The organism is Burkholderia sp. LA-2-3-30-S1-D2 (assembly GCF_001523915.2).
GTDB classification, from domain to species: Bacteria; Pseudomonadota; Gammaproteobacteria; order Burkholderiales; family Burkholderiaceae; genus Burkholderia; species Burkholderia diffusa.
In genome coordinates this window covers 2627327-2684997 of the sequence record NZ_CP013383.1, presented here as the reverse complement: position 1 = coordinate 2684997, position 57671 = coordinate 2627327, and the positions used below count along the sequence as shown (strand labels likewise).

General features: G+C 62.8%; 51 protein-coding genes and 1 other annotated feature (2 of these 52 running past the window's edge). Of the genes, 18 read left to right on the top strand and 33 right to left on the bottom strand.

Features of this window, described 5'->3' with window-relative positions; genetic code table 11:
* From WS66_RS12430 to WS66_RS12410, 5 genes are all read left to right on the top strand, one after another.
* A protein-coding gene (locus tag WS66_RS12430; RefSeq protein ID WP_059605808.1) for a catalase family peroxidase crosses the window boundary here: on the top strand, window positions 1-239 show its end. Its footprint begins 847 nt before the window's first position; 239 of the gene's 1086 nt are visible here — the last part of the coding sequence; its start codon lies beyond the left edge, outside the window; its stop codon occupies window positions 237-239.
* Entirely contained in the window at window positions 236-772 is a 537-nt protein-coding gene (locus WS66_RS12425) for a cytochrome b (protein ID WP_059605789.1), read from the top strand. Before WS66_RS12430 ends, WS66_RS12425 begins: the two co-directional genes overlap by 4 nt.
* Window positions 773-966: 194 nt before the next feature.
* A complete protein-coding gene (locus WS66_RS12420) occupies window positions 967-2118 on the top strand; it encodes a TDT family transporter (protein ID WP_059605787.1) in 1152 nt (383 codons plus the stop codon).
* 102 nt (window positions 2119-2220) lie between these two features.
* Window positions 2221-3207 (top strand): malate dehydrogenase, encoded by a 987-nt coding sequence (locus tag WS66_RS12415; RefSeq protein WP_059605784.1) that lies wholly within the window; start codon window positions 2221-2223, stop codon window positions 3205-3207.
* 64 nt (window positions 3208-3271) lie between these two features.
* Entirely contained in the window at window positions 3272-4078 is an 807-nt protein-coding gene (locus WS66_RS12410) for an extracellular solute-binding protein (RefSeq protein WP_059605781.1), read from the top strand.
* A gap of 179 nt (window positions 4079-4257) precedes the next feature.
* Here WS66_RS12410 and WS66_RS12405 read toward each other — a convergent pair whose 3' ends face one another.
* The 6 genes from WS66_RS12405 to WS66_RS12380 form a co-directional block, all read right to left on the bottom strand.
* A complete protein-coding gene (locus WS66_RS12405; protein ID WP_059605778.1) occupies window positions 4258-4998 on the bottom strand; it encodes an SDR family oxidoreductase in 741 nt (246 codons plus the stop codon).
* A gap of 144 nt (window positions 4999-5142) precedes the next feature.
* Window positions 5143-6048, bottom strand: coding sequence for an SDR family oxidoreductase (locus WS66_RS12400; protein WP_059605775.1), 906 nt, complete (start codon window positions 6046-6048; stop codon window positions 5143-5145).
* A gap of 44 nt (window positions 6049-6092) precedes the next feature.
* Entirely contained in the window at window positions 6093-7181 is a 1089-nt protein-coding gene (locus tag WS66_RS12395) for a HoxN/HupN/NixA family nickel/cobalt transporter (protein WP_059605772.1), read from the bottom strand.
* 99 nt (window positions 7182-7280) lie between these two features.
* Complete coding sequence (locus WS66_RS12390; protein ID WP_059605769.1) at window positions 7281-8312, bottom strand: DUF4331 family protein; 1032 nt, start codon at window positions 8310-8312, stop codon at window positions 7281-7283.
* Window positions 8313-8522: 210 nt separating this feature from the next.
* Complete coding sequence (locus tag WS66_RS12385) at window positions 8523-9800, bottom strand: MFS transporter (RefSeq protein ID WP_059605765.1); 1278 nt, start codon at window positions 9798-9800, stop codon at window positions 8523-8525.
* Window positions 9797-11119, bottom strand: coding sequence for a sensor histidine kinase (locus WS66_RS12380; protein ID WP_059605762.1), 1323 nt, complete (start codon window positions 11117-11119; stop codon window positions 9797-9799). Before WS66_RS12380 ends, WS66_RS12385 begins: the two co-directional genes overlap by 4 nt.
* Before the next feature lie 308 nt (window positions 11120-11427).
* On the opposite strand from WS66_RS12380, the gene WS66_RS12375 reads away from it, so the two are divergent.
* Complete coding sequence (locus WS66_RS12375; protein WP_059605759.1) at window positions 11428-12165, top strand: SDR family oxidoreductase; 738 nt, start codon at window positions 11428-11430, stop codon at window positions 12163-12165.
* A 64-nt stretch (window positions 12166-12229) separates the two neighbouring features.
* Here WS66_RS12375 and WS66_RS12370 read toward each other — a convergent pair whose 3' ends face one another.
* A complete protein-coding gene (locus tag WS66_RS12370; RefSeq protein WP_059605756.1) occupies window positions 12230-13198 on the bottom strand; it encodes a LysR family transcriptional regulator in 969 nt (322 codons plus the stop codon).
* Window positions 13199-13956: 758 nt separating this feature from the next.
* Between WS66_RS12370 and WS66_RS12365 the strand changes: the two genes are divergently transcribed.
* Together WS66_RS12365 and WS66_RS12360 are read left to right on the top strand one after the other, a co-directional pair.
* Window positions 13957-14907 (top strand): helix-turn-helix domain-containing protein, encoded by a 951-nt coding sequence (locus tag WS66_RS12365; RefSeq protein ID WP_059605753.1) that lies wholly within the window; start codon window positions 13957-13959, stop codon window positions 14905-14907.
* 264 nt (window positions 14908-15171) lie between these two features.
* Window positions 15172-15597 carry a DUF3331 domain-containing protein gene (locus tag WS66_RS12360; RefSeq protein ID WP_059605750.1) on the top strand — a complete coding sequence of 142 codons (426 nt, stop codon included), beginning with the start codon at window positions 15172-15174 and terminating at the stop codon, window positions 15595-15597.
* A 172-nt stretch (window positions 15598-15769) separates the two neighbouring features.
* On the opposite strand, the gene WS66_RS12355 is transcribed toward WS66_RS12360, so the two are convergent.
* From WS66_RS12355 to WS66_RS12305, 12 genes are all read right to left on the bottom strand, one after another.
* Window positions 15770-16527, bottom strand: a protein-coding gene (locus tag WS66_RS12355) for an IS5 family transposase (RefSeq protein ID WP_108064602.1) whose coding sequence is annotated in 2 segments (ribosomal slippage) — window positions 15770-16212 and window positions 16212-16527 — 759 coding nt in all. Because the reading frame shifts where the segments join, the coding sequence is not laid out codon by codon here.
* A gap of 41 nt (window positions 16528-16568) precedes the next feature.
* Window positions 16569-17477, bottom strand: coding sequence for a LysR family transcriptional regulator (locus tag WS66_RS12350; protein ID WP_059599336.1), 909 nt, complete (start codon window positions 17475-17477; stop codon window positions 16569-16571).
* A 97-nt stretch (window positions 17478-17574) separates the two neighbouring features.
* On the bottom strand, window positions 17575-17916 hold the full coding sequence (locus WS66_RS12345; protein ID WP_059599337.1) for a DUF4148 domain-containing protein: 342 nt from the start codon (window positions 17914-17916) through the stop codon (window positions 17575-17577).
* A 199-nt stretch (window positions 17917-18115) separates the two neighbouring features.
* Window positions 18116-18550 carry a c-type cytochrome gene (locus WS66_RS12340; protein WP_059599338.1) on the bottom strand — a complete coding sequence of 145 codons (435 nt, stop codon included), beginning with the start codon at window positions 18548-18550 and terminating at the stop codon, window positions 18116-18118.
* A gap of 14 nt (window positions 18551-18564) precedes the next feature.
* A complete protein-coding gene (locus WS66_RS12335) occupies window positions 18565-19809 on the bottom strand; it encodes a molybdopterin-dependent oxidoreductase (RefSeq protein WP_059599339.1) in 1245 nt (414 codons plus the stop codon).
* Complete coding sequence (locus WS66_RS12330) at window positions 19806-22085, bottom strand: heavy metal translocating P-type ATPase (protein WP_059599340.1); 2280 nt, start codon at window positions 22083-22085, stop codon at window positions 19806-19808. Before WS66_RS12330 ends, WS66_RS12335 begins: the two co-directional genes overlap by 4 nt.
* Window positions 22082-22675 (bottom strand): c-type cytochrome, encoded by a 594-nt coding sequence (locus tag WS66_RS12325; RefSeq protein ID WP_059599341.1) that lies wholly within the window; start codon window positions 22673-22675, stop codon window positions 22082-22084. The genes WS66_RS12330 and WS66_RS12325 overlap by 4 nt, the downstream gene beginning before the upstream one ends.
* On the bottom strand, window positions 22672-23271 hold the full coding sequence (locus WS66_RS12320; RefSeq protein ID WP_059599342.1) for a cbb3-type cytochrome c oxidase subunit II: 600 nt from the start codon (window positions 23269-23271) through the stop codon (window positions 22672-22674). Before WS66_RS12320 ends, WS66_RS12325 begins: the two co-directional genes overlap by 4 nt.
* 1 nt (window position 23272) lies before the next feature.
* Window positions 23273-24937, bottom strand: coding sequence for a cbb3-type cytochrome c oxidase subunit I (locus tag WS66_RS12315; protein WP_059599343.1), 1665 nt, complete (start codon window positions 24935-24937; stop codon window positions 23273-23275).
* A gap of 85 nt (window positions 24938-25022) precedes the next feature.
* On the bottom strand, window positions 25023-25190 hold the full coding sequence (locus WS66_RS33665) for a hypothetical protein (protein ID WP_159086545.1): 168 nt from the start codon (window positions 25188-25190) through the stop codon (window positions 25023-25025).
* A 21-nt stretch (window positions 25191-25211) separates the two neighbouring features.
* Window positions 25212-27545 carry an FdhF/YdeP family oxidoreductase gene (locus WS66_RS12310; protein WP_059599350.1) on the bottom strand — a complete coding sequence of 778 codons (2334 nt, stop codon included), beginning with the start codon at window positions 27543-27545 and terminating at the stop codon, window positions 25212-25214.
* 210 nt (window positions 27546-27755) lie between these two features.
* Window positions 27756-28262, bottom strand: coding sequence for a Dps family protein (locus WS66_RS12305; protein ID WP_059599344.1), 507 nt, complete (start codon window positions 28260-28262; stop codon window positions 27756-27758).
* Between the two features lie 516 nt (window positions 28263-28778).
* Between WS66_RS12305 and WS66_RS12300 the strand changes: the two genes are divergently transcribed.
* From WS66_RS12300 to WS66_RS12280, 5 genes are all read left to right on the top strand, one after another.
* Window positions 28779-29600: an alpha/beta fold hydrolase gene (locus WS66_RS12300; RefSeq protein WP_059599345.1), complete on the top strand. Its 822-nt coding sequence runs from the start codon at window positions 28779-28781 to the stop codon at window positions 29598-29600.
* A 525-nt stretch (window positions 29601-30125) separates the two neighbouring features.
* Window positions 30126-30512 (top strand): response regulator transcription factor, encoded by a 387-nt coding sequence (locus WS66_RS12295; protein WP_059599346.1) that lies wholly within the window; start codon window positions 30126-30128, stop codon window positions 30510-30512.
* 116 nt (window positions 30513-30628) lie between these two features.
* Complete coding sequence (locus WS66_RS12290) at window positions 30629-32818, top strand: PAS domain-containing sensor histidine kinase (protein ID WP_059599347.1); 2190 nt, start codon at window positions 30629-30631, stop codon at window positions 32816-32818.
* Complete coding sequence (locus WS66_RS12285) at window positions 32808-33482, top strand: response regulator transcription factor (RefSeq protein ID WP_059599348.1); 675 nt, start codon at window positions 32808-32810, stop codon at window positions 33480-33482. Before WS66_RS12290 ends, WS66_RS12285 begins: the two co-directional genes overlap by 11 nt.
* Before the next feature lie 175 nt (window positions 33483-33657).
* Window positions 33658-34335, top strand: coding sequence for a heavy metal response regulator transcription factor (locus WS66_RS12280; RefSeq protein WP_059599349.1), 678 nt, complete (start codon window positions 33658-33660; stop codon window positions 34333-34335).
* A gap of 209 nt (window positions 34336-34544) precedes the next feature.
* Here the strand turns inward: WS66_RS12280 and WS66_RS12275 are convergent, their stop codons facing one another.
* Window positions 34545-35795 carry an IS256 family transposase gene (locus tag WS66_RS12275; RefSeq protein ID WP_059600046.1) on the bottom strand — a complete coding sequence of 417 codons (1251 nt, stop codon included), beginning with the start codon at window positions 35793-35795 and terminating at the stop codon, window positions 34545-34547.
* Window positions 35796-35915: 120 nt separating this feature from the next.
* Between WS66_RS12275 and WS66_RS12270 the strand changes: the two genes are divergently transcribed.
* Window positions 35916-36194, top strand: coding sequence for a DUF4148 domain-containing protein (locus tag WS66_RS12270; protein ID WP_059607896.1), 279 nt, complete (start codon window positions 35916-35918; stop codon window positions 36192-36194).
* Between the two features lie 105 nt (window positions 36195-36299).
* Here the strand turns inward: WS66_RS12270 and WS66_RS12265 are convergent, their stop codons facing one another.
* The 3 genes from WS66_RS12265 to WS66_RS12255 all read right to left on the bottom strand — a co-directional run bounded on the left by WS66_RS12265 (window position 36300) and on the right by WS66_RS12255 (window position 43950).
* Window positions 36300-37460 carry an NAD-dependent formate dehydrogenase gene (locus WS66_RS12265; protein WP_059607897.1) on the bottom strand — a complete coding sequence of 387 codons (1161 nt, stop codon included), beginning with the start codon at window positions 37458-37460 and terminating at the stop codon, window positions 36300-36302.
* A 205-nt stretch (window positions 37461-37665) separates the two neighbouring features.
* Window positions 37666-43224 (bottom strand): trifunctional serine/threonine-protein kinase/ATP-binding protein/sensor histidine kinase, encoded by a 5559-nt coding sequence (locus WS66_RS12260; protein WP_059607898.1) that lies wholly within the window; start codon window positions 43222-43224, stop codon window positions 37666-37668.
* Between the two features lie 69 nt (window positions 43225-43293).
* Window positions 43294-43950, bottom strand: a complete 657-nt coding sequence (locus WS66_RS12255) for a response regulator transcription factor (protein ID WP_059607901.1) — start codon at window positions 43948-43950, stop codon at window positions 43294-43296.
* Between the two features lie 222 nt (window positions 43951-44172).
* Here WS66_RS12255 and WS66_RS12250 point away from each other — a divergent pair, with 222 nt between their 5' ends.
* Window positions 44173-44631, top strand: a complete 459-nt coding sequence (locus tag WS66_RS12250) for an MEKHLA domain-containing protein (protein ID WP_059607899.1) — start codon at window positions 44173-44175, stop codon at window positions 44629-44631.
* Window positions 44632-46199: 1568 nt separating this feature from the next.
* On the opposite strand, the gene WS66_RS12240 is transcribed toward WS66_RS12250, so the two are convergent.
* From WS66_RS12240 to WS66_RS12225, 4 genes are all read right to left on the bottom strand, one after another.
* Window positions 46200-47437, bottom strand: a protein-coding gene (locus WS66_RS12240) for an IS3 family transposase (protein WP_108064622.1) whose coding sequence is annotated in 2 segments (ribosomal slippage) — window positions 46200-47146 and window positions 47146-47437 — 1239 coding nt in all. Because the reading frame shifts where the segments join, the coding sequence is not laid out codon by codon here.
* Window positions 47040-47156, bottom strand: a sequence feature (AL1L pseudoknot). It overlaps the preceding gene by 117 nt.
* A gap of 475 nt (window positions 47438-47912) precedes the next feature.
* Window positions 47913-48308, bottom strand: a complete 396-nt coding sequence (locus tag WS66_RS12235) for a hypothetical protein (protein ID WP_059598691.1) — start codon at window positions 48306-48308, stop codon at window positions 47913-47915.
* 627 nt (window positions 48309-48935) lie between these two features.
* Window positions 48936-49883 (bottom strand): aldo/keto reductase, encoded by a 948-nt coding sequence (locus WS66_RS12230; RefSeq protein ID WP_059598692.1) that lies wholly within the window; start codon window positions 49881-49883, stop codon window positions 48936-48938.
* Window positions 49884-50241: 358 nt separating this feature from the next.
* Entirely contained in the window at window positions 50242-50862 is a 621-nt protein-coding gene (locus WS66_RS12225) for a LysE/ArgO family amino acid transporter (protein WP_059598693.1), read from the bottom strand.
* A 106-nt stretch (window positions 50863-50968) separates the two neighbouring features.
* Here WS66_RS12225 and WS66_RS12220 point away from each other — a divergent pair, with 106 nt between their 5' ends.
* A complete protein-coding gene (locus WS66_RS12220) occupies window positions 50969-51862 on the top strand; it encodes a LysR family transcriptional regulator ArgP (protein ID WP_059598694.1) in 894 nt (297 codons plus the stop codon).
* Window positions 51863-51922: 60 nt separating this feature from the next.
* Here WS66_RS12220 and fnr read toward each other — a convergent pair whose 3' ends face one another.
* From fnr to WS66_RS12200, 3 genes are all read right to left on the bottom strand, one after another.
* Window positions 51923-52669: a fumarate/nitrate reduction transcriptional regulator Fnr gene (gene fnr, locus WS66_RS12215; RefSeq protein ID WP_059447453.1), complete on the bottom strand. Its 747-nt coding sequence runs from the start codon at window positions 52667-52669 to the stop codon at window positions 51923-51925.
* 168 nt (window positions 52670-52837) lie between these two features.
* Window positions 52838-53305 (bottom strand): universal stress protein, encoded by a 468-nt coding sequence (locus WS66_RS12210; RefSeq protein ID WP_059598695.1) that lies wholly within the window; start codon window positions 53303-53305, stop codon window positions 52838-52840.
* 339 nt (window positions 53306-53644) lie between these two features.
* Window positions 53645-54055: a DUF3005 domain-containing protein gene (locus tag WS66_RS12200; RefSeq protein ID WP_059598697.1), complete on the bottom strand. Its 411-nt coding sequence runs from the start codon at window positions 54053-54055 to the stop codon at window positions 53645-53647.
* 279 nt (window positions 54056-54334) lie between these two features.
* Here WS66_RS12200 and WS66_RS12195 point away from each other — a divergent pair, with 279 nt between their 5' ends.
* Both WS66_RS12195 and epsC read left to right on the top strand, forming a co-directional pair.
* Window positions 54335-54568 carry a hypothetical protein gene (locus tag WS66_RS12195; RefSeq protein WP_011659947.1) on the top strand — a complete coding sequence of 78 codons (234 nt, stop codon included), beginning with the start codon at window positions 54335-54337 and terminating at the stop codon, window positions 54566-54568.
* A gap of 137 nt (window positions 54569-54705) precedes the next feature.
* Window positions 54706-55626: a serine O-acetyltransferase EpsC gene (epsC, locus tag WS66_RS12190; protein WP_059533573.1), complete on the top strand. Its 921-nt coding sequence runs from the start codon at window positions 54706-54708 to the stop codon at window positions 55624-55626.
* A 115-nt stretch (window positions 55627-55741) separates the two neighbouring features.
* Here the strand turns inward: epsC and WS66_RS12185 are convergent, their stop codons facing one another.
* The 3 genes from WS66_RS12185 to WS66_RS12175 all read right to left on the bottom strand — a co-directional run.
* Window positions 55742-56545, bottom strand: a complete 804-nt coding sequence (locus tag WS66_RS12185; RefSeq protein WP_059598698.1) for an SDR family oxidoreductase — start codon at window positions 56543-56545, stop codon at window positions 55742-55744.
* The gene (gene folE, locus WS66_RS12180; RefSeq protein ID WP_048250599.1) at window positions 56545-57174 is read right to left on the bottom strand and encodes a GTP cyclohydrolase I FolE; all 630 of its coding nucleotides are present in this window, start codon (window positions 57172-57174) and stop codon (window positions 56545-56547) included. Before folE ends, WS66_RS12185 begins: the two co-directional genes overlap by 1 nt.
* Window positions 57175-57275: 101 nt before the next feature.
* Window positions 57276-57671: the end of a LysR family transcriptional regulator gene (locus WS66_RS12175; protein ID WP_059598699.1), read on the bottom strand. Its footprint extends 531 nt past the window's final position; only the last 396 of its 927 coding nucleotides appear in the window; the start codon falls outside the window, past its right edge; the stop codon is at window positions 57276-57278.

The window sequence follows — 57671 nt, the reverse complement described above, 5'->3', positions numbered from 1 at the left end:
CACATCGACGGGTCGACGCGGGTACGCTCGTCTTCGATGCAATTGCGACGGAAGCGGACGGACATTGCCGCGACTTCAATTACGATCCGCTGATGTTGCCGAAAGGCATCGCACCATCAGACGATCCGCTTTTGCCCGCGCGCTCCGCAGCCTACTCGGTGTCGTTCTATCGACGTGCAGTGGAAGGGCCGCGCCCGGATGCCATCACTCTCGAACACGATCATGGAGCCGCGAAATGACGAGCCAAAACCCGACCTTTTCCGTGCCGGCCCGTGCGCTGCACTGGCTGATGGCCGTGCTGATCATCGCGATGCTATTCGTCGGAGCCGGCATGGTATCGACCGTTAGTGCGCGTTATCCGCAATTGCTTGCGTTGCATCGGCCGCTCGGTATCGCGATCCTGTTACTGGCGGTGATCCGACTTGGCGTGCGTTTGACGCACCGGCCACCACCTTTGCCGTCCGACATTCCACTATGGCAGACCATAGTAGCGAAGCTGTCGCATTACCTGCTCTACGCGTTGATGATTGCAATGCCGCTCATCGGTTGGGCGATGCAGTCCGCCGGCGGCTATCCGATCGTGATGTGGAAAGGCGTCGAGCTGTTTCCGATCCTGCCGCACGACATCGTCGTCTACGGTCAACTGCGTCGGCTGCACGGGCTGCTCGCGTATGCGTTTTTCCTGCTGATCCTTGGTCACCTTGCCGCTGCGCTCGTGCACGCATGGATCCGGCGCGACGGTGTCTTCGAGAGCATGGCAGGCAGCCGATAGCGGCGCGTCGGGCTCGCCGGTGGGATTGGACGCCGGACCGCAGCGGCGCAAGCACCCGCCCGGGCCGCTTGCGCTAAAGCGTCGTGAGCGACGGCTATAAATAGAAGGTATGTGGCGTATGCCAAGCATGTATTTTTCGTATGGCTCACACACACCTACATTGTCGATACCCCCTCCCTTCCGAGAGAACAGCGATGAAATCGACAATGCCTGGCACGACGGCAGCCCATAGCCGACAAAATCTCGGGGACAAGATTCGGCAATTCACACCGAACTGGTTCGCGATGACGATGGGCAACGGAATCGTATTTCTCGTCATCGCCGGATTGCCGTGGCACTTTGCAGGGCAGATGACGTTGGCCCACACGTTGTGGATGGCCGATAGCGTGCTTTACGTCTTGTTTGCCGGCATGCTGTTGGCGCGCTGGATCTTCTATCCGGAGACGATTCGCCCGATGTTGCATCATCCGCTGCAGTCGATGTTCCTCGGCGCGGTGCCGATGGGGCTCGCACCCGTCATCAACGGCCTGGTGCTCTTTGCCGGCCCGCACGGAGGCGGGGCTGCGAGCCAACTGGCGTACGGCTTGTGGTGTGTGGATGCGGTGCTGGCAGTGGCCGTCGCCGTCGGTGTGCCGTACATGATGTTCACCGCACAGGATCATGCGCTCGAGCGCATCACCGCCGTGCTGCTGCTGCCGATCGTCGCGCCTGAAGTGGCTGCGTCGAGCGCCGCCGTGCTCGCGCCGCATGTCGACGCACAGACCGCGCGCTTCCTGGTGGCCGCTGGTTACGTACTGTGGGCCGTATCGGTGCCGCTCGCCTTTACCGTACTCACGGTCGTCTTCTTCCGGCTGGTGATCCACAAGCTTCCGCATCGTGATCTCGGCCCGTCCAGCTGGCTGACGCTCGGGCCGATCGGCACCGGCGCGCTGGGCTTGCTCGCGCTCGGCCACGTCGCACCGGATGCATTTGCCGGGACGCCGTTCGAGGCTACAGCAATCGTCGCGCGCGACATCGGCTTGATCGGCGCTTTGCTGCTCTGGGGCGTGGGCCTCTGGTGGCTGGCCATGGCGATGCTGTTCACACTGAAGTATTCCCGCGACGGGCTGCCGTTCAATCTCGGATGGTGGGGATTTACATTCCCGCTCGGCGTCTACACCGTCGTGACGCTCAGTCTCTATCGAACCACCGGCTTTGCCGCGTTTGCCGCGCTCGGGATTGCGCTCGCGGCGCTGCTCGGCGGGCTGTGGTTGACCGTGCTGTCCCGCACGCTGCGCGGCCTCGCCCGCGGCGAACTGTTCCACGCCCCCTGCCTCGTCGGCCGCGCACGACCCGCCACCGCCTGAACGAATCGTTGAACGCGCTCCCACCGACCGCACGTGCACTAAGCGGCCGGCCGGCGTGGAGCGATGCCATGACCATCACCGAACCTTCGAAGGAGATGCAGCATGTCCAAATCAGCACGCCGTGTGGCCGTGACCGGGGCGGCCGGTCAAATTGCCTATTCGTTGCTGTTCCGAATCGCCCGCGGCGATCTGCTCGGCGACGATCAACCCGTGATCCTTCAACTCCTGGAACTGCCGCACGCGCTCGACGCGCTGCGCGGCGTAGTCATGGAACTGGAAGACTGTGCATTCCCGTTGCTGCAGTCGGTCGAAATCAGCGATGATCCGCGCGTTGCGTTTCGCGACGCCGATTATGCGATGCTCGTCGGCTCGCGTCCGCGCGGAAAAGGCATGGAACGGCGCGATCTGCTGGCCGCGAACGCCGCCATCTTCCGTGCCCAGGGCCATGCGCTCAATGAAGTGGCGAACAGGCAGGTCAAGGTGCTCGTCGTCGGCAACCCGGCCAACACCAACGCGTGGGTGGCACGCTACTACGCTCCCGACCTGCCGGCGGATGCCATTACCGCGATGATCCGTCTCGACCACAATCGCGCCGTATCGAAGCTGGCCGCCCGATGCGGCGTAGCGGTGGATGCCGTCACCCGCATGGCGGTTTGGGGCAATCATTCGCCGACCATGTTTCCGGACTATCGTCATGCGCTGATCGACCAGCAGCCTGCCCCGCTGCGGGTCGGCGACGAACGGTGGTATGTCGAGACGTTCATTCCCGAAGTCGCCCGCCGCGGAACCGCAATCATCGAAGCGCGCGGTGCATCGTCCGCGGCGTCGGCGGCCAATGCAGCGATCGACCAGATGCGCGACTGGATTCGCGGAAGCGACGGCCGGTGGGTGTCGATGAGCATCGTGTCGGACGGCGAATACGGCATTCCCCGCGGCCTGATGTTCGGCATGCCGACGATTTGCAGCGAAGGTCACTATCGTATCGTCCCGGATCTCAAGGTCGACGCGTTCGCGCGTGCCCGTATCGACGCATCGATCGTGGAGCTCATGGACGAAATGCAGGCCGTGCGCACGATTCTTGCATTGTAGAGCGATTCGAAACGCATCGAAACCGCGTGCAATTTCTGAAGCAACTCACATAAATGGACCCATCATGTTCAGCTCCTCGAAAAAGAAGACGGCTATATCATTCGTAACCCTAATGGTATCGTGCGGCGCGTTCGCTCATGAAACTGCCGATCCGACGATACGGCGTGACGCGCGAGACGGCATCGTGCGTTTGTACGGAGCCGGCGGCCCGGATACCGCGTTCCAGAAGGTTGCAAAGGTCTTCACTGACGAAACCGGTATCAAAGTGGAGGTGACGGGCGGGCCGGAGCCGATGTGGAGCCGCAAAGCGCAAGCCGACGCCGATATTCTGTGGGGGACGTCGGAAGAAGATATGGCCGGCCTGCTGGAAACCTACACGGTGTTTCAATGGAGTGACGTCGCGCCGATCTATATTCGTCCAGCTGTCATTGCCGTGAAGAAGGGCAATCCGAAACACATCCGCGGCTTTGACGATCTGCTCGCGGATGGCGTACGTATCGTCGTCACCGAAGGCGCGGGCGTGGCGAATACGTCCGGCACGGGTACGTGGGAGGACATCGCCGGCCGCATGGGACGCCTCGACGACGTGAGGCGGTTCCGGCGGAACATCGTCGGATTCGGCACGGGCAGCGGGCCGAGCTTCAGGATGTTCGTCGAAAAGGACGCGGATGCGTGGATCACGTGGCCCGACTGGCCGATTACACATGCCGACAAAGCGGATTACGTCAGCTTGCCCGCGAACAGGGCGATCTGGAGAGACGTCAATGTTGCGCTCGCCCCGGATGCCGATCCTGAAGCAAGACAGTTCCTCGATTTCCTGACCAGTGATCGGGGAGCCGCAATCATGAAGACGGAGGGTTGGGTGCGTTGAATGGATTCCGGAGTGGAACGACCAATCTACGTTGGCTGTTCCGCCCGACTATCAGTGGCCATGCATCGAATCGAGCCAGCGAGGCGAAGGCGCCTTCAGATGAAGGCGCCTTCGCGATATACGGTCCGGGATCGGCATCGATGCGCCGTGCGCGATGAACGCCGTCCCGGACTGTGGATTCAGCACATGCCGCCGTTTGCACGAACGACCTGGCCGTTGATCCACGCGCCTTCCGGGCTGGCCAGAAACGCGACGACGGCCGAGATGTCCGACGGCTGCCCCAATCGTTCGAGCGGATTCATCTTCGCCATTCGATCGATGAGCTCCGCGTTCTTGCCGGCGAGGAATAGCTCGGTGGCCACGGGGCCGGGTGCCACGGCATTGACGCTGATGCCTCGTCCGCGTAGTTCCTGGGCGAGCACCTGAGTCAGCCCCTCCACCGCGCATTTCGTCGCGATATAGACGGCATACGTCGGCAAGCGCACACCGGTAACGCTTGTCGTCAAGTTCATGATCCGGCCGCCGTCGCGAACACGGCGGGCGGCCTCGCGCGATACATTGAACGCACCCTTGAAGTTGATCGCAACCGTTCGGTCAAAAGTCGCATCGTCGAAGTCTGCGATCTTCGCCTGATTCATGACGCCTGCGCTGTTGACGACGACGTCCACGCGGCCAAAAGCCTTCTCCGTCGCGTCGAACATCGCAATGGTCGCGGCCGGATCGGCGATGTCGGCCTTGACGAGCAACGCGTCGCCGCCGCTCTCGCGAATCGTTGCGGCGACTTCCTCGGCCGGCGCCGCGTTGCTGGCATAGTTCACGACGACCTTGAAGCCGTCGCGCGCAAGACGAATCGCGATTTCCGCGCCGATCCCGCGCGAAGAACCGGTAACGAGGGCTACCTTTTCGGAAGATTGGATCATGTCGTGCTCCTGGAGTGTATGCCGGGCCGCCGCGAACGAAGGTTCGTCGCACGGCCGGGCCCGGGCGGTGGTGGGAAGATTGAGTACCGAAAGGACGCGTCGGCACGCCGTCATGGCGCGGTCAAACCGGCGCGGTGTGCCTGCTCACGGCGATGTGCGGATTCGCGGCGCAAGAAGGTCGGACAGTCCCACGCGATGCAGCATCTCGGCGCGCAGCCGGTCGAGCACGGCGAAGCCCACGTTCGCGCCGTCTTCGGTCGGATCGACATGCACGCGGAACGGGCGCTTGCCTGTCGGCTTCGCGACTACGTCCACGATCGCATCGGCGACGAGATCCGCACGGGCGTCGGGCGGTACGATTGCGGCGAATGCCTCTTGGACTTCGTGCCCGAAGTTTTTGTAAGGGCCGGCGTCATATTCGGCCGCGCGGGCCGTGTCCGCCGGGGCTCCCGCGTGAGCGAAGTGATTCGTGCCCTGCGTGAATGCGCCGGGGACGATGATCGACGTCTCGATTCCCCAGCGCGACAACTCGCGTGCGTACAACACGGCAATCGCATCCATTGCCGCCTTCGCACCAAAATACGGTGCGAGGTAGGGCGGTGTGCCGCCCGCGGCGCTGCTGCTCGATACCCACACCAGCAATCCTTGCTGCCGCTCACGGAAGTGAGGGAGGACCGCCCGGTTCACCCGCTGCGTACTGACGACGTTAATGTCGTAAAGCTGCGCATACTGCTCGGGCGTAAACGCTTCGGCCGGACCGAAGGCCATGTGCCCGGCATTGTGGATCAGCACATCGATGCCGCCGGCCTGCTCCAGAACGGTTGTGACCGCGTGCTCGACGGACGCGTCGGACTGCACGTCGAGTTCAAGTGTGCGCAGGTCGATGCTTGACGTATGCGCGAGTGCGCTGATCTGTTCGGTGACGGCAGCGTTACGCCCCGCCGTATCGCGCATCGACGCGTAGACGATGTGGCCGGCATGTGCGAGTGCCTCTGCTGTCAGCCTGCCGAAGCCGCTCGACGCGCCGGTGATGAGTATGACCTTGCTCATGATGGGTTTCCTTGGTGGTGAGTGAACGTCAAACCGGTGAAGAATCATGCGCCTCCACCGCGTGCCCAGCGTTGTTCGATTCGTCCGAACTTCCATATCGCGGCGGACACCGCCCATGTCGCGACGAACAGGCCGACGATCGCGAACCCCATATGGTTGAGGTCGAGTGCCGGCAGCCACGTACCTGACGCGCCGTGCGCGTGTAAAGCATTGCCGAGCAGGCCGAGCATCTCGATCGTTCCGATGATGAGTGCAAAGCCGATGGAGAGACCGGTGACGACGAGGTTGTAGTAGATCTTGCGAACGGGTTGCGCGAGCGCCCATCCGTACGCAAGCGTCATGAACGAGCCGTCGATCGTGTCGAACAACAGCATGCCGGCGGCGAACAGAACGGGCAGACAGAGAATCGCGTACCACGGAAGGCCCGACGCGGCACCCGCGCCTGTCAGCACCAGCAGGGCGATTTCCGTTGCAGTATCGAAGCCGAGTCCGAACAGGACGCCGACGAAGTACATCTGGGAAGGCTTGCGAACGATACGCATCAGCGGCGCGAGAAAACGGCTGATCAGGCCGCGCGATTCGAGGCAACGTTCAAGCTGCGCTTCGTCGAGCCGCCCGCTCCGCATGCTGCGAAAAGCCTTCCAAAGATCGTAAAACGCGGCGATGTTCAGTGATGCTATCGAATAAAGGAACACGCTGGAGACGAGCGCGCCGACGGTGCTTGTCAGCACGCGCAGCGGCGAGCCGGCGTCGAGTACATGCGCCGATAAGGAATGCATGCCGAGCGCGATGAAGATGGCGAGCCCGAACACGACGCTCGAATGACCGAACGAGAACCAGAATCCGACGCTCGAAGCTTGCCGTCCTTCACCGAGCAGTTTGCGCGTGGTGTTGTCTATCGCCGCTATGTGGTCGGCGTCAAACGCGTGCCGCATGCCCAGCGAGTACGCAGTGATGCCGGCGCCGATGCCGAAAGCTCGGGAGCCGACACTGAGATGGTGCGGAACGATGAACGCAAGCAACGTACCCCAACCCACGACGTGAAGAACAACGATGAACATGGCGACTGCGGCCAGTGAAACGGTTGCCGTGCGGTGATACGAAAAACGACGAATGTCATGGCTTGCAGACATGGAAGCCTCGTCAAAAAGATGGGGAGATACGGGGCAGCCGCGGCAGAGCAGTCAGTTGCCGCAGGGGAAGTCGGCGGCGTCACGCACCGCCGACTCGCTTCAGGCCTTGGGCACGTACGGGAACGTCGACGTCGGCTTCGACGTGACCGATTCTTTCCCGATCCCGAGGCTGATCGGCGTATTTGCGGCGATCGAGAACATCACGTCCGGTGCGTTGTCGGTCATGGACCGTCCGTTCCATTGCGCGAAGCCGAATACGGCCGGCGTGCCGACCGTGTACGGCAGGACGTTCGGAAGCAGTCGATGAGCGACGGCTGCTGCATAGCCGTCCGGATCTTCGGCCGTTCCGTTGGCTCGCACCGCGCCGGCGATCGACTTGATGAGCGTTGCGCCGTAGGTTTCGAAGTCGTCGGCGGGGCGACCGCCGTTCAGCCGATCGCCGAGGTCCTCGTTGTACTGGGTGAAGAGCGGATGAATCATCGGAAGCCCGACACGGTTGATCGGTCGCCAGCCGCCGCTGTCGGTGGCGAGGGTCGCGACCGCCCACACGCCGATTCTCCGGTTGCCGTTGGCCGCGGCGAGCAACTCGGCGTCAGGCACTTCCAGAACGATCGAATACACGGTGTGACCGGCGAACAGGTTGCGCGCGTCGCCGGGCTGCCACGTACCCAGATCGAGCGGCTGTCCGTCCTGGAACGCATGACCGACCGCGTGAAGGACGTCGGGCTCGATCCAGAACGGATCTCCTGCGCGTCCCGCCCACACGCGCAGGCCGGACGGCGTCGTAATCGTCTCGTCGGTGTCGCCTTGCGCAACGATATCGCCGGCTGCATGCGGATCCGTAGCTGCGGCGCCGACGATGCGCCGCACGACGAAATGCTGCTTGCCGCCGGTATCACGCTCGTCGAACGTGACGCGATAGGTCACATCCTCGACTGCGTCCTGATCGAGGTCGATCTTGAATTCATAGAACCCCTCGGGGTGGTAGCCGGGGGTCGGCACGTCGCCGGCAATCGAATGGCAAACGTTGATGACGAATACGGTGCCGGTCTCGCCTCGAAAGCAGTACAGGTCGGTAATGTCGAGACGGATGTCCTGCCGGGCGAGCGGGGAGTCGAGATGATGCGACATGGTTCGATCCTTTCCGTAAGATCAATGAGAATGACGGCGGTGCGGCGTCGTGGACGGCCGCGATTCATCGCGCTGGATGACGGAAAGGAGTGTGGCGCGCCAGGCGAACGGGCGCTGTCCGGAAAGGCAGCGCCGTTTCCGATTTGCACGGCATCGATACCATGCACGTGTGCCGACGGCTGCGCGGGCGTGCGGACCGGCGGCTGGACGTTATGCGTTCGCGCTGCGCACGGTGCGAACCTGAAGAACCGCAATCAGCGTAATCGCGGCGGACACGCAGACATACCAGCCGGCGGCGGTGTGCAGGCCCGTCCACGCATCGACCGACGCAACCACGAACGGGGCCGTGCCGCCAAACAGCGCGACGCCGGTGGCGTACACGACCGACATCGCGACGGCGCGACCCCGCATCGGGAACATCTCGAGGATGACGACGATGCTCGGCGCGCCGGCCATGGCGGACAAGCCGGCGAACAGCGCGACCACGCAGAGTAATACGACGGGTTGAGGATGGCTCGCCGCGTAATGGAACGCCGGTAGCACGGCCAGCATGGTGAGGGCGCGCGACAGGCCGATGGTCCGCAATCGGCCGATTCGATCCGCGAGCCAGCCGCCTGCCAACGACAGCGCCAGCGTGACCGCACCGACCGCCGCCGTCGTCACAAGGGCAGCGTATGCAGTCGGTGGCGGACCGGCGACGCCGGCCGTGGTCGCGTAGGTCGCGACATAGGTCGGGACGGTGCCGCCGAAGATCAATGCGATCGCGAGCAGCCATTGCGACCGATACCCGACGAGCATGTTGCGCACGGCGTGACCGTCGCGCGGCGCCAGCCACGTCTCGTCGATCTTGCGGCGCAAATACAGCTGGACGGGAATCAGCATGCCCGCGAGCGCGAACGGTATGCGCCAGCCCCAGTGCTGAATTTGCGTGGTGGTAAGCAGGTTGAAAATCGCAATACCGCAACCGCCGGCGGCGACCAGCGCGAGTCCCTGGCCCGCCATCAGCCATCCCGCATAAAAGCTCTTGCGCCGGGGCGGACAACGCTCGATCAACAACGCGCCCGACGATCCCATTTCCCCGCCGACTGCCAAGCCCTGCAGGATCCGGCAGATGAGCACGGCTATCGGTGCGCCGATGCCCAGCGTCGCGTAGTCCGGCGTCACCGCGACACCGAGCGAACCTGCGGTGACGAGCGCTGCGGTGAGCAGTAGCGCCGGCTTGCGTCCGGCGGTGTCCGCATGGAGGCCGATCGCTAGCGCGCCGATCGGACGGGACAGGAATCCGGCCGCAAAAGTGCCAAGTGACAACATCCGTCCGTATGCGGCCGATGCATGCGGGAAAAAAGCGTGGGCGATGAACGCGGCGAAGACCGTATAGCAGAAGTAGTCGAAGAACTCGACAGCGTTGGCAAGCACAATCGTGGCGAGCGTACCCGCCGTGAGCCTGTGTGCAGACGCTGCGTCGGCGTCGTTCCGGAATCGTCTCATGCGGCCTGGTCGTCTCGAGGTGCGGATGCTCGCGGCTTACCGGTGCCGAAGGCATCGGGAAAGTTCGGGACGGTGAAGCAGAAAGTCGTTCCTCGCTGGCCGGTTTGCTCGATCCATATCGCACCGCCGTGCGCTTCCACGATTGACTTCGAGATCGGAAGACCCATACCCATTCCGTCGCTCTTCGTGCTGGAAAGGGGTTGAAAGATCGAATCCGGTTGGGCAGCCATGATGCCGCATCCCGAATCGGAGACTTCGAAAAGTACCTGCATGTTGTCGTAGCGGCGCACGCTCACCGTCAGTTGCGACGCACGATCCGTGAGATCGGCGGCGGAGATCGCGTGAATGCCGTTTATCAACAGGTTGGTCAACACCTGCTGAAGCTGAATGCGGTCGGCATATGCGCGTATGCCCGGCTCGATGTTCATTGAGACGGCGATTGCATGCGCATTCGCCTCCGAGGCGATCAACAGCATCGCGGATTGCACGATTTCGGCACAGTCGACTTCGACGGCCTCGACCGGCGCGCCGACGAGAAAGCCGCGCAGACGCTGGCAGATGGCCGCAATATCGTCGGTCCACCGGGCCGCGTAGCGGAACGCGGCCAATGCTTCACCGATATTCGGCTCGGCGCGGTCCATCCAGCGGGCGGCTGCATCGAGCGCCGTACGGACCGCACCGAGCGGCTGGCCGATTTCATGAGTAATCGACGCGACAAGTTGCCCGACCATCGATACTCTGGCCGTTCGGGCCATCTGCGCGCGCAACGCCTCCAGGCGCTCGCTGTTTTCCTTGTGCTCGGTCACATCGAATGCATAGAAATGCAGACGACGATATTGCGCCGGCTCGGTCGGCAGCGAGCACCGCCACACGATGGGTACTTTCCTGCCGGTGAGGGTCGATAGCAGGCGTTCGCCCTGGCAGAATGCCCGCCCGTCGAACATCGCACGCAATACCTGTGAGTTGCTGATGCGATTCGCCGGAAGCAACCTGCGCGACTGTTCGAAAAACAGCGCCTTCGATTCTGCGTCGAACAGTGCGAGCGCGGCGCCGTTTGCGTCAATGAACGCGTGTCGCTCGCGCAGCTCGTCGATGACGTGCGGATGGCCATCGATGTAGGTTTCCAGATCCGTCACGCCACATGCCTTGAGCGAGTCGACCCACGCCTTGATGCCGGACCAGTCCTCTATAAGAATCGGTATGGGCGCGTCGCGAAATAACGAATCGGCGTCGACGCGCGCTTCTGCCGCAGCTTCCTCCGCTGGGCCTGACGGTTTCCGTGTCGATAAGCTCGGCGACTTTCCGTTGGGTCCGTTCATGGGGCGAGTTCGAATACGTGCGAAGTGAGGTCGAGCATCGCTGAATGTCGTGGACGAAGGCGTCTCGGGAAAAGTGCGGCGATTATACAAAACCATAATGTCGTGCGAGCACGGCATTCGGCATGCCGGCATTCGGCACGATACGACTTGGCTGACCGCCCGTCGCGAACCTTCTCGTATTTCACCAGCTTGGCGCCTGCTCCGGCTCAACAAACGTGCGAATCGAAAAAAATCGCATCGGCGGCGACTGCATAGTGACGCGAGCATCGGACTGTGCCGGTGCGTCACATCAACTGAAAGGAGCCAATATGTCGGATAGGGTGAAAGTTGCGCTCGTCACCGGCGCGTCTGGCGGCATCGGCAAGGCGGTCGCGCTGCGACTCGCGACGGACGGATTTGCGATCGTGGGCCACTACGCCGGAAACGGCGCGGGGATGGACGCTCTCGTCTCGGACATCATCGCCCGAGGCGGGCGGGCAATCGCGGTCAAGGGCGATATCAGCGCGGTGGACGATGTCGCCGCGCTCTATGACCGTGCACTGAATGCATTCGGCCGGCTCGATGTGGTCGTCCATTGCGCGGGCATCATGCCGCTCGCGCCGATCGGTCCGGACGGTCTGGACGTATTCGACAGGACGATTCAGGTCAATCTGCGCGGCAGCTACCTCGTCATGGCGCATGCCGCGTCGCATCTGCGCGACGGCGGCCGTATCGTCGTCTGCTCCAGCAGTGTCGTCGCCAAGTCGTTCCCCGGCTACGGCGCCTACATCGCGTCGAAGGCCGGCGGCGACGGGCTGGTGAGAGTGCTGGCCAACGAGATGCGGGGGCGGCGGATTACGGTTAACGCGGTCGCACCCGGACCGGTTGCGACGGAGTTGTTCCTGAAAGGAAAGACGGACGAGCAGATCGAACGGCTTGCGCACCTCGCACCGCTCGAGCGGCTCGGCCAGCCGGACGATATTGCGGGTACGGTAGCGTTTCTCGTCGGCGAGGACGGCCAGTGGATAAACGGTCAGATTCTTTATGCCAACGGCGGTTTTGCTTGATTGGGCGGACGCCTTCGGCGCGAGGTCGCGAAGGTGTCATCCCGCTCTCTGTCCCGCGCGCAGGTCAGCCCACGCGCGCGGGATGTTCCAGGCACGCGGTGGGTTCCGACCCATCGGCGGCAGTGGGGCACGACGGCGCCTGAAGCACGTCAATCAGGCGCGCCGCCATGAAATCGACGAACGTTCGGATCTTCGCGTCGACGTGGCGACGCGACGCGTAAAGAACGAACACGGGCGTGCGCTCCAGGCGATGGTCGGGGAACAGCCGCACGAGCGAGCCCTGTCGAATGTCGTCGATCACGCAGTGCAGCGGCAGCGCAGCGACGCCCGCGCCCGCAAGAACGGCGAAGCGCGTGGCGTCGACGTCGTCGATGGCGAAAGGTCCCTCGTTGTTTGCCGATGCGGGCTTGACGATGGAGAGCCTGGTGTGGCGCTTCGGCGTCGAAACGCGCGCGGGTACGGGTGTCAGCGCGTGCTGAGCCACCTGATCGAATGTGTCGATTCGGCAGGTCTGGAGATACTTCGGTTCGGCAACCAATACATGCTCGATCTGGCCGACTATCCGGCTCACGTTCCCGGAATCGGGCAGTGAAGCCGTGGGCACGATCGAGACATCGACGCGGTCGTTAATGAGATGTGCGGCGCCGGGTATGAACGTCACATGAACCTTGACGCTCGGATGCTGGCGTTGATATTCGACGAGGCATTGCGTGAAGCGCCGGAGTCCGAGCTCGGGTGAGCAATGGACGTGCAGTGTGCCGTGCGGCAGGGTATAGGCGCCGCCGGCCTCCGCTTCGGCATCGTCCAGATCGGCGAGAATCTGCTTGCATCTCGCGTAATAGCGCTGCCCGGACTCCGTCAATGACAGGCTGCGTGTCGTGCGGTTCAGCAGTCTCGCGCGCAGCCGGTTCTCGAGCATGGATACCGCCCGCGACACGCATGCCTTGCTGCACTCCATATGGCCGGCAGCCGCGCTGAAACTGCCCGTTTCCACCACATGCGAGAAGATCCGCATGCTCAGTAGCGTGTCCATGAATACCTCGTCGTGTCCAAAAATCTCGACTGTCCGACAGCAGGAGACGGGATCGACGATCGCGCGCTCCGGAACGCTGTCACGAGATCAAAAGATAGCGGGACGCTCTCTTGCGCACCATCGTACGTTGGGATACGCGGGTACCCGATAGGCACTTTCGTCTCATCCTCGGGTATAGCGCGTTGCCGATTTCAGTTTTGTCATCCGGATGTTCGACTGACGTCAAGTCCCGATCGTCACAATTGGCGTACTGGACAACGGCCGTATCGGGCGACGCGCTTGCCGCGTGCCAAAGATATGCACTCAATCGTTCATGCAAGGTGTCAGTGATGAACAACCCGTTATCAATGCGCACATGGCGGCGAGTCAAACCCGTGGAATCAAGCGGTGATGGCGCGAAAGGACGACCGGTTTCACATGCTTTCTCATACCTTCGTATAGGTCGGGCCAGCGGTTCGTAGCCGGAGAGCGTCCCGGCGATGGTGTTGCTGCTCGGTCCGGAAGGCTTCCGTCCGGTCGACCGGTCGCTTGCGTGCCGGCCTGCAGCGTGATGGGGATTCTCTGCCGCCATGTCGACGGCACGCGCCGACGGCTGCGCTGTCCCGGTTCGTGCATTAAACCTCGATATGACCGGCCCCACCCATCGACGAGTTCGAGCAACCCCTTTGTACGGCTGGTGCAACGTGCTTCGTTTCGATACCGTGTATTCACCGCGCCGGTCGTGCGCAACGCTTCATGTTCCCGTCAGGTAGCTAGCCATGATTCTTTTGTCATCGAGTCCTTCCAAGACAGCCACCGATTTCGACGCGCTTGCCGGTGTGCGCGCGTCCAGCCCTATTGCTACCGAACACGCGTGGCGCGAGCCGGGCGCCGGCCGCGATATCGACATCGCGCTTTCGCGCTGGACACGCAATGTTGCTCAGACGCTCGAGGTGGCGAACGACTGCAGCGAGAACTGGCACTGCATCGGCATCAACCTCAAATGTACGTTGCTGACCTTCTCGCACGCGGGCCGCACTCTCGTCCAGGGCCGGTTGACGGCGGGTGCCGCGCAAATAACCGCACCGGGTGTCGCGTGTCGCGCCGTGTTCGACGCGCCGAGCGACGTGCTGCATTTGTTCGCGTCCCAAACGGTACTGGCCGAATGTTATGCCGACCTTTTCGGTCGCGCCCATGCAGGCGACATCGTCATCGACGATCCGCGCCTCATCCGGGATCCGGCGCTCGAGCGGCTCGGTCAGGCGCTCGCCGTATCCCACACGCAGGACGCGGCATTAGGCAAGGTTTTCGCCGACAGCGTCAGCCTCGCGATCGTGTCACGTATCGTGGGTCGCCACTTCGCGACGAACAGGAGCGAGGTGCGCGGCGCGGCTGCGCTGCCGTCGTGGCGCATGCGTCGTGTGGTCGAGTATGTCGAAGCACACCTCGCGGAATCGATCGGGCTCGCCGATATGGCGCAAAGTGTCGGGCTGACGCGGATGCACTTTGCTGCGCAGTTCCGCCGGGCCACCGGATTGCGGCCTCACGAATATCTGATGCGGCGACGCATCGAGCGCGCACAGCAACTCCTGCTCGAATCGCGCCATGGCTTGCTCGATGTCGCACTGGGTTGCGGCTTCCGTTCGCAAGCCCATTTCACGACGGTGTTCAAACGCTTCGTCGGAGAGACTCCTTTTTGCTGGAGGGCGAAGGCAAATGTCGATCGATGAACGGGTACCGGTTTTCCTTGCCATTAGCGAGAGATTTCTTCGTGGCGCTAACCAGCGCGGCGGCCGCGACACAGTCTTTCACGTCTCGCATGTGTTGCCGGGTTGTATCGGCACCGGGGCGTGCTCGTCGAACGACGCCCGCGAGATGTCGGAGCACGCTCGCCGATGTGACGAGCCAGGCCGCCTCAGATAGTCGCAGCGGCGCCCCCGCTTGCGGTGCACGCTTGTCGAAACGGTGAAACCTATGATGCAACGAGGACGACAATGAACTTCTCGACCGACGTGATGGCGATGGATCCATGGCAGCAGACGCTGAATCTGCTCTCCCAATTGTGCCGAAACGATGTGCGACTGGTCGCGCCTGCGATTGAGCCGTTGCATGCCCGCGGGACGGAGCATCAGGCGCGTCCGCGAACGGCAGGTGCCGTGCGCCGGGCCGTGTCCGTAAGTTTCGTCGACCGTGTGAGCTCGACAGCGGTGACGATCGCATGGCGCGATTCAACGCACTGCTCGTATGGCGACCAGACCTGGCATGTGACCCGCGCCCGTACAGGCGGGATGTGCGCACTCAGCGGTCGGCCTGTCCGGACTGGCGACGCCGTCTATCAGCCTCGCGGCCGCCCGAGGCCGCTCAATGCCGGTGCGATGATTCTGGAGTCGGTGCTGCGCGAAGCGGAAGCCGGTCGCTGACATCAGCGACGATGCGGCAGGCGGCGGGCTTCGCTCGAACAAAAGACCCGCTTGCCCGCCTTGTCGGCTCGCGATCGTCCGGAGCGGTCGAATCGTTGGATGGACCGTGTGGAATTTTCGATCGTCGTTGAGCGCGAAACGCCAGGCGCCCGCGGGCTAGGTCGTGTTCACACTAGCGCAGGGCTTCGACGATCAGGGCAAAGTTGATAAAAGCAATGAACATCAAATCGAGTTTGTCGAAGCGGGAGAAGATGCGACGAAAGCCCTTCAACCGGCGAAACAACCGCTCGACTTCGTTGCGACGTTTGTACATTTCCCGGTCGTACTCCCAAGGCTCGACGCGCGTGCTCAACGGAGGAACGACAGGGATAAAGCCGAGATCGAGCGCGAGTTGCCGGGTTTCGTTTCCTTCGTACGCCTTGTCCATCAATAGATGCAGCGGTCGATTCGGCGGTCCCAGGCGTTCGAGCAGTGCACGGCCGTGCGGCGCATCGCCGGCCTGACCGGGAGACAGTGCGAACGTTATGGCTGTTCGAGCATCCGCGGCAACCATATGAATCTTGGTTGTCCATCCTCCGCGAGATTTGCCGATGGCTTGGGGTCCATTTTTTTTAACGCACCGGTACCGTCAGGATGAACCTTCACGATCGTGCTATCCAGCGACACCGCTTCAATTCGAACGCGGATGATCTGTGCGCGCTGCAACTCCGTGAACACTCGGTCCAGGACGCCGTTGCGAGACCAGCGGTTCATGCGCGTGTAGATCGTGTGCCAGCGGCCAAAACGTGGCGGCAGGCCGCGCCATTTACACCCGTGCTCGGCAACATAGAGGATCGCGTTGAGCACTTGCAGGTTCGACAGGCTCACATTACCCCGCTGTCGCGGCAAGCAATGTTCGATCTGTTTGAATTGGGCTTCGGAGATTTCCATCTCCGAAGCATATCCTTAAATCTATGTAGTGTGAACAGGCCCTAGTCTGCCCCCACTGCAATCGTAGTGTTCAGCGTGCCGCTTGCCACCAGGTCGAACAATGCCTGGCTGCTGGGCGACAGCGATCGCCCTTTCGCCCACACCATGTGTAGCGGCCGCACGATTCGCATGTCCTCGACTTCGATGATGGCCAGTTCGCCGCGTCGCAGCTCGTCCGTTACGCTGAGCGTCGAGATGTAGGCCAGCGCGTGCTGGGACAGCAGCATCCGCTTGATTGCTTCGGTATGGCTCACCGACATCAGTGGCTCGATCTCGAGCCCGGCGCGACGATACGATTCTTCGATGATCGCGCGCGTTCCGGACCCTGGTTCGCGCATGATCACGGTCCGGTCCACCAGATCCCGTGCACGTACTTTCGTACCCGCAAGGGGGTGACCCGCCGCGGCGACGACGGCGATTTCGTCGGAGCCGATGCGTCGAGCATGGAGAATGGAGTCGTCAAAAGGCCCCTCGATGAAGCCGATCGTGAAGCTCAAGTCGTGCAAACCCGCTTCCACGCGCTCGGTGTTCGTGACCGTAAGATCGATGGCGACACGGGGGTGACGTGCATTGAACTGTGCAATTGCTTCCGGCACGAAAAAAACGCCGAGTGTGGCGCTCGCGCCGATCTTCATGTGGCCCGAGCCGAGGCCCGTGAGCTCCGCGAGTTCTTTTTCGGCGGTATCCGAGAGCGTAAAGATGCGGCTTGCATACTCGTAGAGCAGCTTGCCGCCCTCCGTCAGTGCCACGCCGCGCGGCAGCCGATCGAACAGCACGATGCCGAGACGATCTTCGAGCTCGCGGACCTCCCGGGTGACGGCCGGCTGGCTGACGTGCAAACGCTCCGCGCCGGCACTGATGCTGCCGGCGCGCGCGACTTCATAAAAGGCGAGAAGATGAGTGAAGTTCATGGGGTGCGGGAGAGGCGACGGCTGCTGCGCACTACGCATACCCGGCTGAACTGCCGAGCGGGCGGGCTCGGCTGAACAGTGTGCAACGCATCAGCGGTCAGCTGCCGAAATAGGGATTGCAGAAGCTCGCCGGGCCGACGCACGATGCGGCTGCATGCATGGCCGCGTGAGCGCGCTTGCCGCTTGCCGAGGTACCGTCCGTCGGTGCGCCGCCGAAACCGCTCGCTGCCTGCTCGGCCGCAACCTTTGCTTCGGCTGCTTGAATATCCGCCGGATACTGCGGATCGTTTCCGGTCGCCGGATTATAGCCAGCGCGCTCGACGCGGACCAGATCGGCGCGCACTTGCGCACGCGTGAGCGGCGTATCGCTTTGCGCGAAGCTGAGCGCGGGAGCGGCGAGGGTGCCGAGGACGAGGGCGACGCATGCAAGCGTTTTCATGATGAGGCTCCTTGAGTTGAGTGGAATGCGACACATCCTTCACTGTCGATCGATCCCGCAGTTGTCCAATAGCGTTTGCATTTACCGGGTGTCGGCGGCGTGGCGATGGATCGCGAGTCGATGAAACAAGGATATCGGCGCGCCTCGCTCACGAAAAATGCATTGTTTCGATGCGTGCCATACAGCACGGTTATGGCTTTCAGCTCGCCTGATTGTCGACGCCGGACGGGCCCGCCTGCGGCTTGCGGCCATCGATGGCGTTCAGGTAATGCGCCAGCGCATCGATCTGGTCCGGCGAAATGGGTGCGCCGAACGCATTGCGCATTTTCGCGATTTCGACCTTCCATTCGCCGGTGGTGAGCGGCGGTTGCCGCAGCACCATGCCCGTGGAGTGGCACATCACGCAATTCGCGTTGGCGATGTCCGCACCGGGCCCGGGCGGAAACGTCGAATGGCCGGGCGGCAACGTCACGGTGAGCGCACTCAAGTGCACCGGCGGCGCGATGGCGTCCTGGCGTGCCGCCTGCGCTGCAATTGACTCGGGAAGGTAGTGCCGGCCCACGAGGCCAAGCAACGCACCAACGGAAACAGGGACCATCAGCATCACCGCCATACGCTTCAGTCTTGCGTTCATGTTGTCGCTCCTTGTCAAGCCACGTCGAGCTGAATCGATTCGATGACGTTGCGCATGAAACCTGCACCGTTCCAGTTCGGTGTGGCCGGCTGGGCCTGCCCCGTCGAGTCGATGGCGCGCACCATCAGCGTCTGCGGGCCGCGTTGAGCGAAGCGCACGTTCGTCTGCCACTGGCGGAAGCTGTATTTGCCGTAGTCGCGTCCCAGTTGCGTATCGGCCCAGCTGCGCCCGCTATCTGTCGACAGCTGCACGCGCGCCAGTGCGTTGATGCCGCCGAACGCAATGCCGCGGACGAGCACCGGTTGCCCCGCGCCCACGTTGTCGCCCGTCTTGAGGTTGGTGAAGAAAGAGCGCGGCAGCATCCGGTTGATGGGAATTTGCGGCACGTCGGTCTCACCGGGTCGCACGTTGGCGAAGTGGTTGGCCGGCACCTTGTATGCCTTGGCAGTCCAGAAGTTGTCGTCCGGTGTGTCCAGCACGTCGATGTCGGTCACCATCTTCACCCAGTACGTCGCATACCAGCCCGGTACGACGAGCCGTAGCGGATAGCCGTTGAGCAGCGGCAGCGGCTCGCCGTTCATCGCATAGGCGAGCATGACTTCGCCGTCGCGTGCATGGTCGATCTCCACGGACTTGAGGAACTTGGGCGTTTGCGGAATCACGCCCGAATCGAGCCCGTTGAAGCGAACGCAAACGGCGTTGGCGCGCACGCCCGCATGGTCGAGCACGTCCTTCAGACGAACGCCTTTCCATAGCGCATTGCCCATCGCGCCGTTGCCCCACTGGCCGCCCGGCACACGCGGGCTGAAGAAGCCACGCGAGTTGCCCGAGCATTGATTGACCGCGGCGATCTCGTAGCGCGGGAACCTGCGCATCAGGTCGTCGAGCGAAAGATTCAACGTCCGCTTGACGGCGCCGTGAACAGCGACGCGGTACGTGGCCGGATCGATGGAGTTCGGAATGTTGGCAAGGTGCCAGCGCACGTAGAAGCGATCGTTCGGCGTGAACACGCCCTGGTCGAAGACGTCGAACGGTGTTTCGAGCAGCGGTGGACGCGTGCGCTGCAGGATCACACTGGATTTTTGCGGCAGGTCGGACGTGAGCGGCCGGCTGCCGTTCTCGAACGGCAGCTCGATGGTGCCGTTCTGCGTGCCGCGCGCGAGCGTGGGCGTCATGAATGCCGCCGCACCCAGCGCGCCGAGGCCGGCCAACAGGCGGCGCCGGTGCAGCGAGACGGGATCGTAATCGTGTTGGCTCATGAGGTGCTCCAGGTCTGTTCGGTGGACAAAGCGCGCGTGGGACGCGACGTGCCGGTGGGGGCCGGCGGCCTATCGGTGCGGACCGCGAGTCGGCCGGCGTTCAGCGTGACGGACATCGAGCTCGCGACCATCAGCGCGGCAGCGGTGGCGGGCGACACGCAGCCGAAAACGGCGGCGGGAATCGCGAGCGCGTTGTAGACGACCGCGGCGGCGAGGTTCTGGTGCATGACGAGCGCGGTGCGGCGCGCGAGCCGCAACGCGAGATCGAGCTTTTCCACGCCGGCGTCGACGAGCACGATGGATGCGGCGGCCATCGACGCGGGCGACGCGCTACCGACAGCGATTCCGACATCGGCCGCGGCAAGGGCCGGCGCGTCGTTGAGTCCGTCGCCCACGAACGCGACCGCGCCCCGACCCGCGGCCTGTGCGTGAACGATGTGTGCAGCCTTTCGTTCGGGAGACTGCGCCGCGAGGATGGACTCGTCGCCCAGGCCTACGGCCTGCGCGATGGCGCGTGCGACGATCGGCCGGTCGCCGGTCAGCATGGTCACCGTTGCGCCGTGCGCGCGCAGCGAAGCAACGGCGTCCCGGGCGCCCTCGCGCGGGCGGTCGGCGAAGCCCAGCATGCCGCGCCAGCAGCCGTTGCGGGCGACATGGACGGCGGTGTTCGCATCGTCGAATTCGGGTACCTGCACGTCGTGACTGCGCAGGAATGCGGCGGTGCCGGCGAGAATGCATTCGCCATCGGCGCTTTCCCATGCCACGCCGGCGCCGGGCACCGCGCGCGACGTGCCGCGCGGGGCATCCACGGCACCGGCGAGCCTGTCGGGCGCGACGAGCATGCGAATGGCGGCCGCGATCGGATGCTCGCTGCCGCGCTCGGCACGCGCCGCTTCCTCGATGAGTTCGGCTTCGCGGACGCCGCTTGCCGCGCGTGCGCCGACAAGCCGTGGCTTGCCCTCGGTCAGCGTGCCGGTTTTGTCGAGGAAGAACGCGCAGAGTTTGCCGGCCTTCTCGATGGCCTCGACGTCGCGAAAGAGAATGCCTTCGCGTGCGGCGCGTCCGACACCGGCGCTGAGCGCGAGCGGCACGGCCATGCCGAGCGCGCACGGGCAAGTGACGACAAGCACCGCGACGGCACGCTCCAGCGCATCCGCCCATCCCGTGCCCAGCAGGCCGCCGACGAACACCAGCAGCGCGATCATCGCGATGGCTGGGACGAGGCGGCGCGTGAAGCGCTCGGCGATGGCTTGCGACGCCGTCTTGCGGGCGAGCATCGCGCGCACGCTCGCCGCGATCGAATCCACGCGCCGCTCGCCCCATCCGTATTTCACGCGCACCAGTAGCTCGCCGTCGGCATTGAGGGCGCCGGCCTCGACGAAGCTGCCGCGTTCCACGCCGACGAGCTCGCTTTCGCCCGTCAGCAGCGAACGATCGAGCGACGACCGGCCGTCCGTGACGATACCGTCGAGCGGCAGACGCTCGCCCGGCAGCACGCGAATGATGCTGCCGGGTGCGACGCGCTTGGCGAGCACGACCGTCTGCGCGCCGTCGCTCGCGAGCACGCGCGCGGTTTGCGCGGGCAAATCGAGCAGCGCGCGAACGGCGTCCGACATGCGACTGCGCACGCGCAGTTCGAGCCAGCGGCCAGCCAGCAGGAAAGTGATGATCATGGCCGCCGAATCGAAATAGACCGTCGATTCGCCGTGCGCGACCCGCCACACGGAAAGCAGGAACGACGCGCTCGTACCCATTGCGACGAGGCAGTCCATCCCGGGCACGCGTGCACGCAACGTTCGCCACGCGGCCTTGAAGAACGGTTGTGCGCAATAACCGACGACAGGCAGCGTGGCGATGCCGGCGAGCACGGCGAGCCCATGGCGGACGGGCTCCGGCACCGTGGCGGCCGTCGTGAAGTAAAGCGTCGTTTGCGCCGTCATTACCCACATCGAGCAGAAGGCGGCGATGACGAGCCGGAGCGTCAGGTCGTCGAGCAGTGCGGCCGTATGCGCGCGCCGATCCGGCGTCTCGCTTTCGGGAGTGCATTCGTAGCCGAGTTTCGCCGCGGCAGCGAGCAGATGGTCGAGCGAGGTGCGGCGCGGATCCCACTCCACGGTCGCGGATTCCGACGCGAAGCTCACCCGCGCGTCGAGCGCGCCGGGCTGGCGCTGCAGTATGCGTTCGAGCGCGTTCGCACAGCTCGTGCACCACATGCCGCGTACGTCGAGCGTCGCGCTGTCGGGCGCGCTGGGTGCCATCACGGCGGCCCTGCTCATGGGCGCTTCAGCTCGTCTTCGCCGGCCCACGGCGCCGTGCGGTTGCCGATGGCCGCGCGTTCGGCTTTCACGACGTCGGCCGTCAACGCCGGCGAGTGGTTGCCGAAGCTCGAGCGGACGTGCGAGGCGACGGCGGCAATCTCGTCGTCGGTCAGTGTCGTGCCGAACGCCGGCATCGACCCGTTGAACGTGCTGCCTGCCACCGTGATCTTGCCCGTGACGCCCAGCAGGAGGATGCGCGCCACGAGCTTCGGATCGCCGTTGACCCACTCCGAGCCGGCGAGCGGCGGGAAGACGCCCGGCAGACCCGCGCCTGTAGCCTGGTGGCACGACGCGCAGCGGCTCGCGAAGAGCAGGGCGCCGTCGGCTGCCGCCGGCGCCGAGGCAACGGCGTCGGTGCCGCCCGGCGCGGCTTGGGATTTCGCGGCCGAGTTCGGACCGAGTGCCGGATTGAGGAGGAAGTAGCTCACGCCCCAGACCGCCAGCGCGGCGGCCACGAGGCCGAGCAGCCAGGGCACCGGGTTGCTGCGCTCGATCGGTTCCGCGTGTTCGCGCGCGCGGACGGCACGCGCATTGTCTTGTTCGCTCATTTCATTGCTCCCGACGGATCGGCCGGTGCCGGATAGGTGTGATTGAGGGCCGTGAGATAGGCGACGAGATCGAGCGCGTCCTGCGACGCGACGACCTGTTTGCCGTCGGCCGGTGCGAACTTCGGCGGCAACTGCACCACGACGTCACCCGGCTTCGCGTGATCGACGACCTTGAACAGGAACGGATAGGCTGGCATCACGCTGCCTGGCGTCACCGCGCGCGGCTGATAGAGATGCGCGAGGTGCCATGCGTCGCTCGGCTGCCGGGCGCCGATGTTGAACAGGTCGGGCCCCGTGCGCGATACGCCGAGCAGGTGCGGATAGTCGTAAACGTAGTCCGCGGGCACGGACGGGCGTCCCCATCCGCGCAGTTGATCCGGGCCGAGCGAGGGCGCGCGCGGCTGCTGTGAATGGCAGTAGACGCAGCCCATGTTCACGTAGGTCGCACGTCCGCGCAGCTGCGCGACGGTATAGGGCTTCAGCGGCTCGGGCGGCGCTTCGTCGCGCAATTGCCGATACGGAAGCGCGACGAGGACGAGCGTCGCCATCGCGAGCATGATCAGCGAGCCGATTACGACGGTCAGGACGCGGTTCATGTCAGGCCCCCATCGAGATCGCGTGGCGAGCCGGCGCCGCGTTTGAGCGCGCGCCCTGCCGACCGAAGACGAGCGCGAAGAAGTGATACGCGAATACGAAATGGCCGATCGTCATGAGTGCGCCGCCGAGCGTGCGTGCTTGCAGATATGGCGTGAGGACTTCGACGGACGCCATGAACGGACGCGCAGGATCGAGCAGTGCGATGCCTTGCAGAACGCCGCCGATCGTGAGCGAGACGAAGTAGATGGCAAAGCCGATGGCGGCGAGCCAGAAGTGGAGCCAGACGAGCTTCGGGTACGGCCATTCGCGTTCGAGCACGCGTGGCATCGTGAAGTAGATCGAGCCGAACATGATCATGGAAAAGAAGCCGTACAGGCCGAGGTGGGCGTGGGCCACCTTGTACTGCGTGAAATGCACGAGCCGATTGAAGAACGGCAGCGCCTCGAGCGACCCCTGCAACGACACGAGCGTGTAGAGCACGGCCCCCAGCACGACGAAGCGCAGCGTAGGCGAGTGTTTCAGCGCGCCGAAGTGGCCGGCCACCGTCATATGGTGGTTCACGCCGACGGCGAGCACCGGGACGATCATCATCACGCTCTGGACGACCGAGACGCTCTGCAGCCATTGCGGAACCGGACCACCCAGCAGGTGGTGAATGCCGGCCTGGCTGTAGAACATTGCCAGGGCCCAAAAGCCGACGAGCGAGAGCGCGTACGAGTAGATGGGCCGCCCGAGCACCTTCGCGATGAAGTAATAGGCTGCGGCCAGGCCGATCGGCGTGAGCCACAGGCCTAGCACGTTGTGCGCGAACCACCAGTTGACGATGGCCTGCTCGACGCCGAAGTGCACGCCCGGCACCTTCGCGACGATGTAGAGGATGGGGAACCACAGCAGCGCGGCGGCGAGATACCACACCGAAACGTATAGATGGCGCGTGGTGCGCCGTGCGATGGTCATGAGGAGCGGCACCGCCGCGAGCGCGCCGCCGACCGCGAGCAGGATGCCGATTTGCCACGGAATCTCGAGCCATTGCAGGCCGTCGGTCCATCCCGACAGAATGGCGGCGATGCCCGCGGAGAGGCCGGCATTCCAGAGCCACGCGCCGGCGATCGCGTAGCGCTCGCCCGCCAGCTGCGTCTTGAGCAGGCGCGGCAGCATCCAGAGGGAAATGCCGATGCCTGCCATCGACGCCCATCCGTATACCACCATATTCAGATGCGCGGTGCGCACGCGGCCGAACGTAAGCCAGGCCGACTGCGTGAGAAAGTCCGGGGAGGTCAGCTTCTGCGACGCGACCAGGCCCGCAACGGAACCCAGCAGCAGCCAGAACACCGAGGAGCTCAGAAAGACGAAGGTCGGCCCGCGGCTCGACGCGTCCAGCCGCGCGCGTTCCGCGAGTTCCCGACCGAGTGCCGGCAAGCCGCCCGATGCGCCGGAACGTGTGCCGGGCGCCACATGCGCGGTGGCCTGCTGGAGGCTCTCGCGTTGCGATGCGGACAGGGCCGGATCTTCGGTCTGTCCGACTTCCCCCGCGGCGAAGATGACCTCGGCTGCATCGGGGCCGGCCCGCATCAGTCCGTTCATTTGTGCCCACAGGAACAGAAACAGCCCGAGCACGGAGATCAGAAACGACAACGCGAGCAGCGTGCCAATCGTGAAGTTCATTTCGACAAAGCTCCTCGGTGAATGGAATATCCGCGCGAACCCGTAAGGTATCCTTTGTAATGGGAAAGCATTCGGGTGAACGACGTCAACGGATGATCGACTTGCAATTGATTGTGTCGAAATCGGTGGTGATTGCGGGAGCCAGTATAAGCAGCACCGGCGCGCCCGTAATATTCAAATTCATCATCGCCGGCATGCCTTTTTCGTATGCCTCGCCAGTCGACCATACCCGTGGATGCAGCACGTGATGCATCGACTCCGCGAGGAGAGCGGCTTACCCGCCGATCGCGCGCGCAACGGCGAATGCGGCGGAATCCGGGCCTACCGTGGCCGCACGCATCACCTTCACGGGGACCGACTTGTACGCGGGTGTGCGGCTTTGCGGGTCGAACGCATCGAGCGGCACGAGCGGATTCGCTTCGGGGTAGTAGGCGCCGCAGCAGCCGTCCGGCAGCGAGTATTCGACAATCTTGAAGCCGCGCACGATACGTTCGATGCCGTCTGTCCAGAGCGCGACGATATCCACGCGCTCGCCCGGATGCAAATTGCGCCTGGCGAGTTCGCGAGTATTCATGAACAGCACGTCGCGCTGCCCGAATACGCCGCGATATCTGTCCGAATGAGAATAGAGCGTGGTGTTGTACTGATCGTGGCTGCGCATCGTCGTGAGCATCAGCGCATCCGGATCGCCATGATCGAAGTCTTCATCGAGACCGGCGAAGACGAGGAAATTCGCCCGGCCCGTCGAAGTTGCCCACACCCTTTCGCGCGCAGTCGACGCGAGATGAAAACCGCCGGGTATGCGGATGCGATCGTTGTACGCCTGGAAGATCGGGAACACCACTTCGATCGCGTCGCGAATCCGGTCGTAATTCGCGACGAGATGTTCCCATGGCACGCGCGATGCGCTGCCGAGCGTTGCACGGGCGATACCGGCGACGATCGCCGGCTCGCTGAGCAGGTGCTCCGATGCCGGCGCGTTGCGGCCAGCCGACGCATGGACCATCGACATCGAATCTTCCACGGTAATCGATTGCGGTCCGTCAGCCTGGATATCGATTTCGGTGCGTCCGAGGCATGGCAGAATCAGTGCTGCCTTGCCGTGTACCAGATGGCTGCGATTGAGCTTCGTTGCGATGTGCACCGTCAGGTCGAGCCGGCTTATCGCCGGCTGCACGCGGACCCAGTCCGGTATGGCGGCGGCGAAATTCCCGCCCAGCGCGATAAACACCCGTGCATGGCCGCGCATCATCGCATCGATGGTGGCAAGCACGTCATGACCGTGTGCGGCGGGCGGACGAAAGCCGAACGCGCGCTCGATGCCGTCGAGCAGCGCCGCGCTCGGCTTCTCGGTGATGCCGACCGTGCGGTTGCCTTGCACGTTCGAGTGTCCGCGCACCGGACAGATTCCGGCCCCCGGGCGGCCCACGTTGCCCCGCAGCAGCGCGAGGTTGGCGATCTGCTGTACGTTTTCCGTACCGCGGCGGTGCTGAGTGAGCCCCATGCCGTATACCAGGATCACGTTGTTCGCCGCCATGTAGATGCGCGCGGCATTTTCGATGTCGGCCCGCGCGAGGCCCGATACGCGCTCGATGGCGTCCCACGACGCGGCGCGCAGGTCCGCGACGAGCTCATCGATGCCGTGCGTATGGCCGGCGATGAACGTCACGTCGAGGATTCGGGGTTTGTCGGCCGCTACGGCCGCGTCGTCTGCTTCGACGATCGCCTTCATCATCCCCTTGAGCACGGCCGCGTCGCCGCCGACGCGGACCTGGTAGAGAAACGTGCTGATCGGCGTCGAACCGAGCGTTGCCATTTCGAGCGGGTCCTGCGGCGCGGTGAAGCGCTCGAGCGCACGTTCGCGAAATGGGTTGAACGAGACGATCTTCGCTCCGCGGCGCGATGCCGCGTGCAGGTCGGTCATCATGCGGGGGCTGTTGGTGCCGGGGTTCTGACCGAAGATGAAGATCGCGTCGGCCTGCTCGAAGTCCTCGAGCAACACGGTCCCTTTTCCGACGCCGATCGACTGAGGCAGCCCGACGCTCGTGGCTTCGTGGCACATGTTCGAGCAATCGGGGAAATTGTTCGTGCCGAACTCGCGTACGAAGAGCTGATAGAGGAATGCCGCTTCGTTCGATGCGCGTCCGGAAGTATAGAAATCGGCCTGATCCGGATGATCGAGGGCATTCAGAGCGTCTGCGACGGTGGAGAAAGCGGCCTCCCACGTGATCGGTACGTAGCGATCCGACGCGTGGTCATAGGTCATCGGGTGAGTGAGACGTCCGGCCATCTCGAGATCGTAGTCATCCCATGTCGACAGCTCCGACACGCTGTGTGCGGCGAAGAACTCAGGCGTGCAGCGCTTCGACGTTGCCTCCCATGCCACCGCTTTCGCGCCATTCTCGCAAAATTCGAACGATGACGTATGTTTCGGATCCGGCCATGCGCAGCCCGGGCAGTCGAATCCCTCCGGTTGATTCATGTGGAGCAGCGTCTTAGCGCCGGACACGGCAATGCCCTGCACTGCGAGCGCCGCACCCGTAGCTTTCAGCGCACCCCAGCCGCCGGCGGGTTCGCTGTAGATTCGAACGGTCTTTTTCCTGGCCATGTCGAGTTCCTCGATGGATTCGGGGTCGATCTTGATGCGTTCGTGCGCGGCGGCATTGCATCGTGGCGCCGCGAGTTTCGAATTCGCACGCAAGAATGTCGGTTGCGCTGCTCCGAGACTTCTCAACGGCGCGAGGAAATGGCACGACCGATGATTGACGATGTGGCGTTGGTGAAGCAGGCGCCGTCGACACTCGGTCTAGCCGATGCGCTAGCGACAGGCTTCGGCGAGGAACCACGCGCGCCGTTGTGCTTCGTCGATCCAGTTCTCGATCATGCTCGCCGTTGCGACGTCTCCGTGCGCTCCGCAGACAGCGTGCGCGGCTAACATGAACTGCGCGAGCAGCAGGTTGTCACGGCGCAGTTCGCTCAGCATCGCTTCGGGGGGCACGTTCGCTGAGTCGCTATCCACGAGTCGTTGATGCCGCGCGATGTCACCGATCGAACGCAACGTCGTCCCACCGATCTTGCGCACGCGCTCCGCAATGTCATCCGTGATCGCGAAGAGCTGGACACCGTGCTCGTCAAGCATCAAATGGTAGTCGCGGAAATGCGCACCGCTCATGTGCCAGTGGAAATTCTTCGTCTTCAGGTAAAGCGCAAACACGTCTGCGAGTAACGGGTTGAGCGCGTCCGAGATAGCGCTGATTGCGCGCTCGTCGAAGCTTGTTGCGGTTTCGGAGGCGGCGTGGCGAATGGTCTGGCGGGCTTTTGACATGATGCGGCTCCATTTAACGCGAAGGGCGGCATCTCGGTCGAAGCACTCATGTCGCGTGGTGCCGGTGAGAACGATTCGAACGCACCGCGTGGGAGCACGACATTCCGGACAATCAAACAGAGCATGCAGCCGCTTCTTGGCGAGGCTTGCGATCGTTCGCGGGTTCCACAGCAGCCGCGATGAACAGACGAAGCGCAAGAACGTACGGAGAGGTTGACGACTCGGCCGTTCGGGGATTTTCGCGTTCGCCCGTAACACACCTGAATCGCACGGCAGCAAAGCCGATGTTTCGACGGGCGACGCGACTCGGCCTCCTGCGCCGTAACCGTGAATGCCGCGGGCGATCGTGCGGAGCGGAAAATCCCGGTCCCTATCAAAAGGAACCGGGCTTCGTCGCTTCGATAATCATTCCAGTGTGTGAGTTTTGCGGCCCGAGCGGCGGCCGCTGGGCGCCGCGTAACGTCGCTTCTGCCGGGAAGGCAGGCTGGGAGCGACATCGTCAAGGAGAGTACGAAGATGGCAATGCTCGTATTGAAAGATGGAACCGAACTGTTCTACAAGGACTGGGGCTCGGGCCAGCCGGTGGTGTTCTCGCACGGATGGCCGTTGAACGCCGACGCATGGGATGCGCAAATGATGTATCTCGCCGAGCGAGGCTATCGTGTGATTGCGCACGACCGCCGTGGGCACGGCCGCTCCAGTCAACCGTGGGGCGGAAACGAGATGTCCCGTTACGCGGACGATCTCGCCGAACTAATCGAATATCTCGATCTCAAGGACGCAGTGCTCGTCGGTCATTCGACCGGAGGTGGAGAGGTTGCCCGATATATCGGCCGCCACGGCACCACGCGTGTGGCGAAGGCCGTATTGATCGCGGCTGTGCCGCCGCTGATGCTGAAAACCGAGTCGAATCCCGGCGGCTTGCCGTTGTCGGTGTTCGACGACATCCGAAAGGGTGTCCTGGCGAACCGCTCGCAGTTCTTCAAGGACCTGGCGGTCCCGTTTTACGGCTTCAACCGCGACAACGCAAAGGCGTCGGACGGGACGGTGGATGCCTTCTGGTATGCGGGCATGCAATGTTCGATCAAGAGCGCGTACGACTGCATCAAGGCCTTCTCGGAAACCGACTTCACCGCTGATCTGCGCAGCATCGACGTTCCGACACTGGTCCTGCAAGGGGATGACGATCAGATCGTCCCGCTGGACGATTCCGGGCGGTTGTCGGCCGAGATCGTTCGCGAGGCACGACTGACCATTTACCCCGGCGCGCCGCACGGCTTGTGTACCACGCGTGCCGATCAGGTGAACGCGGATCTTCTTGCGTTCATCCGTGCGTGACGTTGCGGCCGTTCGACGCGTCGTCGGTCGAAGCGAACCGACGGCGACGCGCATGACACATTCTCGATACCGGTGCACCCAGCGTCGGTATCGACTCGGCGACACCGCCCGCTGACCCGCGATGCATGCGGCCCTCATCGTACTGACGGTCCGTCGAGATCCGTTCATTCGATGCAATGCGGACGCGAAATCTTCGTACTCAGCGGCAGAAGTGGGGTTGCGACGCAAACCGCGCGCGTGCGACGTGCGTACCCGCGCTTCTGAGAAGCGCGCATGGCCTTCGTTGTGCGGAAGCAGGCGTGACGCGGAGTCGTCGGATCGGGACGAGGCCGCGTTTTCCAAGCAAACGCGGCGACGACGGCTTCCGACATCGCGGCTTTGCGATGACCGACCGGTGCCGACCGGGATGGCGTGGAACTATACGTATATATGATTTCCGCAGATTGCCGATTTCTCTATGATTGGGGGCGACAGGGCGGCCAATGTTCGGTCACCCGAAACGGAATTTCGGCCGAGGGCTCGGGTTTGCAGAACTATCCAATCGTTTCGATTGTTGACGATGACGAATCCGTCCGTGTCGCCACGTCCAGTCTGGTTCGCTCCCTGGGTTGGAGCACGAAACTTTACGCGTCGGCGGAGCAGTTTCTGGCCTCCGACGACGTTCTGGACGTTTCGTGCGTTATTTCGGACGTGCAGATGCCTGGTATTTCAGGTCTGGAAATGTACCGACGGCTGCTGGACAGCGGCGTCTCGGTGCCGATCATTTTCATTTCGGCATTCGCGTCCGATGCCGTCCGTCGGCAGGCCCTCGATATGGGCGCGATCTGCGTATTGAGTAAACCTGTGGATGGCGTGGAGGTTGCCCGCCATCTGGAATCTGTGAAGAACAGCGGCGCGAACCGGGTCTCGTAGCGCATTCCGCAAGCCAGGTATCCCCGCTCGTATCGCCAACGCGCTGCTGTGGGAAAACGAGATACAGACTGGTATTCCGTACGCTTCATTTCCATCGAGCACTGCGAAACACGACGATGAGCAATCGGACAATTGGCAAGCCGTGGCGAGAAGACGCACGCGTGTTGTACACCCTGGCGGGTGCACTGGCGTCGCTCATTTTCATCATCGACGTGACGCCGCTCGATATTGCGATTGCAGTGCTTTACGTGGTGGTTGTGTTGCTAGTGGCGTCCGCGGGCTCCCGCCGGGCCACGTATGTCGCTGCATGCGGATGCGCGGGATTGACATTACTCGCGCTGGGACTGTCGCATGACGAACGCTATTCCGGCGGCGCGCTCGCACGTTGTTGCGTAAGCTTGCTGGCGATAGGTACGACGGCACTTTTGTCGCTGCGCAATATCGCCAACACCGCGACCCTGCGTGAGCGATTGCAGTTGCTCGATCTCACTCATGACGCGATCGTCGTATACGACTTGCAGGGCAGGATCGCGTTCTGGAATCAGGGCGCGGAAGCGCTTTACGGCTGGACGGCCGAACAGGCGCTCGGTCAGCCGGTCCACGTGCTTACACAGACCGTCGCGTCGGTGCCGCTCGACCGCATTCACCGTACCGTACTCGAGTGTGGACAGTGGCAGGGTGAGCTGCAGCGTGTACGCAAGGACGGGAAAGTGGTGATGATATCGAGTCGACTCGCGCTGTGGCGTGATGCCGGCGGAAAGGCGGTTGCGATACTCGCGACCAACAATGACATCACGGACCGCAAGCGCCTGGAGGGCGAAATGCGGCAGCAGAAAGATGAATTGCACGCGATGATCGACGCCATTCCAGCGATGGTGTGGAGCTCGGATAGTGAGGGCAAGATTGGCTATGTCAACAAGCGATGGACGGAGTTCGGCGTGTCCATGGCCGAGCGCGAAGAGGATATCTGGCGTGCCGTCGTACATCCCGACGATCTGGTTGCGATGCAGCACGCATGGGAACGCGCTGTCTGTAACGAATCACGGTTCGAGAACACCGTCCGGATCAGGCGCGAGGACGGCGTCTACCGATGGGTGCATGTCCGCGCGGCACCGCTTCGTGACGGGAGCGGGCGTCTCGTTCGTTGGTATGGGGTGAATGCGGACATAGAGGCACGAAAGCAGGCGGAGCAGGCATGGCGCCGCAGTGAGGCACTTTTATCGGGCGCGCAGCGGCTGAGCCATACCGGCAGTATTGCGATGCGGCTTCCCGACGGTACGATGTGGTGGTCCGACGAGACATATCGCATCTTCGAACTCGGTCGCCACATGGTACCGAGCCTGCAGGCGATTGCATCGCGCGTCCACCCGGATGACATTTCCGTCGTTCGCAATGCGTGGAATCGCCAAGTCTCGGGCGCGTCGGCGCTCGACATCAAGTTTCGACTGTTGATGGCCGATGCCCGCATCAAACATGTCCATTACGTCGCGCATCCCATCCGACATCAAAACGAGACGGAATATGTCGCCGCATTGATGGACATCACCGAGCGAGTCGTCGCGCAGGAAGCGCTGGATCGATCGAATGCCGAACTGGCGCACGCAACGCGGGTAACGATGCTGGGCGAACTGGCCGCGTCGATCGCTCATGAAGTCACGCAGCCGCTCGCCGCAATTGTCACGGCAGGCGATGCTGCATTGCGCTGGATCGACCGGCCGGAGCCGGATCTGCGCGAGGTACAGCAATCCGTTGCACAGATGATCCGCGACGCCAAGCGAGCGTCCGACATCATCCGGCAGATTCGGGCGATGGCGAGAAAGCGCGCGCCCGAACAGGCGCTGCTCGACCTGAACGATGTCGTGCGAGAATCGCTCGAACTCGTCGCACGCGAGCTGAAGACCCAACGGATGGACGTGGAGGTGGACTATTCCGCGTTACCCCAGCGTGTTTGCGGCGACCGCGTGCAATTGCAGCAAGTCGTCATCAATCTGGTGATGAACGCGATACAGGCCATGTCGGGCCTCCCTCCTGGCGCGCGCCGCTTGCGGCTTCGTACTCAGGCGTGCGATGGTCGCGCTCACGTTATGGTGGAGGACCACGGAGCCGGGATACGCGACGAAGACTTCGACCGGCTGTTCAGCGTATTCTTCACGACGAAGCAGGACGGAATGGGCATGGGCTTGTCGATATGCCGGTCGATAGTAGAAGCGCATGGCGGCCGTATCTGGGCCGAGATTCCGGACGGCCCCGGAACGGTCATACAGTTCGTATTGCCACTGGATGAGGAAACTTGTAATGAACCCTGACGCGCAAGACGCCACCCAGCAATCGATCGTTTATGTCGTCGACGATGACGAGTCGATGCGAACGGCGGTCGACATGCTGCTTCGGTCGGTAGGGTTCCGCGTCGAAGTGTTCGCAACGGCGCAGGAGTTTCTCGCCTTCGACAAGCCCGACGTCGCGAGCTGCCTGATTCTCGACGTTCGCCTGAAAGGCCAGAGCGGGCTTGCGGTTCAGGAGCAGATTGCCGCCGCCGAGCTGCACCTGCCGATCATCTTCATGACGGCGTACGGCGATATTGCGATGTCAGTGAAGGCCATGAAGGCCGGTGCGATGGATTTCCTCGCGAAGCCGTTTCGAGAGCAGGACATGCTCGATGCGGTCAATGCGGCGCTCGAGCGCGATGCGCGATGGCGAAGCGAGCATCGTTCGCTCCTCGATCTGCGCGCGCGCTATGCAACGCTGTCTGCGCGCGAGCGCGAGGTCATGGCGTTCGTGGCGAGCGGCCTGATGAACAAGCAGATCGCGGCAGAACTGAATCTGAGCGAAATCACGGTGAAGATTCACCGCGGACAGGCGATGAAGAAGATGGATTCGCGCTCGTTGGCCGACTTCGTGAAAAAGGCCGAGGCGCTGGGTGTCGACCGGCCGGCACAGGCCCCCGGGGCAGCCAGAATGCAGGGTAGCTAGCCCGCGTTGGAGCCCGACAAGTGAGACGTTCGTCTGCTCGGCCGCGTAACCGGATCATGGTTTTTCCCTTCGGAAATGGGAACGTCCGCGTAGCCGATACGGCAGCGATTGCGGGTCGCTGTTTCTTCTAGGACGGTTCGCCGGCCGTGCGGCGACAGTTTGCACGGGTACGATCATGCGCATTCTGATAGTCGAAGACGAGCCGAAGACCGGTGCATATCTAAAGAAGGGGCTTGAAGAATCCGGCTTCAGTGTCGACCTCGCGAAAGACGGTGCAGAAGGGTTGATGCTTGCACAGGAAGAGAGCTACGACGTGATAGTGCTCGATGTGATGCTGCCGGTACTCGACGGCTGGGGCGTACTTAAGCGATTGCGCGCCACGCATATGACGCCGGTGTTGTTTCTGACAGCGCGCGACGACGTACAGGACCGAGTGCACGGTCTCGAACTGGGCGCCGACGATTATCTGGTGAAGCCGTTTGCGTTCGTCGAGCTGCTCGCGCGCATTCGCACGCTAGCGCGTCGCGGACCGCCGCGGGAGATGGAGCGTATCGTCGTTGGCGATCTTGAAATCGACGTCGTGCGTCGCCGCGTGAAGCGCGGCACGGTTCGCATCGAGCTCACGCCGCGCGAATTCTCCCTGCTGCAACTGCTGGCGCGACGGCATGGCGAGGTGCTGACCCGAACGCAGATCGCGTCGTATGTGTGGGACATGAACTTCGATAGCGATACCAATGTCGTCGAAGTAGCGATCAGGCGTTTGCGCGCGAAAATCGACGAAGAGTTCGAGGTCAAGCTGATTCATACGGTGCGTGGCGCGGGCTACGTGCTCGAACTGCAGGACACCGCGTGATGCGTTGTGGGTCGTCGACCGCGCCGTTTGCGCGCCCAAGCCGCTAATCCTGAAAAGTTCGATCGGCGGTCAACTGAAGCGATCCGTGGATTTCGAAATCGTCATCCAACGGTCAGCGTGTCGGTGAGGGCACGGTACGAGAATAGGTCAGTCGATTGCAGTGCTGATGGGGGGTGTCAGAATTTCCGTGTTCAAGGCGGGGTTGAGATTCACACGGATGGTCGAACGAACCGGTCCTCGTAGAGGATAGCGAATTGGTTCATCGCTGTCTTCCAGTCGTGAGCGGCACGTCCCCAATCGGCAGTGATGTTGCGCAGCGCCAGCCAGATCAGTTTCGTCGCGGCATCATCGGTCGGGAAGTGACCTCGGGTCTTGATGATCTTGCGTAGCTGCGAATTGATGTTCTCGATGGCGTTCGTCGTGTAGATCACCTTGCGCACGCCCGGCGGGAACGCAAAGAACGGAATCACGCGATCCCAGGCGTTGCGCCACGCCGTGCTGACCGGCGGGAATTTCTGCCCCCACGGACCGTCAGCAAACGCATCCAGCTCGGCCTGCGCGGCTTCAGCGCTCGGGGCGGTATAGATCGGGCGGATCGCAGCAGCGAGGGACTTGCGGTCTTTCCAGCTCGCGTAATCGAGACTGTTGCGGATCAGGTGGACGATGCAGGTTTGCAGCGTCGTGGCCGGAAACACCACCGCAAGTGCTTCGGGCATGCCCTTGAGGCCGTCGGTCACGGCAATCAGGATGTCGCCCACGCCGCGTGTTTTCAGATCATTGAATACCTTCATCCAGAACTTGGCGCCCTCGGTGTTCTCGATCCACAGGCCCAGGATGTCACGCGTGCCGTCGGGCAGAATGCCCAGTGCCAGATAGACGGCCTTGTTGCGCACGACGGCATCTTCGCGAATCTTCACGCGCAGCGCGTCGAAGAATACGACCGGATACATCGGTTCGAGTGGCCGGGCCTGCCAGGCCGTCACTTCGGCCATGACCTCATCGGTCACCGAGCTGATGAATTCGGGCGAAACTTCCGTGCCGTACTGCTCCAGCACAAAGCCCTGAATCTCGCGCACGGTCATGCCCCGTGCGTACATCGCAACGATCTTGTCGTCGAAGCCCGTGAAGCGTCGTTCGTGTTTGGGGATCAGCAGTGGTTCGAAACTGCCGTCGCGGTCGCGCGGTACTTCGATGCGGATCGGTCCGTCTTCGGTCAGAACCGTCTTGGCGCCACGGCCGTTGCGCTGGTTCGTCACGCTGGCCGGTTTTGCCGCGCCCGGCGCGTAGCCGAGGTGGTGATTCATCTCACCGCCCAGCGCTCGCTCGATCAGCGCCTTCTTGAGGGCTAGCGTCGCGGCATTGATCGCTTCGGCCGTCATCGGGCCGTTGCCGAATTGTTCAAGCAGTTCAGCGGGAATCGCCGGTAGCTCTACCGGTGGGGTTTTCGGTTTGCGAGGCATAGGTTCTCCTGGGGAGGATCATATGCCTTGAACACGAAATTACTGACAGGCCCGTGCTGATGCTATCGGCTGTGCAATCGCGACGCGATTTCCTCGACCCACACCCAGGAGAGTTTCATCATGAACCGCAGACTCATGGCAGCAAGTGCGCTACTCTTTGTCGTGCTCGGCACACCGGTTGCTGCGTTCGCGCAGATTTCGCAACATGCGCTGACGCGCGCGCAGGTTATCGCCGATCTGGCGCAGGCCGAGCGGGATGGCACCGTGCCCGATCCGAATTCGGACTACCCTCGCAGCGCCCAGGCGGCCGGCCGCCATCGCGATATGTACGCGATGGCGGCCGGTGTGCGGACTGCCGTAAGCGCGCCGACGTCCGTGTCGAACGCACGTCCCCAGTAACTCGGGAGCACGGTGACGACACTCCTGCGTCATGAAGCCGGTACGCAAGATTCACTACCGGCTCCACGCCGAATGAACGACGTCTGCTTCGGCGCCTTTGGGGTATTAGCTCAACTTGTATGACGCTGCGCCCGTCCCGGCGAGTTTCCCGGCGTCCACGATAAGGTACTCAGGGCGAATCGGCCGGCCTTCGAGATGACACTGCAGAATCTCCAGGGTGCCTGCCGCATAGCGCGCCTGTGCGGACAGCGACGTGCCGGAGATATGGGGTGTCATTGCTTCGCTCGGCATGCGGCGCCACGGATGGTCGGGCGGCGCCGGTTGCGGAAACCACACGTCGCCGCCATAGCCGGCGAGGCGACCGGATTCGAGCGCTCGCACGACGGCGTCTCTATCGCACAGCTTGCCGCGCGCGGTATTGATGAGGTAAGCGCCGGGCTTGATATGCGAGAACATTTCGTCGTCGAACATATGTTCGGTGGTTGGATACAGCGGGCATTGCAAGTTGATCACATCGCACACCTGCACGAGGGACTTGGCGCTGGCGTGGTAGGAGAGGCCGAGTTTGCGTTCGAGATCTGCCGATAGGCGATGACGACTGTGGTAATGAAGATGTACGTCAAACGGCTTCAGTCGTCGAAGCACTGCCAGTCCGATACGCCCTGCCCCGATCGTTCCGAAATGCATCCCTTCGAGATCGTAGCTTCGCCTCACGCAGTCCGCGATGTTCCAACCTCCGTTCGTCGCAAACTGATGAGCGGGAACGAAATTCCGGACGAGCGCCAGCACCGTCATGACGACATGTTCCGCTACGCTGATGCTGTTCGAGAACGTCTCCTCTGCGACGGTAATGCCGCGTTCTGCAGCAGCCTGGAGATCGACATGATCCGAACCAATTCCTGCGGTGAGCGCGAGTTTGAGCTTGGATGCCTTCGCGATTCGCTCTCTCGTCAGATAGGCTGGCCAGAACGGTTGCGAAATCACTACGTCCGCGTCGGGGAGATGTTGGTCAAAGACGGAATCGGGGCTGTCCTTGTCGCTCGTCACGACCAGTTCGTGACCGTTTGCCTCCAGATAAGGCCGAAGGCCGAGTTCGCCCGACACGCATCCGACGAGTTCGCCCGGAGAAAAACCGAGCGGACCTTGCGGGGTAGGCAAGCGCTGTCCACCGGGATATGCGGCGATCGACGGGATGCCGTCACGAACGTACCGGGGCGGATAGCCGGTCGCCGGATCCGGGTAGAGAACACAGAGAACTTTCGCCATTCATCGTCTCCTTCTTGCTTGACGGGTCTACGCAGTGACGCGTCGTCGCAGATTAGGAGAGACGGACAGCGGTGAATTCTGTTATGGCACGTCTTTTTTCAAATTGCATGAAGTGCTCGCCGTGCTCCGAGGTCTCTCGTCCGTTAAATGAACCGGTCGAGCTAAGTCCTGCGGTGCAATTCCGGCAGTCGATGTCGCGACGTGGCTACTCAAGCGACGCTGGAAGCGTGATGTGAAATGTTGTGCCGTAAGGTTCGTCGGGGGTTGCCCTCAGGTGTCCGTCATGGGCTTGAACGATCGAATGAGCGACTGATAGCCCGATGCCCATTCCCGTATCCTTGGTGGTGAAGAACGGCTCGAAAAGCCGTTCCATATGTGCGGCGGACATACCGGGGCCTGAGTCCTTCACCTTTATGTCTACCATGCCGTCGTCGCTGCACGATGTGGTGATCGACAGCAGCCGGCGCCCTTCATTGACGGCGTTCATCGCTTCGATCGCGTTGGCGACGAGGTTGAGTACGACTTGCTGCAGTTGTACGCGATCGCCTGTCACGACCGGAGAAGGCGCGGCAAGCGTCGTCTCTATGCCAATGCCATTTTTCTCCGCATCGCGCCGAGTCATGAACAGAACTTCGAGTATGGCATCGTTGACGTCCACCTGCTCCTTTCGAACCGGGGATTTGCGCACCAGGTTTCTGATGCGGTCGATGATGTCGCCGGTTCGCAAGGTATCGCGCACGATCAGTTCGAGGGCTCTGGCTGCCCGGTCGACGTTTGCCGGGCGAGCAGACAGCCACCGCAGCGCCGCGTCTGCATTCGCGGACATCGCGGCGATCGGTTGCTTCACCTCGTGACTGATCATCGCCGTCAACTGTCCGACGGTCGATACACGGTTCGCGTGGGCGAGTTCCTGCTGCATTTCGCTGAACCGGATTTCGCTGTCTCGCGCGCGTGCCTCCGCGCGCTTGCTTTCGCTCAGATCGAGAACGAAGGCGACCCCTTGATCGCCCTCCGGCGAGAACATCGCGGCACCGACAAGGACAGGCGCTCGGCCCCCGTCCTTGCGAAAGTACTCTTTTTCGATCGGTGCAAGCACGCCGGTCGCGCGAAGGACCGGTTCGTGGATCTGGAAGTCGACCTGAATCCATTCAGGAGGAGTGATGTCCCGCCAGTTCAGCTGGCGATGACGGAGCTCCTCGCGACCGTAGCCGAGCAAGTCGAGAAAGGCGCTGTTTGCGTCCAATATCGTGCCATCGAGCGCGTAAATGAAGATACCGATGATGTTGGCATCCACGAGGCGCCTGATCCTGGCCTCGCGGTCGGACAGCTCTCGATACAGGCGTGCGTTCTCCAGCGTAATGGCGACCTGCGAAACGAGTACGCCAAGCGCCGCAAGGCGGGTGGGTGCGAACACGCCCGTGGAAAGTCTGTTTTCCAGATAAAGCGTACCGACCAGTGTGCCGCGACGGACAAGAGGAATGCATAGAATCGAGCGCACTCGGTGTGAGACGGTGTATGCGTCGGTCGCGCATATAGGATCCTTCGATACATCGGGTATCGACAGGACTTCCCGAGTCCGCATGACGTAGGTAATCGTCGCCGTCGGGAGCCGCTCCGGATCGAGCGGTGAGCTTTCCTGCCGAATGCACACTGCTTCGCCTTGGACCGTCGCCTCGGCCTGTATCTTCGCGGGTCCCTCATCCGCGGTGAGAATCAGAATGGCGCGATCCGCGCCAGAGTGAGTCAGCGCAGCCCGCATGAACGTATCGACTACGTTTTCGAGAACGATCTCGGACGAAACGCGCTGCGAGACATCGATTAGCATCCAGTAGTCGATCTCGCCGGCTGTGGACCGCGTCGTCTCGTGCGCGCTGCTGCCACGCGCGTCGGTGCCCAGATGCGGGTATGCGTCGTCGAGTTGCCGGACTTTCCCAAGCGCTCCCCAGCGCATATATCCGTAACGTGCATTGCGCAAGTAGGCATCGCTGATGATCGCGAAGCCCCGGGACTGGTAAAAGCGCGCAGCCAGTTCACTCGCAATTGCTTCCTGATGCGGAAAGTCGCTTGCGCGTGCGGCATCAATCGCCTGTTCATAAAGCCGCTCTGCGTCGAGTATGCGGGATTCGATGCGAGCGATCTCGGCATTCACGAGCGCTGCTCGATTGTCGAAATTGCGGGGAAAGTGGTTTGCCAGCACGTTGAGTTTCGCTTGGTGCCGAGCCAGTTGCTCCAGCCGCCGAGCACGGTTCGCCGGCGTCATCTGCTCCAGCGTTGCGGCCAACGTGAGCGCAGCGTAGAAATGGAACTCCGCCTCTTCGAGGAACATCGAGGACGTCCACATCAAGGATTCGGCGCGGAGCAGAGACTCGTAAGCGGCGTCGTGGTCACCCGCCAGATAACGTGCTTGCATTTTTCGCGTCCAGTACCAGCACTCCGCGATGGCAAGACCGTGACGGTGGGAAAGACGGGACTCAAATGCCTGTTCATTGAAGTGCTCGCTGCAGAATGTCCCGAGCTTTTTTGTCCGCCCCCGCAGGCTGTCGATGAACGCGATTTGTGTCGAGATGATATCGACGACCAAACCATGTTGAGCGTTCCGGGCAAACGCAAGACCGTGTTCTGCTTCGGTGTGGACGGTGGAAAGGGGATCGCCCGCAAACAGCAACACCGTATTCAAACAATTCAGGGAGTATGATGCGTACAAGAGATCCCCGGTCTTGTTCGCCGCGGAAAACGCGTACCTCAGTGTGTCTTCGGATGCGCGAACATGCTCTACCCAGCACTTCGTAAAGATCGCGAACACCATCGACGTGCTGGCATGGAAGCGATGTTGCGCATTGCGTTCGGCAATGCGATAGCCCGCATGGCTGAAGCGAATCCCGAGGTCGAAATCACCGAAACGCGGACCGGAAGTCCGGCTCAGCGTACCGTAAGCAACGCACGATGCGTCACAGTTTCCACTGGTCAGGCTGAGGTTGATTGCCTTGCACGTAATCAGCGAGTTGAGATTGAAATCGGTGAAGCATGCTGCGGAAAGCAGGCGTGTCAGTACCTCCAGCGTAGTCAACGCCAGCGGGTCGACCATGGCTGGCAATCCGGCGATGTCGTCGACCGTCAGGCTGGCCGCACGTCGGTGGAGTTGCGCATATTCGTCTTGCACGTCCTGATCGGACGGATGTGCCGAGGATGTGATACCGACGCAACGCAGATATTCGAGCGCGACGGCGATCGCGTCGTCGCTTTGATCGAGCGCCGTGTACACGTCCATCCGTTGTACCGTGACGCGACCGCGCTCGATCAAGTCCAATCCTTGTATCGGCAATGCTGCCAGGCGCCGTTCCGCCAGCTCGAGTTGTCCAGTCAGGGATTCACATTCGGCAAATTCGAGTTCGAACTCGAAATGGATACCGGCAGGGTCGTTGGTTGGTATAGCGCTCAGTAGCGCCGCACCGGCACTGAAGTAGCGCAGCGCGGTATCGTACGCGGCGGAACGCTTCGCTCGAATGCCGGCTCGCAAATTGAGCGCCGCGACTTCGTGCCGTTCTTCCGCCAAGATGAGTTCGTCACCGGCGCGATTGAATTGGCCGACGATTTCAAACAACAACCCTTCGTCGGCCCCTTCGGCAAGATGCGGTAACAGGCGCCGCGCAGCCATCAGGTGTATTTCCGCGCGCGAGCAAGCAGGGATGAGCGAATATGCTGCCTCGTGAATCCGGTCGTGGGCGAATCGGTAGATATTTCCGACGCGTTCGACGAGTTGTTGACGGATGGCGGCTTGAAGCTCACCGTGCAACGCTTCTTCGCTGGTTTGGCGCACGATCGCCAGATTGCAGGCCGTCGCCGCGCTGCCCAGGCACGCAAGGTCGCGGAGTGCGTCGTTGCAGTTTGGTGGAAGCCGGTTGAGCCGAATAGCCATCAGATCCGCGACGTTGTCCGTATAGCGGGCGCTCCGGACTTCCTGTACGTTCCATGACCAGCGTCCGGCGGCCGGATCGATGACGAGCACGTTCTCTTCCGCGAGTGCATGCAGGAACTGAACGACGAAGAACGGGTTGCCCGCCGTCTTCGAATATACGACTCTCGCAAGCGGCTCGACCAACTTGTCGGTGGAGTGCAGGATGTCGCGAAGAAGGGGGGCGACATCCTTGGCGCTCAATGGCAACAGGTCGATTTCATGAACGGCGATTCCCGCCGCTTTGGCGATGGAGATCTTTCGCGTCAATGGATGATCGGAATCGACTACATTGTGACGATATGCGCCGATCAGCAGCAGGTGGCGCATGTCGGAATGGTGCGCGATATGTTCGATGAGATCGAGCGTTGCGGCGTCTGCCCATTGAAGATCGTCGATAAAGAGCACAAGGGGAGGGCTCAGCGTCGCGAACACCTGTATGAGGTCCCGCAACACGCGTTGAAATCGGACCTGTACCTGTTGCGGAGGCAAATCCGCTACGCCGGGTTGCTTGCCTATCAGCAGTTCGAGATCCGGCACGAAATCCGTGACGAGGCGTCCGTTCTGCCCGAGTGCGTCGAGCATCGCGTCGCGCCACCGGCGTACGTCGCCTTCGCCTCTGGCGAACACGGACTTGATCATGCTTTTGAGCGCAAGCCCCACCGAGGCATACGGTACGTCGATGTTGTACTGGTCGCACTTTCCGCTGGCGAAAGTCCCTTGAAACGTGCCTACCGCGGTTTGCAGCTCGCGCGCGAGACACGATTTGCCGATACCGGCATAACCGGAAATCATCACCAGTTCAGTCGATCCCGCGAGCATAGCCCGTGAAAATGCGCCGGTCAGTCGCGCCAGCTCCTGGTCCCGACCGTACAACTTGACCGGTCCGGAAAGTCGCACAGGCAGATCGGCGACGCCCAAGTCGAACCGAGATATCGTCGCGCTCGCTGACCACTCCGCCATGCATCGACGCAGGTCCCGCTCCAGTCCTGCCGCGCTTTGATAGCGTTCGCCGGGGCATTTCTCGAGCAATTTCATGACGATCGCCGACAACTGGGGATCGACGAGTCCGTGGCGCAGATGGGGCGCGACGGGCGTGCGCGACGTGTGACTGTGTATCCACTCCATCGGAGCGGTTGCGGAAAATGGCAGTTGCCCGGTCAACATGCGATAAAACACGACACCCATGCTGTACAAATCGCTGCGCGCATCGATCTGCCAATTCATGCGGCCCGTTTGCTCAGGCGCCATGTAGGCCATCGTGCCGGCGATGATTTCCGGGTGATCTGCCATCTCGGGGCGATCCTGGCCGCCGAGCGCGATCCCGAAGCCGGTGAGCCTCACACGGCCGCCGGGTTCGTCAACGTACAGGTGAGAGGGTTTGAGATCGCGGTGAACGATCTTGGCGGCGTGCATATGGCCGACGGAGACGACGATCGGGAGGGCAATATTCAGAAAGCGTCCAGTATCCAGCGGCTCACTCAATAGCTGCTCGAGGCTGACGCCGGCGGAGTTTTCAAGAATGAGCGCGACGCTGTCGCCTTGTCGCTGCAATTCGAGCGGGCGCAACGCCCACGCGCCATCGAGCTGGTCGCGCATCCGGTATTCGTTCAATAGATGTTCAACGGCGATCGTGTTGGATGCGCCACGTCGCGGCCGGACGACGACGACCGGGATGCGCCGCCCTTCGGCGTTCGTGAAGCATGCGCGGGAGTGAGAGATGCCGTCGTCTTCAGGGATGATGGAGGGGGCGGTATCGGTCATGCCGGTGATCGCTGTTCCGGGAGAGGTATAGCTGACGGAGTCGTTCATGACGACCGGCAACGCTGGCGATCTGGCGCGGCGCCGTCACGATCGCCGCGGGTCGTTACCGTTGCGCGCTCAGGCCAGTGTGGCCAGACGCTCGTCGCGGCTGATCAAACCGAGCGCTTCCGCTTTCAGTACGAAGTCGGCAATCGACGGCGACTTCATTTTCTTCATTGCTTGCCCGCGGTGCAGTTTGACCGTGATTTCACTCAGGCCTAGTTCGGTCGCAATTTGCTTGTTCAGCAACCCGTTGGCGACCATCGTCATGATGGTTCGTTCTCGCGGCGTCAATGTGTCATAGGACGCACGCAATATCGCCATTGATCGTTCGGACGTGCGGCGCTTGCGATCCGACTCCAATGCGTGTGTCACAGCGTCGATCATGTCTTGTCCGCGAAACGGCTTCGGAAGAAAGTCGACGGCACCGGCCTTCATCGCCTGAACAGACATGGGGATATCTCCGTGCGCCGTCATCAGGATCACGGGCAAGCGCATGTTCCGCACGATGTGCTCCTGCACGGCGAGACCGCTGTGCCCCTTCAAGCGAACATCGAGGACAACGCAACTCGGTCGGTCCGGCAAGCCGGCGGCCAGGAAGTCATGCGCACTGTCGAACGAAACGACTTGCAGGCCGACGGAATCGAGCAACGTCTCGACAGCTTCGCGCACGGCACTATCGTCGTCTACTACGAAGACGACTGGATCCGTCATACCACCATTCATGTCCGTCATCACCGCTCCGCCGCTGAGATCCGTAGAGAATTGCCTTTGATGCTTCTGCTTAATAATCCGGTAGGCCGGCTCATAAACCACCACATTTTAGAGCGAAACATATCACCGGTACCGACAAAGGTCGGCTTGAACGTACCGGGCCGGGTGCTCGCGCGCCAGATGTTGCTGTATTCCAAATCGTCATACTATTAACGCCGAAATCCCTCTCTGGAGCATTCTGCGATGTCATCGAGTATTGACCTTCACTTCTTCCGCATCCTTGCGGACAGCTACCACCGACTGCTCAACAAGTCGCTCGTTCCTGCCGGGATGAATGCGTCTGAAGCCGCGACATGGCTGTACGAGGAAGCGCCGTTCGGGATTCTGGCGCACGATTTAGCGGTAGACCCCGTGTTCGTCTACGGCAACAAGCGTGCGCAGGCCATTTTTGGGTATGACTGGGACGAGCTCACCGCACTACCTTCACGGTTCTCGGCGGAGCCAATGGAGAGGGGCGAACGCCAACTGTTTCTTGAAAAAGTCGCGCGAGATGGCTTCGTGTCGGGATATCGAGGGATACGGATCACCAAGTCCGGAACACGCTTTTGGATCGAACATGCGACGGTGTGGCAACTCACTGATGCGGCCGGGAATCACTGCGGTCAGGCAGCGATGATCCCCGAGGTACACGCCATTGAGTAGTTCACGCAAACCGGGCAAGAGTCTCGGAGCCCGCGATCAGGTAACGAATTTGTTCCATTCGCTTTAACTAACGCCTTGGATCGATCCCGCGCGCGACGAACTCGCGTTGCATGCGATCCTCGTCAAACGATTTCCGTGAGGCAAGCTCGGGTTAGGTGGCGGTACCTCACATCGCTGATACGATCTCATCTTCGATGGCGATTGAACGCCGGGCTTGGGCCTTGCCGATTGCTTCATTTGATCGGCTCGACATCTCACAATGGCCGCCGATATCGCCAGGGGTGCTTGAGCCGGCTTCAGTGACGAACTGTCGATGAGGCGGTCCGAGATGGTTCCGGCCCAATGCGTCGATTTCTTAATTGCGACCTCCTCCCGCGCTCCATGCCAGTGATCACTTGGGGGGCACGTCCGACGACCTTTGCCAATACACCTGCTCGGGCCGCACTGTATCGAAGCGGATAACCTGGTCGAGCGGAACACCTGCGTGCGGTGCTGCAGTGGGTCGTACAAGGCACACCGTTTGTCGGTGCAGGTCGCAATGAAGCCATCGTAGGTCTCGCGTCCACCGGCTATCGCGTGCTCAACGTGCTCCGGCCGGAAGTCCGACGAATTGAAGATCGATCGTACGCAATTATTGATCATGCGCATCTGGCGCTGCGCGTCGTCCTCGCCCCGCCTTTCAGCTTTGTACTGAATCCATTGGAAGCCGAGCAATACGACCCCACAAACGCCGTGGCGGCAGCCATGCCGAAGCAGCCCCAGATCACGAATGGGATCGATCGTGGCTCGCTGGTCGGGGCGCGTGAAGTTGTCCGGGAGCCGTACCGATTCAATAGCCACTCTCTAACCATCCATACGAGGACGAACCACATGGAAATTGCGACGGTCGGAAGGAGGACGCTCTCAAAGAAGCCCTGTACCCCTACTACCATGCCCCAATACGAAAGCGCCCCTCGATCCCACGGCAACAGCTCTGCATCCACACCATAGGTGATCAAGTAGGCGTCTCGATATGCCCGGCCTTGGCTATATAGCAGCGCGCTGCTGACGGCAATCCACAATGCGGCACTCAGAGCCAAGTTGATCGCGCTAGCGACGTGTGTCAGCAACACGGTCGGAACTGCTGACACGACGCCTTTGCGTCGGGCAAATACACGGGGTGGACGCGCAGTTCTCTTCATGGGGCTGAACTCAGTGACTGGAACGGGAGCATGCCGGTCGGGGTTGAAGCAAATGGGGCGAATCTCACCTATTTTTACTCTGCTTGTCTGGTAGTTACGCCCCGCTATTCAGCAGCGATATTGCTACGAGTCTCGGCGAACTGCGGCGAGCCGATCTTTCTTGCCACTGCGGTTCGGCCGGGAACGCCATACCTGAAATTGCGCGATGGTCGGGACCCTGCATGGCCGCGGCGTTCGCGTAGTATCCATCGCCGCACCTTCAGTTGAAGTGCCGTCGTCGGATGACTTTCTGACCAACCCGATTTGGATTCGGACCGGTCGCGTCAAGTCTTGTCGGTGCGTTGCAAGCGGCCTGAACCGCGCCGGGAATCGTGGAGGCCGGTTGGTTTAAGTTAATGCAGGCAAGTCAGCGGCATTTCTGAGTTGCCTGTAGTAGTTTGCCTCAGCCTCAGCGGGCGGGATATAGCCGAGCGGTTCCATCAACCGATGATGGTTGTACCAGGCCACCCATTGCAGCGTTGCCAGTTCGACGGATTCCCTCGTTTTCCAAGGGGCGCGCCGATGAATCAGTTCCGTCTTGTACAGGCCATTGATCGTTTCGGCCAGCGCATTGTCGTAGCTGTCGCCCCGGCTGCCGACCGACGGCTCGATGCCGGCCTCAGCCAGCCGTTCGCTGTACCGAATGCTGACATATTGCGCCCCTCTATCGGAGTGATGTATCAATGTCCCGTCGTCACCCGGTTGGCGAGCGTACAGCGCCTGTTCAAGTGCATCCAGAACAAAGTCCGTGGTCATCGACGAACTGACGCGCCAGCCAACGATACGACGGGCGAACACGTCGATGACGAACGCCACGTAAAGCCAGCCCCGCCATGTCGAGACGTAGGTGAAATCCGACACCCAAAGCTGATTCGGTCGCTCAGCCTTGAACTGCCGGTTCACCCGATCCAGCGGGCACGGCGCGCTCGAATCGGGAGTCGTCGTGCGAACTCGCTTGCCGCGAACTGCGCCTCGCAAGCCCTGCAGCTTCATCAACCGCCCGACCGTGCAGCGTGCGACCAAGATGCCCTCACGGTTCATCTGCTTCCAGACCTTCGGCACGCCATAGACCTGCATGTTGGCCTGCCAGACACGCTTGATCTCCGGCTGCAGAAGCTCATCGCGTTTGGCGCGGGCGCAGCGTTTGGACGGATCGCGAAGCTGCGCAGCATGGCGTCGGTAGCCCGACGGGGCAATCCGCAAGACCTTGCAGATCGGCTCGACCCCGAAGGTGTCGCGATGCTGATCAATGAAGGCCTTCAGGACTTGAAACGGCGGTCGAGCTCCGCCTGGGCGAAAAACGCGCTCGCCAGCTTGAGAATCTCGTTGGTCCGGCGCAGTTCCTTGACCTCGCGTTCCAGGGCCTTGATGCGTTCACGCTCGGCCGTGCTCACGCCATCGCGCTCCCCGCGGTCGACCTCGTCGCGTTTGACCCAATCCAGCAGCGTCTGCGGCGTACAGCCGATCATCGGCGCAATCGATTCGACCGCTGCCCACATCGACGGGTGTTCGCTACGCTGTTCGCGTACCAGACGCACTGCGCGCTCCCGCACTTCCGGGGAAAATTTGCTTGCCTTCTTGTTCATGACTCGATTCTCTCAAGAATACGAGCCTCCACAAAATCCGGTGCGGTTCAATTTGCTTGCGGCAGCGAGCTGCGGGCCTCGAAGCGTATGGCTGACATCCTGGATTTCACGCAATTGCCCGAACCTATGGTCTGGGCTATCGCTACGTGTGTTTAAAGCGTTCTAGTTGCGCGTGTGGGGTGTGCGGCCTATGCAACTGACTAGCGATTTTCGGGTTTGAACAGCCTGTGCACGCACTTGGGCCTCGCGTAATGGTTCGCGATGTTCATCCGTCAGGTGCTCGACTGATGCTTGCAATTCACCACGAGTGTTGAACATTGTTCCTCCCGGTTAGCCGAAACCGTTGAACTCGCGTCGTCGTCGTTGCAGCTTGGTTTCCGTTGCTAGAGATCAGTATCTCGAATTGGTAGGCGGAGGCAAGGTTGACCACTCTGCTATCAGAAACACTCCAGTCCGAGGAGCGGTGGATCTCGCTTTATCCTACGAAGCCGGCTTCGAGCGACGCGATGTAGCGTAGCAAGGCCTCTGTACGTCCCTCCGACACAAGCTGTTCAGCCGTCTTGTAGCCAAAAGGAGGGAGCGGTTCATTGCGATACCAAAAGAGAGTGCTTTGCATGTTGCCGGAGATATCGGTTGCTGCCCGGATAATCCGAAGCGCATCTCGAAGGAACTTCTGCACGCTCTCCGAGCCCGCCAAGCGGCTCACCGTGTTGCGATGTACGTGGGCCAGCCGCGCGAGCGTTTGCATATCGATGTGCAAGGCGGCAGCGAAACGCCTCGCCGAGATGATCGGACCGATACTCGTCGGTTCTCTCAATGACGCCATGAATTGGGCGAATTCGCTGGAACTGCCGGTGATGTCGGATTCCATGGTGGTTCTTGATTGCACACTATGTGCACATTTATAGCACATGTGCATCCACTTCGACCCGTGTACCCCAATTCAGTAGGGCATCGTAAGCCCGTTTGCGACTTAGACGGAGCCGGTTTGATCTGCAGGCAGCATTGAGATTGCGGGGCCAACCTAAGAGCAAGTATTTAATTTTTATGGGGTTATGGCGCCCCACCCATTCAGAGGTCAACTTTTCTGCGAATTCTGTAGGAGAAGGCCACCTTTTCTGCCACTTCCTAGCGGGAAATTTCGCAGAAAAGGTGCCCAAGTCATTGATTTACATGGACCGCAGAGGTCACCTTTTCTGCGACCCTACACGCGGCGGGATGTCCGTATCAGTCGACGGATATAGCCGCGTCAGGCAAAACGCGGGCGCGCATTCTGACTATGTTGCTCGGTTCTGCGTGGACGTCGTATCACTGAAGTTGTTTCGTATTGCTGAATTGGAACCGTGTGTCGCCGGATCGTTTCGTCGACGCCGCGCACTGCGCTCTCGCGCTACCGGCGCGGTGTAGACATGCGTGCTTGCGTGTCGCACGCGATTCAGGCCGGCGGCGAGAACCGCAAAACGCGGCGATTCGAGCCGCCGACCTGTTGCCCAAGACTTCAGACCGCGCTGGCTGCGTCGATCGTGCGGATATCTTCATCGTCGAGCCGCACGCGGATCGCTTCTCCGAGCAATGCGAGCTGCGCGAGCGACGTCGCGCTCGCAATCGGTGCGGTGATCGTCGGCCGCGCGATCTGCCACGCGAGCGCGATTGCGGCCGGTTGCGTGCCGTGCTTCGCCGACACGTCGTCGAGCGCCGCGAGAATGCGCAGGCCGCGCGCATCGAGATAACCGGCGACGCGATCGCCGCGCACGCTCTTCTTCAGGTCGGCCTCGCTGCGGTACTTGCCCGACAGGAAGCCGCTCGCGAGCGCGTAGTAGTTGACGACGCCGAGCCTCAGGTCGCGCACGACCGGTTCGAGATCGCGCTCGTACTCGGCGCGGTCGATCAGGTTGTATTCCGGCTGGATCACCTGATACGCGGGCAGCCCGTTGCGCTTGCTGATGTCGGCGGCTTCGCGCAGGCGTGCACCGCTGTAGTTCGACGCGCCGATGATGCGCACCTTGCCCGCGTCGATCAGCGTCTGGTAAGCGGAGAGCGTTTCTTCGAGCGAGGCCGTGTCGGCGAGATCGCGGTGCGAGAAATACAGGTCGATGTAGTCGGTCCGCAGGCGGCGCAGTGAATCGTCGGCGGCCTTCAGGATGTTGTCCTTCGTCAGGCCGGCGCGCGCCGCGAGCAGGCCGACCTTGGTCGCGATCACGACCTGGTCGCGCTTGCCCGAACGCTTGAGCCACTTGCCGATGATCGTTTCCGATTCGCCGCCGCTGTTGCCGGGCGCCCAGGCCGAATAGACGTCGGCGGTGTCGATGAAGTTGATGCCGGTATCGGCGAGCGCGTCGAGCAGCTCGAACGATGCGTTTTCGTCGACGGTCCAGCCGAAGACGTTGCCGCCGAAGGCGAGCGGGGAAACCTGGATGTCCGACGTGCCGAGAGTACGTAGTGCCATTTTGCTCTCCGGAATCTGGGGGTGACGGGATGGGACGACAGGATTGGCCGGGATGAATGCGACGTGAAGGCGAGCGGGCGAAGCGCTTGCGCCGTTGTCGCGGACGCCGGAACATTCTCGCCGATCGAGCGGAATCGCGCAGCGGGCGCGCGGTCATGAAGACCGAGGAATTGCAGCGGGCAGCGGATGTGCCGTCCGCCAGGTGGATGATCGGTGCGGCTGCGTTCGATCGGGAACTGAATCTTGCGGCGTCTGGGGGGGCGACCGGCGGAGACCGGCGTATCGCACCACTTCGACGGAGCGGAACGAAAAACGGGCGGCAACGTTGCCACCCGTGATCGATCGGCGCTCCGATCCGTTACCGCAACTGCACGGCCGCCAGAAACAGCACCATGCTGCCGATCGCGCCATCGAGTACACGCCACGCAACAGCCTTGCGGAACCACGGCGCAAGCAGCCGCGCGCCATATCCAAGCCCGAGGAACCACACGACGCTGACCGACATCGCGCCGATCGCGAACGCCAGCCGCGAGCCTTCCGGCTCGCGCGCGCCGGCGGTGCCGATCAGCAGGAACGTATCGAGATACACATGTGGGTTGAGCCACGTGAATGCGAGCGTCATCATCACGATCGCGACCGCGCTCTGCGGCGGCGGCGCGACGGCGTCGCCGCGCACGTCGAGCGTTTCGTGTCCCGGCTTGAACGCGCGGCGCAGCGCGTTGATGCCGAACCACGCGAGATACGCGAGGCCGATGTACAGCACGACGTGCACGAAGGTCGGATAGCGTTCGACGAGGACTGACGCACCGCCGACGCCCGCGCCGATCAGGATCATGTCGGACAGCGCGCACAGCAGCACGATCTTGCCGACATGCGAGCGCATGATGCCTTGCCGGAGCACGAACGCGTTCTGCGCGCCGATGGTGACGATGAGCGACCCGCACAGGGCGGCGCCGTGGGAAAAAGCGATCCAGTTCATGATGGGGAGCGGTGAAGCAGTAGACGGGTGAATCGGTTGGCGCTAGTCTGCGGTCAGCCAGAACATAAGAGAAGCTAATTCACCTAATGCCGATTAAGGAAATCTAATGCTCGACTACGCATTGCTCGACGCTCTCGCGGCGGTGATCCGGCACGGTTCGTTCGAACGGGCGGCCAGGGAGCTGAACGTCACGCCGTCGGCGGTATCGCAGCGCGTGAAACTATTGGAAGAGCGCGTCGGCAGCGTGCTCGTCAAGCGCGGGCAGCCGTGCGTCGCGACGACGTCGGGCGCGTTGCTCTGCCGGCATACGGAGCGCGTGCAGTTGCTCGAGGCCGAACTGGGCGGCCGGATGCCTGCACTGCCGGGCCAGATCGCGAGCGCATGGCCGATGCTGCGCGTGGCCGTCAACGACGACAGCGTCGCGACCTGGTTCATCGATGCGGTCGGGCCGTTCTGCACCGAGCGCGAGACCTTGCTCGACCTCGTGATAGACGACCAGGACTACACGGCCGCGCGCATTCGCGACGGCAGCGTGCAGGGCGCGGTGACCGCGCAGGCTGAACCGATCCAGGGATGCCGGTCGACGCGGCTGGGGCGCATCCGCTATCGCGCGGTGTGTTCGCCGGCGTTTTACGACCGCTATTTCGGCGCGGGCATCACGCGCGATGCGCTGCGCCGTGCGCCGTGCGTCATGTTCAATCCGAAGGACGGTTTGCAGGCGCGCTTCATCCGGCGCGTGACGCGCGCGGATCTCGATCCGCCGCAACACTGGATCCCGCACGTCGCGGGTTACCTGCGTGCATGCGAAACGGGGCTGGGTTGGGGGATGTGCCCGGACCGGATGGTCGATCGCCAGCTGGCGGCGGGCGAGCTGGTCGACATGTCGCGCGGGCGGACCGTCGACATCGACCTGTACTGGCAGAGCTGGCGCCTGTCGATCGGCTGGCTCGACGATTTCAGCGCGGCGCTGAAGGCACGCGCCGCGCTGTTTCTCGACTGATCGAAGCGGGCGCGGCGGACGGTGGCGGGCGGCGGCGCGCAGGCTACGCGCCGCGCGGGGTCAGACGTGGTGCAGGCCGTCGAAGTCGACGATCTGTACGAGGCGGCCGTGCATTTCGATCAGGCCGCGCTTCTGGAACTTCGACAGCGTGCGGCTGACCGTTTCGAGCGTCATGCCGAGGTAACTGCCGATGTCTTCGCGCGTCATGCGCAGGTTGAATTCCGACGGCGAGTAGCCGCGCTTCAGGTAGCGCGACGACACGTCGAGCAGGAACGCGGCGACGCGCTCTTCGGCGTTCAGCGAGCCGAGCAGCATGGTTTGTGACGTTTCGCGCACGATCTGCTCGCTCATCAGCTTGTGCATGCGCAGCTGCATCGTGCCGGCTTCCGAGCACAGCGACTTGAGCGCGCTGTACGGAATCACGCAGACCGAGCTGTCTTCCAGCGCAACCGCGGTGCGCGGGTGCGTGTCGTCGCAGATGCCGTCGAGGCCGAGCGCTTCGCCCGCGAGGTGCAGACCGGTGACCTGCTCGCGGCCGTCGTGGCGCGTGGCGACGGTTTTCAGCGAGCCCGAGCGCACGGCGTACAGGTTGTCGAAGGTGTCGCCTTCGCGGAACAGCGCTTCGCCGCGCTTGACCGGGCGCGCCGCGCAGATGACCGATTCGAGGCGGCTGAGCGCTTCGGGTGCGAGGCCCTGCGGCATGCACAGGTGCCGCATTGCGCACGACGAGCAGTGCGGGGCCTGACGGGGAGCCCAGTTGCCTGCATGGGACGAGGCGGCGGGACGTGTGGCGACGGGCGTCAACATGATCGTTTGCTCCAGCGTTGAATCGACCGAATCATTGTCCCACCGCAAGTTGCCGCTGTCGGGTGACAAAACGTCGCGACCGCGCGCACATGTCGCGGGCATCGTAGCGGCATGCAAGCATGCCGTTGCGTGTGCGCGCCGCGACGCGCACGCTGGTGCCAGTGCCGCTCAACCTTCCTGATCGTCCGTATGCGCGGCGGCCGGGATCAGCAGCACGGGCAGCGTCGCATGCCGCACGCACTGTTCGGCGATGCTGCCGAGCACGAGGCGACGGAACCCGCGGCGACCGTGCGTGCCGAGCACGAGGAGGTCGGCGCCGAACGCTTTCGCACCGTCGAGGATCAGCGTCGACACGTCGGTGAGCGACGACGCCTCGCTCGTCAGCGTCTCGCCCTTCACGCCTGCCGCCTGCATCAGCTTCTTGAACTCCGCCGCGAGCGCATTGCCTTGCGCGATGAGCTGGTCGCGCAGCACGGACGGATCGTAGCCCGGCACGTTGTAGTAGATCGCGGCGTTCTCGACGACGTAGAGCGGTTGCAGTTCGGCACCGTGCTCCTTCGCGAGCGCGAGGGCGGCATCGAACGCGTGGCGGGCGGTGTCGCTGCCGTCGATGGCAACCAGAATGCGCTTGTACATGGTGTCTCCAAGTGGCGGGTTGAATGAAAGTCGGCCGAACGGCCGAGCAGGCCGTGCGTCGCTGCGAGGCAGGGTAAACCAACGGCAGGGACTTTGCAGCGACGTGGCGGTCGTCGCGAGTGTGCATTGAATATCATCCGTGTCGCGACGACGTGACTTCGATCAACGCCGATGCATCGACGTCGCGAAACCCGACTGTCGACCCGAACCCGGCGCCGATATCGATTCCAGCACCGATTCGGAGGACCGGCGCGCGAACCCGCACGTCGCTCCGCCGCCATCGGCCGTCGGCCTCGCCTCGACCCGTCAAACGAACGATCGATTCAAACGCCGCGCGCGTCACCGCGGCACGGCCGTGATTTCGATCACCCGTTCCGGCCGGCGTCCATGACCGGGCCAGTACGCGCTGCCGTACATCCGGTGAACCGGGCCGTACAGCGCGTCGCCCGCGTGCGACGGTGCGTCGAACCCCTTCTCGATCACCATGTAGCCGTCACGCAGCGCGAACGCCGGGTGGTTGCCGCCCGGCCGGCTGTCGAAGCCGGCGAAGCCGTCGCCGGCCTCGGGCATCGCGTTGACGAGCGACGCGTTGCTGCCCGTGATCTGGTCGGGCGAGAAGGCGCCGCCGCTCGCGAGACGCGCGGCCTCGCGATTCTTGCCGTCGGTGTCGACGGTGCTGTCGTGCGTGTCGTCGTTGTCGAGTTCGATGCTGCGCGGATGCGCGGTGTGCGCTTGAGCTGACGTTCCCATCACGGCTCTCCTGGCGGCGAAGCGCTCCGGATCGAAGCAAATCCCGTTCCGGGCAAGACGGGAAAACGGCGCGCGAGCGATCGCCGCGGTGGTGTGGCGCGCGCTGATTTGTCATGATTTATTTCGGCTAGAACACCGGTTTTCTACAGAGTATGATTCATTTCCTGCGAAGCGGCGACAGGGGATGCGGTCTTGCCGCCTCTGCCCGCACCGGGGGCACCGCAGCACCCTTAAGACGGGTAGTGAACAACAAATCAAGGGACTAGAGGTGGCGGATTCATGCAAGCGACTACTGCTTTCACGCACCGCGGTTATCTGTTGAATTGCGCGCCCGCGCGCGCCAGCGACGGGTCGTTCAAACCCTACGTCGTGATCTCCAGATCGAGCGACGGGGAACTCGTCGCGAACCGTTTTTTCCCGACCGAGCTCCAGTTCAACGACGAAGGCGACGCGATCGCACACGCGCGCGACTGGGCCGTGCGCTGGATCGACGCGAGCAGTATTACGATCTGACGTCGTCGCGCGGCGGCGGCATCGTCCGTCCGGCCGATCCCCCGACGTGCCGCTGCCGATCGAAAACGCGGTAATCTTCTGGAACCCGTCACTTTATTTGCGGCCGTGCGATCGAGCGCGGCCGCCTGCATTGGCATATGTCGACATCACCCGCCCGTCAGTGGGGCCTCGAAGAAATCGTTGCCGGCTTGCGCGAATCGCGCGAGGAACTTCATCGCACGCGTCATCCGCGCGGCATCCGCGAGCTGCCGTCGCGCGACGCGATCTGCAAGATCGTCACCGGCCTGCGCGCGTCGATGTTTCCGACGCACTACGGCGCGCCGGATCTGACCGATGAAAGCGTCGACTACTACGTCGGCCACACGCTCGAAAGCACGCTGCGGATCCTGTCGGAACAGATCCGCCGCGCGCTGCCGTTCCTGCCCGAGCATGCGGACACGCCGTTCGCCGAACTCGACGAGCGCGCGTTCGAGATCGCGCGCGAGTTCGGCCGGCAGTTGCCGGCGGTTCGCGCGCTGCTGGTCAGCGACATCCAGGCTGCCTACGCGGGCGACCCGGCCGCGCAGCACATCACCGAGATCCTGCTGTGCTACCCCGGTGTGCTCGCGATGATGCACCATCGGCTCGCGCACGCTCTGCACCAACTCGGTGTGCCGCTGCTCGCGCGCTTCATCAATGAAATCGCGCACTCGGCCACCGGCATCGACATTCACCCGGGCGCGCAGATCGGCCCGAGCTTCTTCATCGACCACGGCACCGGCGTCGTGATCGGCGAAACCGCGATCATCGGCGAGCGCGTGCGCGTGTATCAGGCCGTCACGCTCGGCGCGAAGAGCTTCCCGGCCGATGGTGACGGCGCGCTGGTGAAGGGCAACGCGCGGCATCCGATCGTCGAGGACGACGTGGTGATCTACGCGGGCGCGACGATTCTCGGCCGCGTGACGATCGGGCGCGGCTCGGTGATCGGCGGCAACGTGTGGCTTACGCACAGCGTGCCGCCCGGCACGAGCGTCGCGCAGGGCAAGGTCCGCGAAGGTGGTAGCGCCGAGAAGCCGTGACGCGGCGCGCGAACGGCGCAATGGTCGTTCGCGCAGCGCAGGTGAAGGCGTGCGCCGATGTCCGCACACAAGGTGTGCGAAGGGCACACACGGCTACCGCCGAACATACCGTTCGTCAGTGTTTGCCGGCCGGCGAGCGATGCTTGTACAGCACGTCCTGGTCGACGCGGATCAGGTTCTGCCCCGCATCGACGACGAAATCCACACCGTTGTACGCGCTGCCCGTCAGCAGCAGGATCGCGCCCGCGACGTCGTCGGGGCCGGCGATGCGCGCGAGCGGCGTCGATGCGCGGCTCGCGTGTTCGAAGTCGGCCTGCGTCTGGTCGTCGCTCGGCAGCATCAGCCCGGGGAACACCGCGTTCACGCGCAGCACCGGCGACGACGACAGCGCGAGCATCTGCGTGAGGTTGCCGAGCGCGGCCTTCGCGACCGTGTAGCTGAAATGGTCGCGGTGGAAGTTTTCCTTGATCTTCTGGTCGATCACGTTGACGACGACGCCCTGCGTGCCGGCCGCGCGGGCCCGTTCGTAGAATGCACGCGTGAGCAGGATCGGCGCGCGGCAGTTGACGGCCCATGCCTGGTCGAATGCCGCGAGGTCGAAGCTCGGGAAATGGTCCTGCCAGAACACTGACGCGTTGTTGATCAGCACGTCGAGGCGGCCGAAGCGCGCATACACCTGGTCGATCAGCGCGGTGATCTGCCCGGCATCCGACAGGTCCGCCTGCAAGGCGACCGATTCGTGCCCGCTCTCGGCGATCGCGCGGGCCGCCGCCTGCGCGGCATCGGCCGAACGGTCGTAGTGCACGGCGGTGCGATAGCCGTGCGCAGCGAAATACTCGGCGAACGCGCGCCCGGCCCGGCGCGCGGCGCCGGTCACGAGCACGACCGGCGCGTCTGCCGCTTGCTTCGTGGACTGCATTACGTATTCGTCAGGTTGACTGAAGAAGGATTCGCGACGATCGACAGGAATTCGCGTCGCGTGGACGGATCGGTGCGGAACGTGCCGAGCATGCGCGACGTGACCATCTCGACGCCCGGCTTGTGCACGCCTCGCGTCGAGATGCACTGATGCGCGGCTTCGAGGATCACGCCGACGCCCTTCGGCTGCAGCACGTCGAACAGCGTGTCGGCGATCTGCACGGTCATCTTTTCCTGGATCTGCAGGCGCTTCGCGAACGCGTCGACGAGGCGCGCGAGCTTCGAGATGCCGACGACGCGATGGTTCGGCAGATACGCGACGTGCGCGCGGCCGATGATCGGCACCATGTGGTGCTCGCAGTAGCTCTCGAAGCGGATGTCCTTCAGCACGATCATTTCGTCGTAGCCGTCGACTTCGCTGAACGTGCGCGCGAGGATGTCGCGCGGCTCCAGCGCATAGCCGGCGAAGAACTGTTCATATGCGCGCACGACGCGTGCCGGCGTGTCGAGCAGGCCTTCGCGGGCGGGATCGTCGCCGGCCCAGCGCAGCAGCACGCGAACGGCATCCTCGGCTTCTTCCCGGCTCGGCCGGGATGCGGCCGGCTCGGGCCGCGCGGATTTTTTACCCATCTAGTCACTCCATCGAATGCGGCCGCCTGCGGCGGCGCGGATATCCGGGCATTGTTTCATGCTTTCGCGGGTCGTGCGTGCGGCCTGCGGCACACCCTGCATCACTTCGGCCATTCGTCCTGCTCGTCGTTGAACAGCGACGCGACGACGCCGCGCAGCCACGCCGTGCGCGGATCGTTGTGGAACTTGCGGTGCCAGTGCTGCTTCAGGTCGAAGCGCGGCAGCGGCAACGGCGGCTCGACCGGCACGATGAACGCATGCTCGGCCGCATAGGCATAGCCGATCGCGTGCGGCACCGTCGCGATCAGGTCAGTGCGGCTCAGGATGAAAGGCAGGCTCATGAAGTGCGGCGTCTCGAGCACCGCACGGCGGTGCATGCGCTGCTTCGCGAGGTATTTCTCGAGCACCTCCTGGCTGCGCCCCTCGGCGCGCACCACCGCATGCCCGCACGCGAGGAACTGCTCGGCCGTGAACGGGCGCGCCTGTTCGAGCGGATG

Bases quoted from the DNA above. Each gene is read 5' to 3' on its own strand.
- WS66_RS12210 (WP_059598695.1), bottom strand. From the start codon at position 53,305: ATGTACAAGCGCATTCTGGTTGCCATCGACGGCAGCGACACCGCCCGC.
- fnr (WP_059447453.1), bottom strand. From the start codon at position 52,669: ATGTTGACGCCCGTCGCCACACGTCCCGCCGCCTCGTCCCATGCAGGC.
- WS66_RS12290 (WP_059599347.1), top strand. From the start codon at position 30,629: ATGAGCAATCGGACAATTGGCAAGCCGTGGCGAGAAGACGCACGCGTG.
- WS66_RS12335 (WP_059599339.1), bottom strand. From the start codon at position 19,809: ATGAGCCAACACGATTACGATCCCGTCTCGCTGCACCGGCGCCGCCTG.
- epsC (WP_059533573.1), top strand. From the start codon at position 54,706: ATGTCGACATCACCCGCCCGTCAGTGGGGCCTCGAAGAAATCGTTGCC.
- WS66_RS12410 (WP_059605781.1), top strand. From the start codon at position 3,272: ATGTTCAGCTCCTCGAAAAAGAAGACGGCTATATCATTCGTAACCCTA.
- WS66_RS12315 (WP_059599343.1), bottom strand. From the start codon at position 24,937: ATGAACTTCACGATTGGCACGCTGCTCGCGTTGTCGTTTCTGATCTCC.
- WS66_RS12390 (WP_059605769.1), bottom strand. From the start codon at position 8,312: ATGTCGCATCATCTCGACTCCCCGCTCGCCCGGCAGGACATCCGTCTC.
- WS66_RS12305 (WP_059599344.1), bottom strand. From the start codon at position 28,262: ATGTCAAAAGCCCGCCAGACCATTCGCCACGCCGCCTCCGAAACCGCA.
- WS66_RS12345 (WP_059599337.1), bottom strand. From the start codon at position 17,916: ATGAAAACGCTTGCATGCGTCGCCCTCGTCCTCGGCACCCTCGCCGCT.
- WS66_RS12300 (WP_059599345.1), top strand. From the start codon at position 28,779: ATGGCAATGCTCGTATTGAAAGATGGAACCGAACTGTTCTACAAGGAC.
- WS66_RS12255 (WP_059607901.1), bottom strand. From the start codon at position 43,950: ATGACGGACATGAATGGTGGTATGACGGATCCAGTCGTCTTCGTAGTA.
- WS66_RS12320 (WP_059599342.1), bottom strand. From the start codon at position 23,271: ATGAACCGCGTCCTGACCGTCGTAATCGGCTCGCTGATCATGCTCGCG.
- WS66_RS12275 (WP_059600046.1), bottom strand. From the start codon at position 35,795: ATGCCTCGCAAACCGAAAACCCCACCGGTAGAGCTACCGGCGATTCCC.
- WS66_RS12370 (WP_059605756.1), bottom strand. From the start codon at position 13,198: ATGGACACGCTACTGAGCATGCGGATCTTCTCGCATGTGGTGGAAACG.
- WS66_RS12260 (WP_059607898.1), bottom strand. From the start codon at position 43,224: ATGAACGACTCCGTCAGCTATACCTCTCCCGGAACAGCGATCACCGGC.
- folE (WP_048250599.1), bottom strand. From the start codon at position 57,174: ATGGGTAAAAAATCCGCGCGGCCCGAGCCGGCCGCATCCCGGCCGAGC.
- WS66_RS12360 (WP_059605750.1), top strand. From the start codon at position 15,172: ATGAACTTCTCGACCGACGTGATGGCGATGGATCCATGGCAGCAGACG.
- WS66_RS12425 (WP_059605789.1), top strand. From the start codon at position 236: ATGACGAGCCAAAACCCGACCTTTTCCGTGCCGGCCCGTGCGCTGCAC.
- WS66_RS33665 (WP_159086545.1), bottom strand. From the start codon at position 25,190: ATGCATCACGTGCTGCATCCACGGGTATGGTCGACTGGCGAGGCATAC.
- WS66_RS12340 (WP_059599338.1), bottom strand. From the start codon at position 18,550: ATGAACGCAAGACTGAAGCGTATGGCGGTGATGCTGATGGTCCCTGTT.
- WS66_RS12330 (WP_059599340.1), bottom strand. From the start codon at position 22,085: ATGAGCAGGGCCGCCGTGATGGCACCCAGCGCGCCCGACAGCGCGACG.
- WS66_RS12420 (WP_059605787.1), top strand. From the start codon at position 967: ATGAAATCGACAATGCCTGGCACGACGGCAGCCCATAGCCGACAAAAT.
- WS66_RS12220 (WP_059598694.1), top strand. From the start codon at position 50,969: ATGCTCGACTACGCATTGCTCGACGCTCTCGCGGCGGTGATCCGGCAC.
- WS66_RS12400 (WP_059605775.1), bottom strand. From the start codon at position 6,048: ATGAGCAAGGTCATACTCATCACCGGCGCGTCGAGCGGCTTCGGCAGG.
- WS66_RS12405 (WP_059605778.1), bottom strand. From the start codon at position 4,998: ATGATCCAATCTTCCGAAAAGGTAGCCCTCGTTACCGGTTCTTCGCGC.
- WS66_RS12375 (WP_059605759.1), top strand. From the start codon at position 11,428: ATGTCGGATAGGGTGAAAGTTGCGCTCGTCACCGGCGCGTCTGGCGGC.
- WS66_RS12225 (WP_059598693.1), bottom strand. From the start codon at position 50,862: ATGAACTGGATCGCTTTTTCCCACGGCGCCGCCCTGTGCGGGTCGCTC.
- WS66_RS12280 (WP_059599349.1), top strand. From the start codon at position 33,658: ATGCGCATTCTGATAGTCGAAGACGAGCCGAAGACCGGTGCATATCTA.
- WS66_RS12235 (WP_059598691.1), bottom strand. From the start codon at position 48,308: ATGGAATCCGACATCACCGGCAGTTCCAGCGAATTCGCCCAATTCATG.
- WS66_RS12270 (WP_059607896.1), top strand. From the start codon at position 35,916: ATGAACCGCAGACTCATGGCAGCAAGTGCGCTACTCTTTGTCGTGCTC.
- WS66_RS12200 (WP_059598697.1), bottom strand. From the start codon at position 54,055: ATGGGAACGTCAGCTCAAGCGCACACCGCGCATCCGCGCAGCATCGAA.
- WS66_RS12365 (WP_059605753.1), top strand. From the start codon at position 13,957: ATGATTCTTTTGTCATCGAGTCCTTCCAAGACAGCCACCGATTTCGAC.
- WS66_RS12395 (WP_059605772.1), bottom strand. From the start codon at position 7,181: ATGTCTGCAAGCCATGACATTCGTCGTTTTTCGTATCACCGCACGGCA.
- WS66_RS12195 (WP_011659947.1), top strand. From the start codon at position 54,335: ATGCAAGCGACTACTGCTTTCACGCACCGCGGTTATCTGTTGAATTGC.
- WS66_RS12230 (WP_059598692.1), bottom strand. From the start codon at position 49,883: ATGGCACTACGTACTCTCGGCACGTCGGACATCCAGGTTTCCCCGCTC.
- WS66_RS12185 (WP_059598698.1), bottom strand. From the start codon at position 56,545: ATGCAGTCCACGAAGCAAGCGGCAGACGCGCCGGTCGTGCTCGTGACC.
- WS66_RS12285 (WP_059599348.1), top strand. From the start codon at position 32,808: ATGAACCCTGACGCGCAAGACGCCACCCAGCAATCGATCGTTTATGTC.
- WS66_RS12310 (WP_059599350.1), bottom strand. From the start codon at position 27,545: ATGGCCAGGAAAAAGACCGTTCGAATCTACAGCGAACCCGCCGGCGGC.
- WS66_RS12250 (WP_059607899.1), top strand. From the start codon at position 44,173: ATGTCATCGAGTATTGACCTTCACTTCTTCCGCATCCTTGCGGACAGC.
- WS66_RS12385 (WP_059605765.1), bottom strand. From the start codon at position 9,800: ATGAGACGATTCCGGAACGACGCCGACGCAGCGTCTGCACACAGGCTC.
- WS66_RS12350 (WP_059599336.1), bottom strand. From the start codon at position 17,477: ATGAACTTCACTCATCTTCTCGCCTTTTATGAAGTCGCGCGCGCCGGC.
- WS66_RS12265 (WP_059607897.1), bottom strand. From the start codon at position 37,460: ATGGCGAAAGTTCTCTGTGTTCTCTACCCGGATCCGGCGACCGGCTAT.
- WS66_RS12380 (WP_059605762.1), bottom strand. From the start codon at position 11,119: ATGAACGGACCCAACGGAAAGTCGCCGAGCTTATCGACACGGAAACCG.
- WS66_RS12415 (WP_059605784.1), top strand. From the start codon at position 2,221: ATGTCCAAATCAGCACGCCGTGTGGCCGTGACCGGGGCGGCCGGTCAA.
- WS66_RS12325 (WP_059599341.1), bottom strand. From the start codon at position 22,675: ATGAGCGAACAAGACAATGCGCGTGCCGTCCGCGCGCGCGAACACGCG.